Source organism: Streptomyces sp. NPDC040405 (assembly GCF_055595765.1).
Genome location: NZ_JBVIVI010000003.1, coordinates 518,730 through 575,338 on the forward strand (window position 1 = coordinate 518,730; position 56,609 = coordinate 575,338).

Sequence of the window (56,609 nt, forward strand, 5' to 3'; positions counted from 1 at the left end):
GGGCGCGGGCGGCGGCGCGCCGATGTGCAGGGTGAGGGTGCCGGTGGCGGTGCCGGACGCGTTGCCCGCGCCGGTGGTGACCGTGAAGGTGCCGGTCGCCGAGGGCCGTCCGGAGATCAGCCCGGTGCGTTGGTCGAGGCGCAAGCCTTCGGGCAGGCCGGTCGCGGTGAACCGTACCGGCTCGTGCGTGGCGCGCAGGAGATGGCGGAACGGGACACCGTGGTTCGCGAACGCCGTGTCGGCGGAAATGAGTTGGGGCTCGGCGGGGACGGGCATACGGGCGCTCGCGGGCGACGAACGCGGCCCGCGCCCACCGCGGTTCGTCTTCGCGACGGCGTAGTGGTACGTGCGCCCGGGTGTCCCGGTGGCGTCCGCGTGCCGGACGCGGGTGCCGAAGCCGACCGGGCCGACATCGGTGGCGACGGTCTCGTACGGGCCGTGGGCGCGCGTGGCCCGCAGCACCGTGTACCGGGCCGCGGGGTCGGGATCGGTCCAGGCCAGCTCGACGGCGTCGGCCGCGGTCCGCGCCCGCACATCCGTGGCGGTGCGCATCGGGCGGGGCACGGTCCACAGCGGCCCGTCCGGGGAGGCCACGGTGACGTTGTCGAAGGCGCCGGTGCCGGTCTCGCTGTACGCCTCGTCGGCGCCCAGGCAGGAGGTCAGGGCGAGTCCCGCGTACGCGGTGCGGCCGAGCCGGACCTCGGTGGCGCCCACCTCGGTCCAGTGGACGCCGTCCGGGGAGATGGCGCCCGTGCAGCGGTTGCCCCGGCGGGTCACCCGCACCCAGTACGGGGCCCGCAGCCGGTAGCCGTCGCCCGCGCCCTCGACGTAGGGAGCCTCCAGCGGTGTCGCCGACGTGGGCAGGCTGCCGAGGTCGGAGATCGGGAACGCCGCGGCGGTGGTGATCGCCTGCTGCTGGGACGGTGGCACGGGGGTGCTGCCGGTGGCCGAGACGGGCGCCCCGGCCGAGCGGCGCACGCTCCACACCCCGCTCCAGGTGTGCAGCGGCAGCCCCTGGAGCAGCATCGAGGCGTGCGGGGCGGCCGCGTCGAGGGAGCCGCGCAGCGTGACGCCGATGGTGGAGTACTGCGAGCTGAGCGGCCACACGATCCGGGCGGTGACCGTGCCGTCGCCGCGCAGGGGCAGCTGCACGAGGCGGCACGTGTCCGCGGTGCCGCCCGACTCCAGCACGAAGCGCTCGCCGTCGAAGGCGGCGGAGCCCGGGACCGGTGAGGGGTCCACGTCGTGGGTCGACCAGGGCCCGGGCAGCCCGGCCGTCGCCGCCACCCAGCCGGAACTTTGGCTCGTGCCAGAGGAGTTGGTGGCGCTGACCGTATAGCAGTAGGTCCGCCCGGTCCGTGCGGCGCGGTCCGTGTACGCGGGGGAGCCGAGCCCGGAGGCGATCCGCTCGTACGGCCCCTCGGGCGTGGTGGCGCGCCGGACCGTATAGCCGGTCGCCCACGCGGACGGCAGCCAGGCGAGGGCGACGGACTGGGGGCCGCCGGTCGCGGTGAGCCCGGCGGGCGCGGTCGGCGCGGCGGGCGAGGCCGTCGTCCCGGCGTAGGCGAGGGTGCCCCAGCCCGGCAGATCGTCGTTCCCGCCCTCGATGGCGCGGGCCCCGCCGGTGCCGCGGAAGACCGCGCGCTCGGTGTGCGGGGTGGCGAGGCCCCGTACGCCCGCGTAGTGCGCGTACGCCATCTCGTAGACCGGTGGCAGGGCGCCGCGCGCTTTGTCCGACACCGAGGTCTTGAGGTATTTGCCGGTGCGGTCCAGGTCGGGGGAGAAGGGGACGTCGCCGCCGAGGTTGTAGCGGGCGGCGTACTCGACGTTCGCCAGGATCCGGTTGCCGTCGAAGCCCCACAGGTCGACGCCCTGGTTCCAGGCCACCTGGGCGGCGTCGCCGAGCAGGCCGACCGCGAGCTGTTCATGGCCCTGGTCGCGGCCGCTCTCCTGACCTTGGCCGCTGTCGGTGACGACGCGGTGCCGGACGCTGCCGTTGCCCGCACCGGCCGCGGCGAACCGCAGCGCGTCCTCGAAGAGCGTCGGCTCCTCGCAGAACACACCGATGGCCAGGATGGTCTGGAGCGCCGTGAGGTCCCAGTTGCCGTTGGCGTAGAGCATGTAGCCGGACACCGCCGGATACCAGACGCGCAGAAAGGACTCCTCGCAGCGCGCGATGGCGTCCGGGTCCCAGCCCTCGTAGCCGCTGTGCCGCAGCAGCTCGGCCGCGTTGACGAACAGGAACGCCTGCAGCCCGGCGCCGAGCGGTCCGTCCGCGCCCGTGACGGCGGTGAGCGACGCCGACCAGGCGTCGAGGATGTCGCGGGCCTTGTCGGCGTGGGCGGGGCGGGCGGTGACACACCACATGAGCGCGTTCTGATAGGCGGCGGCGGAGTCGGCGACGGCCTCGCTCATGAACCGGGCCGGACCCCGGCCCCAGGAGGTGATCTGGCCGGTGTTCCGCACGGTGTACGCGGACGACGCGCGGGGGCTTGCCGCGAGCGCCGAAAAGCCGTCGTACACCGGGGACTCCCGGGCGGCGACCGCGGCCCTCATCCGGGCCAGGTCGGCGGCGCCGTGCAGCAGCCCGGGGTGGGTGAAGGCCCGGCCTCCGCCGCGGTTCCCCGCGGCCCGCGCCACCCCGGGCACGGCCAGGCCGCCGGCGCCCGGCGCCAGCAGCAGGGCCGCGGCGCCGCCGAGGAAGCCCCGGCGGTTCGGCGCGGTCATGACGCGGTGGCCTCGGCGGTGGTGAGGAACCTGAGGTTCGTCACATGCTCGTTGACGTGCATGGGTACGAAGTCCGCGGCCATGTACCAGGTCGGCTTCTTCATGCTGTCGGCGATGACCTGGCCGCCCACCACGAGGTTTTCGAAGGTCACGTTCCTGATGGCGTGTTCGGCGTCGTAGCCGAGCAGCAGGCACGGGCTGCCGTGGCTGCCGGTGTAGCTGAGGTCCTTGACGTACACGTCCTCGATGCCACGGCCGACCGAGGTGTTGTACTTCGTGTTGTACATGACCCGCATATGGATGAGCTGGCCCTGCCGGAAGTCCTCGACCCGGACACCGTCGATGCGCACGTTCCTGATGAGGTTGCTGTCGCCAGGGTTGAGGGCGATACAGCCCTGGTAGCCCGTCTGCGGTTCGCGGTGGTCGCAGATGTCGAGGTTGCTGAAGGTCAGGTTCTCCAGCACCTCGGGCGCGTCAGTGTTGCCGTGCGTGCCCACGTTGATCGGATGCGCGACGTCCGCCCACAGGGTGGAGTTCTTGACGGTGATGTCGCGGGTGTCGCCGTAGTACTCCCAGCGGTGGGCGTAGATGGCCACGCAGTCGTCGGCGTTGCGCATGAAGACACCGTCGACCGTGACATCGGAGCTGGAGAAGACATCGATGCCGTCGCCGTTGCCCTTCGAGCTGAAGGCGGCCATACCGCTGAGGGTGATGTGATCGGACTCGCCGATGGTGACGGCGTATCCGCCCGGGTTGAGCATCGTCACGGCGCCGATGGTGATGTTCTTCGACCCCTCGACGGTGGCGCCGCCGCCGGGCGCCGCGTGGATGACCCCACGTCCGGTCAGCCCCGCGTTCTCGACGTCCTTGAAGATCACCCGGGACTTCAGGACGGCGCCGCCGTCCAGATGGACGGTCTTGCCGGACGGCACGGTCAGGGTGCCGCCGGGGGTGGTGTGCACTCCGGGGCCGAAGTGGATGACGTCCGGGTCGTCCGCGGCGGGGCGGTCCGTCTCCAGGGGACGGGCGAGCAGATGCAGGCAGTCGAAGATCTGGTCGTCGGCCTGGACGATGAGGTTGCGCGGCTCGGTGAGCCGGAACCGGGCGGTGTTTCCGCGCACCTTGGGCGTGATGCCGTACGAGTCCGGCCGTATCCGCACCTTCTCGACGCCGCCCTTGAGGCAGGTCACCTCGATCTCGACGCTGCCCGAGAAGTCGAAGTGCGCGAGCGTCGAGTTCTGCTGGCGGCCACTTCCGGTGGTGGTGTCGACCAGGTTGAGCGTGGCCAGATAGGTGCCGAGCCTGCGCCATCTGCCGCCCGGGTTACGGACCTTGACGGTGAAGCTGTCGGTCTTCACGGGGGCTCCCGCCGGGACCGGATAGGTGACGAGCCGCGCGGCGTCACCGGCCGCACCGGACCGGGCCGCCGTGGCGGCCGTCGCGGTGGTGCCGGTCAGGCCCGCGGCGAGCACGGTGGCACCTGCCGCCTGAAGGGTGGCGCGACGGGACAAGGGTGGGTTCATGGCTGACTCCCAGCGCAGTGTGAGGACGGAAACCGGTTACTGCGGCCGCGTGGCCAGAGCTTCGGCCCTGTCCGGAAACGGAGTCAAGGGTCAGAGCACACTTTCGAAAGGATCGGTCGCCCCGGCGGTGTGCGGCCTGCCGATTGACCCGCCTCCCCGTCAGATCTACGTTAGAAGACGCTTTCTGACAGTGTTTCCTCAAGAGTGTTTCCCCGGCGCCTCAGGAGAGTCATGCCCAGTGCCCAGCCGCCGAGAGCCGTGTTCGCCATGGACCCGGTGCACCTGCCCCTGCTCTTCCCGCCGCCGCTCATGGAGCGGCTCCGGCAGGTGGCCGACATCGACACCGCGCTCGTCGTACGGGACCTCACCGACCCCGCCGCCGCCCCCGCGCTGGCCCGGGCCGAGGTGCTGATCACCGGCTGGGGCTGCCCCCGCCTCGACGCCTCCGCCCTGGCCGCGGCGCCCCGGCTGCGCACCGTCCTGCACGCCGCGGGCTCCGTCCGCTCGCTCATCGGCGACGCCCTGTGGGACGGCGGAATCACCGTGTCCAGCGCGGTCACCGGCAACGCGCTGCCGGTCGCGGAGTACACCCTCGCCATGATCCTGCTCGCGGGCAAGGACGCCTTCGCCCACCGTGAACGCTTCCGGGACACCCACGCCCACCCGACCCCCGCCGAGACGGCGGCCACCGGCAACCTCGGCCGCCGGGTGGGCGTCATCGGCGCCTCGCGCGTCGGCCGCCGACTGCTGGAGCTGCTGCGGCCGTTCGACTTCGACGTCGTGCTGTACGACCCCTACGTGGACCCCGCCGAGGCCGCCGCGCTCGGCGCCGTACCGCTGCCGCTGGAGGACCTGCTGCGCCGCAGCGACATCGTGAGCCTGCACGCCCCCGACATCCCCGAGACCCACCGGATGCTGGACCGTGAACGGCTCGCCCTCATCCGGGACGGCGGCGTGCTGGTCAACACCTCCCGGGGCGCGCTGGTCGACACCCGCGCCCTCACCGACGAACTGGTCGCGGGCCGTCTGAGCGCGGTGCTGGACGTCACCGACCCCGAACCGCTGCCCGCCGGATCCCCGCTGTACACGCTGCCCAACGTGTTCCTCACCCCGCACATCGCCGGTTCGCTCGGCAACGAACTGGCCCGCCTCGGCCGCGTCGTCGCCGATGAGCTGGAACGGATGGCGGCGGGAGCGCCGTTGGCCCACGAGGTGCGGCATGCGGATCTGGCCCGCGTTGCCTGACGCCCGCGCCGGCGGCCCGGCCCCGCGGAGCGACGGCCCGCGGGGCAACGGCCCGTGGGGCAACGGCCCATGGAGCAACGCCCCGCGGAGTAACGATGGGATACGGTTTCCGCACCGGAGCGGGGCGGGACCCGGCCCGGCCGGTGGGGAAGTCGCTACGGTGAAGGAGCCGCTACGGTGAGCGAGCGCAAGGCGTCGGGCGGCGCCGGACGGGCCACCATTCGCGACGTGGCGGAGCGCGCGGGCGTCTCCGTCGCCAGCGTCTCGCGCGTCCTGTCCGGCAACTATCCGGTGTCGGAGGAGCTGCGCCGCCGGGTGATGAAGGTCGTACGGGACCTGGACTACGTCACCAACGCCCACGCCCGCTCGCTGGCCGGTGGCGGCACGCCCACCGTGGCCATCCTCATCAACAACATCACCGGCGCCGCCTTCGCCCATGTGGCCAAGGGAGTCGAGGGCGCGGCCACGCTGCGCGGCTGGCTCTCGCTGGTCGGCACCACTGGGGACGACCCGGAGCGGGAACTCGCGCTGGTCAACCTCATGCGCCAGCAGGGCGTGGCCGCCGTGGTCCTGCTCGGCGGCGCGTACGACTTCGATGAGTACCAGCTGAGGATGGCCCGGTTCGCCCGCTCCCTCGACGCGGCCGGATCGCACCTCGTCCTGGTCGGCAGGCCGCCGCTGGAGGGCGACGTGGCGGCCACCACGGTCGACTACGACAACGAGGGCGGCGCCTACGCCATGGCCAGCCACCTGCTGTCCGCCGGACACCGCCGGGTCCTCGTGCTGCCGGGCCCCTCCGAACTCACCACGGCCCAGGGCCGGTTGAGGGGCGCCCGGCGGGCCTTCGAGGCGTACGGCGTCCCCTTCGACCCGGACATGGTGCTCCACGGCCCGTACGACTACGGCCACGGGTACCAGGCGGTCGAGGAGAGCCTGCGGCGCGAGCTGGACTTCACGGCGGTGCTGGCGGGGACCGACGTGGTCGCCGCGGGCGCCATGCAGGCCCTGCGCGCCGCCGGGCTGAGGGTCCCCGAGGACATCTCGATCGTCGGCTACGACGACATCCCGCTGGCCTCCCAGATCACCCCCCAGCTGACGACCGTTCATGTGCCGTACGAGGAGATGGGACGGGCCGCGCTGCGCGCGGTGGCCGACCGGCGCGAGGGCGGCGCGGGGCGCCGTGCGGGCGGCGACGGTGCCCATCTGGTGCTGGGCACCCATGTCGTCGTACGGAACTCCGTCCAGCCGCCCGCTCGTCTTTCCTGACGGCCGCCGCCGCTTCACCCCCTTCCACAACTCATCGCGCCCGCCCTCTTGTCGAGTGCGGACCAATCGGCCTACCGTCCACAGCAACCGGTTACTACCGCTTTCGCTTCTTCGGCCTCCGTCCGCCGTTTCCGGCCACCACCGGGCCGCCGTCCTCGCGTTCGTTTTGAGAACGCCAACAGCCAAAGGATCACGGTCAGATGAACTTCACCCTGCCCCGGAGAAGGTTCGCCCGCGCCGCCGTCGCGGGTCTCGCGCTGACAGGTCTGCTCTCCGCCTGCGGCGGTTCCGGCTCCGGGGACCCCGAGTCCGCCGGGGGCTCCGGTCCGGTCACCCTCCCCTTCTGGGGCTGGGCCAACGGCCACGAGGCCGTCGTCAAGGCGTTCAACGCGAGCCACCAGGACATCAAGCTCAAGTACACCAAGGTCACCGATCAGCTGACGATGCAGAAGCAGCTGACCAACGCCGTCAAGGCGGGCAATGCTCCCTGCCTGGTGCAGAACACCGCCGAATACGTGACCACCCTGGTCTCGCAGGGCGTGCTCGCCGACATCACCCGGTACGTCGATTCGGCGAAGAAGAAGTTCAACGCCGGTGCGTGGGCGGGCGCCGGGGTACAGGGCAAGGTCTACGGCGTTCCCACCAGCTCAGCGCCCGCCTTCACCATCCAGCGCACCGACATTTTCCGTAAGTACGGCCTCAAAGCCCCCGCGACCTGGGATGACTTCATCGCCGCCGGAAAGGTGCTGAAGAAGCACGGCATCCACATCACCAACTACGCGGGCGAGGACCCGAGCACGCTCGAAGTCCTCGCGATGCAGGCCGGGGCGCACTGGTACGCCATCGACGGCGACGCCTGGCGGGTGAACTTCCAGGACCCCGGTACCCTCAAGGCCGCCAAGGTGATCCAGCAGATCATCGACAACGGTCTGAACTCCTCGCTGTCCTTCGCCGACTACGCGGCCGTGCAGCGCAACTACGACAACGGCCGCACCGCCACCCGGCAGATCTCCACCTGGCAGATGGCCGGTATGGTCCAGAACTTCACCAAGTCCAACGGCCAGTGGGCGCTGTCCCCGTGGCCCGCCTTCCCCGGCGAGCCCGCCAAGACCCCGGCCGGGACCAACCAGAGCGGCGGGCTCACCCTGGTGACCAAGGAGTGCGAGCACCAGGAGCAGGCCGCCGCCGCGGCGCTGTGGATGTCCACGAACACCGGCGCCGTGTCCACCATGGCCAGCCCCGAGACCGGCAACGGCGTGCTGCCCGCGCTGGCCGACAGCGCGTCGTACGTGAAGAAGTCGCTCTCCGCCAAGCTGCTCGGGAAGAACTACGAGCCGGGCAAGAAGGTGGTCACCGACAGCCTGGGCACCGTCACCACCGACTGGGTCTTCGGTCCGAACTGGACCGCGATGTTCACCGAACTGCAGAGCGGCTGGGCCAAGGTCCTGAACAAGCAGCAGAAGGTCACCGACCTGCTGGCCCATATGCAGAAGTGGACGGTGGCAGACCTTACGTCCCGCGGCATCAGCGTCAAGAACTGAGGGCCCGCATGATCCGCTCCCAGCGCTGGAAGGGAGCCGCCTTCACGCTGCCCTTCCAGCTCGGTTTCGTCTTCCTCTACCTCGTCCCGATCGGTTACGCGGTCCACGAGTCCCTGTTCCGGGAGCAGCGGTCCGGGCTCGGACTCGGGGGCGCCACGGTGACGTTCGCCGGACTGGACAACTACCGGCACGGCCTGACCGATCCGGCGTTCATGACGTCCGTCCTGCGGGTGGTCCTGTTCGCGTGTGTCCAGATCCCGGTGATGCTCGCCATCAGCCTGCTGCTCGCCCTGTGCCTGGACGCGCTCACCTCGCGTGCGGCCGCCCGGTTCCGGATGCTGCTGCTGATCCCGTACATGATCCCCGGGGTGGTGGCCGCCATCGTCTGGATCAACCTCTACAGCCCCGATGTCGGCCCGCTGACCTCGCTCGGCAGGCTCTTCGGGCTCTCCTGGAACTTCTTCGCGCCCTCGATGGTCTGGCCGTCCATCGGCAACCTGCTGACCTGGCACGGCATCGGCTACAACATGGTGATCATCTACGCGGCGCTCCAGGCGGTGCCCCGTGAGCTGTTCGAGGCCGCGCGGCTGGACGGCGCCTCCGAGACCCGCATCGCGCTGAGCATCAAGATTCCGCATGTGCGCGGAGCGCTGGTGCTGACCGGCATGCTCTCCATCATCCAGATGCTCCAGATCTTCAACGAGCCCGCACTGTTCCGGAACGTCACCCCGCAGACGGTCAGCGACACCTTCACCCCGATCATGATCGTCTACAACCAGGCGTTCAACGCGGGCGACTACCACTACGCCGCGGCCCTGTCGGTGCTGCTCGCCCTCGTCCTCGGCGTGGCCTCCTTCCTCTTCTACCGGCTGACCTCGAAGGAGACCGACTGATGGTGATGACGGAATCCCGTCGCCGCGAAGGCGCCGGACGGCTCGGGGCGCACACCGTACGGCGGCTCACCCGCCCCGACGCCGCCGCGCGCGGGCGGGGCGGCCAGCGCTTCCTGCTGATCGGCCTGGTCCTGGCGGGCGCCTACAGCCTCTTCCCGGTGTGGTGGCTGATCGTCGCCGCCACCAAGGACCGGACCGGGCTGTACCAGTCGGGCGGCCTGTGGTTCTCCGGCATGCACCTGTGGGACAACCTGCGTCAGCTGGTCACCTACGACCACGGCATCTTTCTGCGCTGGACCGCCAACTCGTTCCTGTACGCCGGAGTGGGCTCGCTCGGCGGCACCCTCATCGCCCTCGCCACCGGATACGGCCTCGCCCGCTTCGACTTCCCCGGGCGCGGCGTGGTGTTCGCGTGCGTCGTGGGCTCCTTCCTGATCCCGATCGCCCTGCTCACCCTCCCGCTGTATCTGCTGTTCTCGTCCATCGGGCTGGTCGACACCCCCTGGGCCATGCTCATCCCGTGCCTGATCAACCCGTTCAGCGTGTACCTGGCCAAGGTCTACACCGAGTCCACGGTCCCCTTCGAACTCCTGGAGGCGGCCCGCCTGGACGGCGCCGGAGAGCTGCGGATCTTCTTCAGCATCGTGCTGCGCATGATGACCACCGGCGGCGCCACCGTGTTCCTGCTCGCCTTCGTCAACACCTGGAACGCCTTCTTCCTGCCGCTGACCGTGCTGCGCGGTGAGGAGAACTGGACCCTCAACCTGGGCCTGTACAACTGGAGCGGCCGACGGCTGGAGTCCGGTACCGACCTGACCAGCCTCGTCCTGACCGGCGCCCTGCTGTCGATCGTGCCACTGGCCGTCATGATGACGGCGATGCGCCGCTACTGGCGGACCGGTGTCACCCTGGGAGCCCTGAAGTGACCGTGGCGTTCCTCCCGAGGTGGCCGCCCCCGCTGGTCCTCGGTACCGTCCGCCACCGGCAGCGCCTAGGATCGCCCGGTGACCGCCGCGAACGAGCAGACCGCGAAGAGTGAGGCGTCACCGGGCGAGACGCGCGCGGGCGCGGCCCGGAGCGCCACCGTCAAGGACGTGGCGACGCTCGCCGGGGTCTCCCCGAAGACCGTGTCGAACGTCATCAACGGCTTTGTGCATGTGTCGCCCGCGACCCGGGAGCGGGTCCAGCGGGCCATCCGGCAGCTCGGCTACCGGCCCAACCGGGCCGCCCGCGATCTGCGCCGCGGCAGCACCGGCATGATCGCGCTGGTCCTGCCGGAGCTGGACGTCCCGTACTTCGCCGAGCTCGGGCGGCACTTCCTCACCACGGCCGAGGAACACGGCCGCACCCTGCTCATCGAGCAGACCCTCGGCGACCGGGACCGGGAGGCGTCCGTCATCCACGGCCTCGGCGAACGGCTCGTGGACGGTCTGGTGGTCAGCCCGCTCGCCCTGCACGGCCACGCGCTCGCGGGCCATCTCGGCGCCGTGCCGCTCGTGCTCATCGGCGAACGGCCCAGCGGTGGCCTCACCGACCATGTGGTCATCGACAACGTGGCCGCCGCCCGGGAGGCGGTGACCCATCTGATCCGCGGCGGCCGTCGCCGGATCGCCGCCGTCGGCCCGCAGCCCGAGCCGTACATCGGCACACCGCTGCTGCGCAGGACCGGCTACCGCCAGGCGCTGGAGGCCGCCGGGCTGCCGCTGGACCCCCGGCTGGAGCGCGAAACACCCCGCTACCACCTGCGGGAGGGCGCGCGGGCGATGAACGCGCTGCTGGACGGGGCCGAACCACCGGACGCCGTGTTCTGCTTCAACGACGCGCTGGCCCTCGGCGCGCTGCGCACCCTGTACGAGCGCGGGCTGCGGGTCCCGGAGGACGTGGCCGTGATGGGCTTCGACGACATCGAGGCCACCCGCTACAGCACGCCCAGCCTGAGCACCGTGGCACCGGACAAGGGCGCCATCGCCCGGCACGCCGTCAGCCTGCTGCTGGAGCGGATCGACGCGCCGGACCGGCCGCCCCGGGAGGTCGTCGTCGGGCACACGCTGTGCACCCGCGAGTCCACCGAGGGCGGCGCGGCGTACGGGGACGGTCACTGACCTCCCAGACCGGTGGTGGCCACCGACTTCACGATGCGGCGCTGGAAGAGCATGAAGACGACCAGCAGCGGGAGCGAGCCGAGGATCGAGGCGGCCGACTCCTGGGCGTTCCGGAGTCCGGTGGAGTCCTTCACGGTCGACAGCCCCACCGGCAGTGTCATCAGCTGCGGATCGCTGGTGCTGATGAACGGCCAGAGGAAGTTGTTCCAGGTGTTGATGAAGACGAAGATCGCCACCGCCGCCAGGATCGGCCGGGACAGCGGCAGCACCACGTTCCAGAACACCCGGAAGCTCCCGGCCCCGTCGATCCGGGCCGCCTCCTCCAGCTCACGCGGAATGCCGTCGAAGAACTTCTTCAGGATGAACACCATCGCGGGCGCCACCACCTGCGGCAGGATCACCGCCGCGTAGGTGTCGACGAGGTTCATGGCGAGCATCTGCCGGAACAGGGGCACGATCAGGATCTGCGGCGGCACCATGATCGAGGCGACGGTGAGGGCGAACAGCACCCGGCGGCCGCGGAAGAGGGTGCGCGAGAAGGCGTACGCCGCCATCGCCGAGACGGCCACGGTGATCGCCGTGACGCACACGGCGACCACCACGCTGTTCACCGCCCACACCGGGAGATTGCCCTGGTCGAAGATGGTCCGGTAGGCGTCGAGGGTGAAGCCCGCGTCGGGCAGCCAGTCGACGCCCGACGCGCTCGCGTCGACCTCCGACTTGAACGACGTGTCCACGCCCCAGCCGAACGGCACCAGCCAGGCCACCGCCATCAGTACCAGGGCCAGCAGGGTCAGCACCCGGGGGAGGGGGCCCGCACCGAGCGTGGGGTGCCACGCTTTTCCACCGCCGTGGCGGCGCCGGGCCACCTCCCGGGGCATGGTCGAGCGGGGCTTTCCCGGCGTACGGGGTGAGAGGGTCTCGGGGGCCATGGCGTGATCAGTCCTCCCTGCGCGAGAAGATCTTCAACTGGACGAGCGAGAGGATGACGATGACTCCGAAGAACACATACGAGATCGCCGAGGCGTAGCCCAGCCGGTAGTTGGTGAAGCCGGTGTCGTAGATGTACTCCAGGATCGGCCGGGTACTCCCGTCCGGGCCGCCCCTGGTCAGCAGGTAGATCTGGTCGAACACCTTCAGCGACGCCATCACCTGCAGCACCGCGATCAGCCCGGTGGTCCGGCGCAGCTGCGGCAGGGTGACCGACCACAGCCGTCGCCACGCCCCGGCGCCGTCGAGCGCGGCCGCCTCGTAGAGGTGGTCGGGGATGGCCTGCAGCGCGGCCAGATAGAGCAGGAAGTTGAAGCCCACGGTCCACCACAGGGTCACCAGCGCCATGGACCACATCGCGTACTTCTCGTCCGTCAGCCAGCCGATCCCGTCGATCCCGACCGCGTCCAGCAGACCGTTGAGCATGCCGCGGTCCGGCTGGTACAGCATGTTCCAGACCTGGTAGACGACCGCGACCGGCAGCAGATGCGAGGCGAAGAAGGACAGGCGCCACAGCCACTGCCCCGGCACCCCCGTGTACACCAGCAGGGCCATCACGAGGGCCAGCGCGACGAGGGGGACGGTGGACAGGACCGTGAACCAGACCGTGTTGCCGAGGGTCTGCCACACCTGGCCGTCGCCGACCGCCTCGGTGAAGTTGTCCAGGCCGACGAAGGTGCTGTCACCGGCCCCGGTCAGGCTCGCGTCGGTGAAGCTCATCCACAGGCCGATGCCGAGCGGCACGACGAGAAAGAGCCCGAAGAACACCAGGAAGGGGGTGGCGAAGAGCCACCCGGTGGAGCCCGGGGACCGTGGCCTCATGACGATGCTCCTTGTTCTTGAGATTCCGTCGCCATCAGGCCGGATTCGGCTGGGCCAGCAGGGTGTTGATCTGCGAGACCATCGTGCGGACCGCCTTCGCCGGGGACGAGCCGCCGATCGCGGGATCGAGCGCCTGGGACATCCGCGTCTGGAAGTCGGAGCCGGAGCCCGCGAACCACACGGGCGGGTCGAGCGCGAGCTGCTTCGCGGCGTCGGCGTACTCGGACTGGGGACGCAAGCGGGCGTACGCGGCGGAGGAGACCGCCGGTGTGTACGCCGGGATATGACCGGCCCCCGCCCACCGCAGCCCGGACCGGACCAGCCCGGCGACGAACTGGTGGGTGCGCCGCCTGCGTTCCGGATCCGGGCTGTCCTGGTGCGGCAGCACCAGCGCGTGGCTGTCGGCCGCGCCCGCCGGACGGTCGTAGAAGGTGGGGATGGGGGCGCCGCCGAGCCTGTCCTTCAGGGCCGTCTGGTAGGTGGCCATGTCCCACTCGCCCGAGAAGATCATCGGCGACCGGCCGTTGGCGAAGGCGGCGATGGCCGTCGGGACGTCCATCGTGCGGCTGTCGCGCGCCAGCTCGGCCATGAAGCGCACCACCTTCACGGCGGTGTCCTCGTCGATCTCGGCCCGCTCGCCGGTGAGGTCGAACGTGGCGCCGGTCTGGCTGAACAGCGTCCAGAACATCCGCCAGCTCATCGCCGGGTCGTTGGCGTGGCCGAAGACGGGCCCGAGCTTGCCGCCGTCTTGGCGGAGCTTGTCCATCAGCTCCAGCGCGTGCTGCGGCGATTCGAAGGGCACCAGCCCCCCTTCGCCCGTGAGCATCCCCGCCTTGTCCATGACGTCACGGTCGAAGAAGACGACGAAGGGGTGGGTGTCCAGCGGGATGGCGTACGGGGTGCCCTGGTACAGGCTCCGCTTGACGAGCGTGGCGTTGAGGTCGGCCTGCTTCAGACCGAACTCGGCCAGCAGGTCCATGTCCCACGGGTCGAGCAGCCCGCCGGGGGCGTAGCCCGCCAGCCGGGTGAGGTGCATGATGGCCACGTCCGGCGAGCGGCCACCGGCCGAGGCCATGGCGAGCTTGGTGTAGTACGGCGGACCCCACTCCAGCACCGTCGTCCTGACCTTGAGACCCGGTACGCGCTTCTCGACGTTCCGCGTCAGGGTCTTCATCAGCGCGCCGTCCGGGCCCGTGAACAGGTTCCAGTAACGGATCTCGTCGTCGCTCGTCACGCTCCCGGCGAGCGAACCGCAGCCGCTGAGCGCGGACGCGGTGGCTGCGGCTCCCGCCCCGTACACCGCCCCTCTCAGCAGGCCGCGCCTGGTGAGGCCGGTCATCGTTCCTCCTCGCCGGACGGGCGCTCGAAGGCGGCGGGGCGCAGCTGGGCCGCGCGCACCCGCGCCACGTCCAGCTTGTGGCCGCGGTCGAAGCGGTAGACGCCGTTCTGTTCCTGGAACACATCGGTGAGCTGGGTGTAGCAGTAGCCGAACATCCGGGGGTCGTCCAGCAGCGCCGCGGTCAGCCCGGCGAAGCGCTCGTGGAACTCCTCCTCGGTGCGCGGCCGCTGCCCGTAGCCCCAGGACACCTCGCGGTCGTCCCCGGCGGCCGCGGCCTCCTCCGGATTCCACCAGATGCCGCCGAACTCGCTGCAGAAGTACGGCTGTCCGCGGTACGGCAGCGACCACACCGCGTCGGTGTCCCGCTTCCCGGGATTGCCCGCGCGGTCGGGGTTGCCCGGACGTTCTGGATTGATGTGCGGGTCGTCCTCGTCCAGCCCCGCCATCTGGCGGCAGAACGCCTCCGGGTCCTGCTCGTAGCTGTGCGAGTCGTAGACGTCGGTCTCGGCCACGCGGTGCGAGTAGCCGGAGGCGTCCAGCACCGGACGGGAGGTGTCGGCGGCCTTCGTGGCCAGGAACATGGCCCGGGTGACGTCGTCCAGCACGGTCTGCCGGTCGTGGAGTTCCTGGTGCGTCTCGTTGAGCGGACACCAGCCGACGATCGACGGATGGGAGTAGTCCCGCTCCACCGCCTCCAGCCACTGGGCGACGAAACCGGCGGTCGGCTGCTGGTTGTCCCGGTGGGTACGCCCCGTACCGGCCCCCCAGTCGCCGAACTCGCCCCACACCAGATAGCCCAGCCGGTCCGCGTGGTGCAGGAACCGCTCCTCGAACACCTTCTGGTGCAGCCGGGCCCCGTTGAAGCCCGCGGCCAGTGACAGTTCGATGTCGCGGACCAGAGCGGCGTCGTCCGGCGCGGTCATCAGCCCGTCCGGGTACCAGCCCTGGTCGAGGACGAGCCGCTGGAAGACGCGGCGGCCGTTGAGCAGCAGCCGCTTGCCGTCGATGGCCACCGACCGCAGCCCGGCCGTGCACTCGGCGCGGTCCAGGGCGGCGCCGTCGGCGTCCTGCAGCTCGATCCGTACCCGGTACAGATGCGGATCCTCGGGCGCCCAGGGCCGCAAGCCCTCCTCGGGCAGCGCGAGCACCAGCCGGGGCGCCAAGTCGAGGTCGGCGCGCACCGTCGCCTTCGCCACGGTGGCGCCGTCCGCGTCGCTCACCCGGGCGGTGATCCGGTGGCCGGGGCGGTTGGCGCTGAGCGGCAGTTCGAGGTGGAACGCCCCGGAGCCGAGGTCGGGGGTGATCCGGGGCCTGCGCAGATGGACCTCGGGCACCGGCTCCATCCACACCGTCTGCCAGATCCCGGTGGTGCGGGTGTAGTGGCAGTCGCTGTTGGCGTACTCGGTGGCCTGCTTGCCGCGCGCCTGCGGCCCGTGCCGGGCGTCCCGGGCCCGTACGACGATCGCCACCTCGGCCTCGCCCCCGGCCGCGCCCGCCACATCGCCGAGATCGGCGGTGAAGGAGGTGAACCCGCCGCTGTGCCGGGCCACTTCGCGCCCGTCGGCCCAGACCGTCGCGTCGTGGTCGACCGCCCCGAAGTGCAGCAGCACCCGCCGCCCGGCCCAGGACCCCGGGACCCGGACGTGGCGCCGGTACCAGACGGCGGGGTGGAAGTCGGTGTCCCTGATCCCCGACAGCTCGGACTCCGGACAGAACGGGACGAGGATCCGTCCGCTCAACTCCTGGTGAGGCAGCCCGCGTTCGAGGCCGCTGTCCCCGGGGTCGAAGGCGAACTGCCAGGTGCCGTTGAGGTTCAGCCAGTCCTCGCGGACGAAACCGGGACGCGGGTATTCGGGTCGTGGAACGTCGTTCGGTATCTCGGGCGGCGGTGTGTCGGGGCGAGGCATGGTCAACTCCGGGGCGCGGGAGAGCGGTTCGGCGGGCAGGGGTATGCCATCACCCGCTTACATCGTTGTAAAGACCTGGTGCATCGCGGGTTTGCCGAGCCAGAAGAGGCGGGCCCGGTGGGGTTCATGGACAGTCGGCGGCTGCCGACGCAGACTGGCCCGAGCCCCCGGGGTGATGTGATTCCCCGGCCGACCCGACCCGCTGGAGGCGCCGTGGCCGTGCGGATCTGTTCGCTGATCGTCACCGAGCCGCAGGTGATCCCGCCCGGCGGGTATCGCGTGGTGCGGTTCCCCTTCGGCACCGGCGAGTCGTATGACGCGCTGGGCATGCATCAGGTGGCGCAGCCCGATGGCTACCGGATCAAGAACTGGCGTACCGATGACCGCGCGGGGCTGATCTGGCCCTCGGCCGACGGATGGGGTGCGCTGACGGCGATGATCCAGTGGGAGGCCGGGGGCTACAGCGAATTACGGGACCGGTTCGTACGGGATCCGCTCGGCCTGTCGACGGGCGCGGACTCGACCGCCACCGACCACCGGCCCCGGAGTCCTGGCGTGCAGTGCTTCACCAAACACCACGAGATCTTCGTGCATCCGCGGACGCCGCTGGCGCTGATGGTGTCCCACGACAGCGGCTCTTCGGTGCGGTTGGTGCTCGCGGAGTTCAAGCTCGCCATCCATCAGGTATGAGGGGTCACACCTCGCCCTTCTTCGTCTTGTACAGCTTTATCTCCTCGTTCGCGAAGAGATGGACATAGCCGCAGTCCCAGCAGATCAGTCCGGTCGCGGACTCGTTCGCCCAGGCCAAGTTGAGGAATTCCGCCCCGGAGCTGTTGAGCTTCACCTCGCGGTTGCGGAAGAAACTCCCCTGGCAGAACATGCAGTTGATCCACCTGTCCCCGATGGCCGCACGTACAGGCTTGGACACGTCTCATCCTTCCCGCCACCGAAGTGGCGTGCTCTCTCGCGCCACATCAGCGCAAGATCAGCATAGTCAGGCCGTGGACCGACTCTGCCGACAAGATGGTGGACGAAATTGTTGACAATCTTGTTGGCCTAGATTTACCTTCGACACGCACTCACTCAGGGAGAGCACGATGCCGAAGGAAGCCCGTCCAGGCACCGGTGAACAGGCCAAGCAGCACGCGCTGACCCAGCTGAGGCAGGCGATCCTGCGCGGCGAGATGGCGCCCGCCCAGCGGCTGGTGGAGAACGAACTCGCCGAGCAGTTCGGGGTGACCCGGGCCAGCATCCGCGCGGCCCTGATCGATCTGGCGTCGGAAGGACTGGTGGAACGGATCCGCAACCGCGGATCGCGGGTGCGGGTGGTGACCGTCGAGGAGGCGGTGGCCATCACCGAGTGCCGCATGGTCCTCGAAGGGCTGTGCGCGGCCAAGGCGGCCGCCGCGGCGACCGAGGAGCAGCTGACCGAACTGGCCGACCTGGGCACGGCGATGGCCAAGGCGGTCGCCGACGGCGAACCGATGACGTACTCCGGGCTCAACCACGAGCTGCACGCCCGGATCAGAGAGATCTCGGGCCAGCGGGCGGCCGTGGAGCTGCTGGAACGGCTCAACGCCCAGCTGGTGCGCCACCGTTTCCAGCTCGCGCTGCGGCCGGGGCGTCCCCAGCGGTCCCTGAGCGAGCATCTGGCCATGATCGACGCGATCAGGGCCCGGGACCCGCAGGCGGCCGAAGCGGCCGTCCGCACCCACCTCGCGGGCGTGATCGACGCGCTGCGTGAATGAGGCATGGTGCGACGTCCGCGTCACCTCTGCGCGGTCGGCTCCGCGCGCATCTCCAGCACGACCTTGCCCCGGGGGTGGCCGGACTCGACCTCACGCAGGGCGGCTTCGGCCTCCTCGAAGGGGAAGACACGGCCCACCCGCGGATCCAGCCGGCCCGCCGCCACCCGGCGCGCCAGCTCGGTGAGCGTGGCCGTCGAACTCCTCCGGGCCAGCTGCCGGGCGCCGAACCGGACCGCCGTCGCGGCGTCGGCCACCGTGAGTATCCGGCAGCCGGACGGGATGTGTGCCGCGACGCCGTCCAGCGCGTCGCCGCCCACCAGGTCGAGAATCGCGTCAGGGCCCGCGGGCAGGGCCGCCCTCAGCTCCTCGGCGAAGTGGCCGCCGTCGTACGGGACCGCGGTGGCGCCCAGCGAGGTGACGAACTCCCGCTTCGCCGCGGCGGCGGTGCCGACGACCGACGCTCCGGCCTCGCGCGCGATCTGTGCCGCCGCGACGCCGACACCGCCCCCGACGCCCAGGATCAGCAGGGTCTCGCCGGGCGCCGGAGCGAGCTGGCCCACCGCGTCGTAGCCGGTTCCCGCCGCCACGGGCAGCGCCGCGGCGTCGGTGAAGGAGACCACGGCGGGCTTCGGCGCCGTCTGGCTCGCGGTCAGGACGGCGAACCGCGCATAGCCGCCGCGGCCCGCCGCGCTGCTGCCGAACACCGGGTCGCCGACGGAGAAGCCGGTGACGCCCTCGCCGGTCTCCTCGACCACCCCTGCCGCCTCCCGGCCGAGCACGGCGGGGAGGTCGAGGGGGAGGAAGGCGCGGTGCATCCCGGCCCGGACCTTCCAGTCCACCGGGTTGACCCCCGCCGCGTACACCGCGATGAGCAGTTCACCGGGGCCGGGCACGGGTTTCGGCAGATCGAGGAAGGCTTGCGTCTCCGGTCCGCCGTAGCGGGTGAATCCGTAGGCGCCGGGCACCGCGCCGGTGGCTTTTCCGGACACGTGGCTACGACCCAGCCGCCGCGAGGCCGCGGCGCTGCTCTCGCCGGTCCCGCTGCCGGTCCGGGTCGGGGACGAGGGCCGCGAGCATGAGCCGCTTGGTGTAGAGGTCCCGCGGCTGTGCCGTCACCGCCCGGGTGTCGCCGGACTCCACGATCTCCCCGCGGTACATGACGGCCACCCGGTGGCTGATCCGGCGCACGACGGACAGATCGTGGGTGATGAACAGATACGCGACACCCGTGCGTTCCTGGATCTCGATGAACAGATCCAGCACCCGGGCCTGGGTGGACAGGTCCAGCGCGCTGACCGGCTCGTCGCACACGATGAGCCTGGGGTCGCGGCACAGGGCGCGCGCGATGGCGACGCGCTGGCGCTGCCCGCCGGAGAACTCCCGGGGAAGCCGGTGCGCGGCGTCCGCGGGCAGGCTGACCTGGTCGAGCAGTTCGCGGACGCGCTCGTTCGCCGCCCCGCGGGACACACCGGCGACCAGCAGCGGCTCGGTGAGGATGTCGCCCACGGTCATCGCCGGGTTCAGCGAGGTGTACGGGTCCTGGAACACCACCTGGATCTCGTCGCCGAGCGCACGCCGTTCCCGCGCGCTCAGCCGCGAGATCTCCCGGCCCGCGTAACGGATCCGGCCCTCCGTGACGGGGGCCAGGCCGAGCACCGCGCGCCCGAGCGTGGTCTTCCCGGAGCCGGACTCGCCGACCAGCCCCACGGTCTCGCCCGCCCTGATGTCCAGCGAGACCCCGTGCAGCGCCCGGAACGGCGGGGTGCGCCACCCCTTGGCGGCGTACTCCACCACCACCCGGTCGACTTCCAGGACGCTGCCGTGAGCCGGGGTTTCCGGCTGCGGTGTCGGGATCGTCGTCATGTCTTCTCCTGCACGGTGGCGCGGGCCGGGGGACCGTCGTCGAGCGGGGTACGGGGCGGGGCGTCCTCCAGCGTCGACGCCAGCAGCATCCGGGTGTACGCGTGGTGCGGGTTGGCGAAGAGCTGCCCGACGGGGGCCGACTCGACCACCTTCCCCGACCGCATGACCACGACGTGGTCGCAGATGTCGGCGACGACACCGAAGTTGTGGGTCACCAGGATCATGCCCATCCGGCGCTCCCGCTGCAGCTCCCGCAGCAGGTCGAGCACCTCGGCCTGGACGGTGACGTCCAGCGCGGTGGTCGGCTCGTCGGCGATCAGCAGCTCGGGGTCGCAGGAGACCGCACCCGCGATCAGCACCCGCTGCGCCATGCCACCGGAAACCTGGTGCGGATAGGCGTCGTACACGCGCTCCGGCTCGGCGATGCCGACCCGCTCCAGCAGGGCGAGCGCCCGCTTCCGCGCCTCACCGGCCGAGATCTTCAGATGCAGCCGCATGGGGTCGGCGAGCTGGGTGCCGATGCGGAAGGACGGGTCCAGGTTGGACATCGGCTCCTGCGGTACGTACGCGATGCGCCGGCCCCGCAGGCCGCTCATCGCCTTGCCGCCCAGGCGCCGCAGATCGTGTCCGCCGAAGGACAGGCCATCGGCCTCGCGCCGCGCCTCCGGAGGGAGCAGCCCCAGGACAGAGAAGGCGGTCTGACTCTTCCCCGACCCCGACTCGCCCACCAGCCCGACGACTTCGCCGCGGCGGACGCTCAGCGAGACTCCGTCCACGACCGTGGTTTCGCCGTCGCGGGTGGGATAGGACACCGTCAGGTTCCGTACCGTCAGCAGGGCGTCGCCGTCGCCGGAAGCCGTATCGGTGGCCGTATCGCCAGCCGCATCGGTGGTGGCCGCGGAGGACGCCGCCGGTGCGGTCGTTGCCCTGTTACGCCGCGAGCGGCGGGCGGGGACCGCGTAGCCGCTCTCCAGGAGCGTGTCCCGCAGCGCGTTGGCGAGCAGCCCGACCGAGGCGACCGTGACGACGATGGCGACCGCGGGCGCCACCAGCAGCGTGGGCTCGATGTACAGGTTGGCGAACGCCTCGTTGAGCATCGCGCCCCAGCTGGCCTCGCTCGCCGAGCCCAGCCCCAGGAACTCGATGCCCGCCTGGATGACGACGGCGACACCGAACATCTGCGCCGCCTGGATGATCGTGGGCGCCTGCACCACGGGCAGGATGTGGCGGCGGACGATCCGCAGGTCGTTCAGGCCCGACACCCGGGCCGCGTCGACGTACAGTTCCTCGCGCACCGAGGTCACCGAGGCGCGGACGAGACGGAAGACGCCGGGCGCGAGGATGACACCGAGCACGGCCATGGCCGCGTTGGCGTTGGGGCCGATCGCCGCGATGGCCACCAACAACACCATGATCGCGGGCGCGGCCATCACCAGGCTGGCCACCCAGCTGAACGCGGCGTCGACCCAGCCCCGGTAGTAGCCGCTGACCAGGCCGGTGGGCACGCCGATCACCAGCGCCACGGCGACCGCGATGAACGCGCCCAGCAGGCTCACCCGCCCGCCGTAGAGCAGCCGCGCCAGCACATCCCGGCCCACGCTGTCCCCGCCGAGCGGATGACCGGCGCTCAGCGGTGCGGCGAACGTGTCGAGCAGCGCGGGGCGGGTGGGGCTGTGGGGGGTGAGCAGCGGGGCGAACACACTGGCCAGGATCAGCAGCGCCAGAATCGCCAGGCATGCGACCGCCACCGGGTTGCGCAGCAGACGGCGCCATACACCGCCGCGGTGGGGGAGTGCGTCGGCCCTACTGCCCGCGGAGGAGGTGGCGAGCGTGTCCTCGCCAGGGGGATTGGTCATCGTACGCGCACCTTCGGGTTGAGCCAGCCGTAGGCGACGTCCACCAGGAGGTTGACCGCCACCACGATGAACACCAGATACACCACCACGCCCATGACCAGCGGCGTATCGCCATTGGTCGACGCCGTGACCGCCGCCGAACCGACCCCGGGGAGCCCGAACACCTTCTCGGTGATGACGGCGCCCCCGACCAGACCGATGAACTGCACGGACAGCACCGTCAGCGCGGGCGGCGCCGCGTTGCGCAGCACATGCCGGAACAGCACCCGGCGCTCACCGAGCCCGCGGCTGCGCAGCGTCCGGACGAAGTCCTGGCGCAGCACGTCGATCACCGAGCCCCGGACCTGCTGGGCCGTCGCCGCGATCACGCCGATGGACAGCGAGACGGCGGGCAGCGTGATGGACTGGAACCAGCCCGAGGGCGACACCCCGAACGGTACGTATCCCGTCGCGGGCAGCCAGCGCAGCTTCACCGCGACGATCACGGCGAGCGCGAGCGCCGCCAGGAAGCTGGGGACCGCGTAGCCGAGGATCGCCAGCAGCTGGACCACCCGGTCGAGCCAGCCCCGCCGGACGGCGGCGGCGACACCGAGGACGATGCTCAGGACGGTGGCCAGGATCAGCCCCGACACCACGACCGACAGGGTCACCGGCACCTTCAGGGCCAGGCTGGAGGCCACCGAGTCACCGCTGAACCAGGAGACGCCGAAGTCACCGCGGACGGCGTGGCCCAGCCAGCTTCCGTACTGGCTGATCCAGGGGCGGTCGAGGCCCAGCTCATGGGTCTTGGCCGCCACCTGTGCCTCGGTGGCCGTGTTCCCGGAGATGTTGCGCACGGCATCGGTGCCGGTGAGGCTCATCATCGCGAACGCTGCCGTGGCGAGGACATAGAGGAGCACCAGCCCGGCCGCGACGCGGCGTATGAGGAAGGTCAGCATCGCAACCCTCTCCTTTCTGTCGTCAGGAGGCCGGGGCCATCTGGTAGATCGGAATGGCCGATTCGAAGGGCTGCGGGGTGACCTTGATGCTGTTCGAGACGCCGTGGACGGAGTCGAGAATGTCCCACGGGGCGTTGAAGGCGTTCGTCTGCACATACCTGTTGACCTGCTTGAACAGGTCGTTCTGGGCGGCGCCGGTCGCCTTCTGGGCCTTGGCGATCAGCCGGTTGAGCTTCGGGTCGAAGTCCTTGGCGGGGTTCCATGCGGCGTTCGCGGTGAGCTGGGTGGAGATGTAGTCCCAGGGCCGGTACGAGGCGAGCTTGAACCAGGACATCGCGAACTTCCCCTGCTGGAGGGCGGTGAACAGCTCGGTGAACGGCACCTTCTTGGTCTTCACCTTGATGCCGATGTCCTCCAGCGCCTGGGTCATCACCGCCTGCTGCCCGGCCGCGACCGAGGACACATCGGGCATCGTCACCGTGAAGCCGTGCGGATAGCCCGCCTCGGCGAGCAGCTTCCTGGCCTTCTCGGGGTCGTAGGCGTACCTGCTCCGCAACGACCGCTCATAGGCGCTGCTCTCCGGGATGGCCATCTGGGACGTCGGGGTGGCGTACCCCATGTTGATCTTCTTGGCGATGGCGTCGCGGTCGAAGGCGTGGTTCAGGGCCTGCCGGACCTTCACCTTGCCCAGGGCGGGCACGATCTTTCCGGCGCGGTCCCAGATGTACAGGCCCTCGACGGCGTCCACATGCGAACTCACCTTGAGGCCACGGCCCTTGACCTGGCTCGCGCTCCGGGGATCGATCCGCGCCCAGTCCACCTGCTCGCCCAGCAGCGCGTTGAGGCGGGCGGTCGGGTCGCTGATCGTCCTGATGACGATCTCGTGGAAGGGGAACGCCTTCTTGTTCCAGTACCCGGGGTTGCGGGTGAAGGTGTACACGCTGCCATTGGTCGTGCCGGACGCGTTCAGCACGTACGGCCCCGAGCCGACCGGGCCCTTCTTCCCGTCCAGGGCCTTCGGACTGGCGATCATGCCGGACGGATCGCCCAGGCTGGTGACGAGCGAGGGATCCGGCGACGACAGATGGATGGCCACCGTGGTGGGGTTCACGGCCTCGACCGTGCTGATGGCCCTCAGCTTGCCCGCCGCCTCGTTCGTGCCCTCCTTGGTGTGCAGCAGATTGGCCTTCACCGCGGTGGCGTCCAGGGCGGTGCCGTCGGTGAACTTCACGCCCTTCCGAAGCCTCATCGTCAGCACGGTCCGCGAGGCGTCGTACGACCATGACGTGGCGAGGTTGGGCGTCGCCTCCGCGTTCCTGTCCAGCCGGACCAGCGAGTCGAAGACCGGTTCGTAGTAGTTGATGTAGTCCCCCAGACCGGCCGCGGCCAGATCCCAGGGAGTGGCGGAGACTCCCACCGCGAGGGTCAGTGTCCTGTCCCCGTTCGCACCGGAGACGGCGCCACCGCCGCAAGCCGTCGCGGACACGAGGGCGAGAACGGCGGCCCCTGTCAGCCCCACTCTGCGCATCGCGCACCTCCTCACCTTCTGCCGTCCCGGGCCGGTCAGCGCCGCTGGGCCCACTGGCCGCACAGCCGGATGCTTTCCTCGGCGGTGGCCCGCGCGCCCCGGTCGACCTCGATGACCAGCCAGCCGTCGAAGCTGCCGGGCAGTGTCGCGACGAGTCCCGGGATGTCCACCGAGGCGTGCCCCGGCTCGGCCCACAGGCCCGCGAGGACGGTCGTGCGGTAGTCCCAGCCCTCGGCCTTGCCGCGCGCGGCCACATCGGCGTGGTAGTCCTTGATGTGCATGGCGGCCACCCGGTCCCCGTAGTCGCGGAGGAGCGCGGGGACGTCGGCCCCGGCCCAGCCCAGGTGGCCGATGTCCGGGCCGAACGAGAGGGTGTCCGCGGGCACGGTGTCGAGGATGAACCGGGTCTCCTCCTCGGTCTCCGCCCACGTCCCCACGTGCTGGTGGAAGGCCGAGGCCACCCCGTTCGCCCGGGTGGTCTCGCCCATCTTCGCGAACACGTCGCGGACCTGCTCCAGCCGGTCGGGGTCGGACTCCGCGCCCACCGCCGGACGATGGACCCGGGGGGCCTCCTTGGACATGCCCGTGGCCACGAAGACCGTGGACAGGCCGAGTTCGGCCTGCTGCTCACTGATCCGGGCCGTCTTGTCGAGGAGTTCCCGCAGGCTTGCCCCGTCCTGGGGGAGCGGGCCGGAGATGTAGCCCGGGGCGGGCTCGAGGCCGTGGTCGGAGAGCAGCTTTCCGTACTCACCGGCCGTCATGTCCGCGGGGACGTCGGCGTGCACCGCGCCGATCCCCGCGTCGCGGATGATCCTCAGCCGCTCGGGGAGCGGCGGTGCCAGGGCGGGGTCGATCCAGCCGTCCTCGGTCTGCACGAACTGCAGGGGATTGATCGCGATCTTCTCGGCGCCGATCATCATGCGGGGCCTCTTCCTGAAGTGGCGGGTAGGTGGGGGCGCTCAGCGGGTGCGCTCAAGCCGGTGCGCTCAGGCGGGGAAACGGGGCTCGGGGCGTTCGCAGCTGCTGTCCAGCGCCACGACACGCGTCTGCAGGGAGGCTTCCTCCACGGCGCACATCGCCTCCAGCACATGGAAGGCGAAGGGGGCGGTGGCCCGGTGCGTTCCGCCCTCGACCGCGTCCGCGAGGTCGCGCACCCCGAGACCGCGACGGGCCTGCTCCGGGGTGCCGACGGCGCCGAACAGGCCGACCACCGGCTCCAGTACGGACCACTCGGCGTCGGTGTGCCGCTTGAGGCGGACATCGCCGTCGAAGTGGTTCGGGTTCGGCAGGGACAGCGTGCCGCCGGTGCCGTAGATCTCCATGTAGGGCAGATCGGTGTCCCAGATGTCGAAGCTCAGCTGCATCGACGCGATGGCTCCGGAGGCGAAGGTGAGCACGGCCGCCGCGTGGGTGGGGACCGTGACGTCGATCGAGTCGACGGCCCGGTCGGGCGCGGTCACCGTGCGCTGTGCCGCCCCGATCCGGCTCGACCCGGTGACGGTCCGGACCGGGCCCAGCAGGTTGACGAGCAGGGCGAAGTAGTACGGACCCATGTCCATCACCGGGCCGCCGCCCGCCTGGAACAGGAAGCGCGGATCCGGGTGCCACGTCTCCGCCTTGCTGTGGCGGATGAACGCCGAGGCGCCGACCGGCGTTCCGATGAGCCCGTCGTCGATGGCCTTGCGCGCCGTCTGGCTCGCGCTGCCGAGGAAGGTGTCCGGCGCCGAACCGAGGACACGTCCGCTGCAGGCCGCGGCCTCGCGGATGCTCCGCCCCTCGGCGACCGTCGTGCCCAGCGGCTTCTCCACGTAGACGTGCTTCCCGGCCTCGAGCGCGGTGATGGTGGTGCGCGCGTGGTGCACCGGAGGTGTCAGGTTGACGACGATGTCCACCGACTCGTCGGCGTACAGCTCCTTGTCGTCGCCCCAGGCCGCTATGGAGTGGTCCTTGGCGGCCTGCTCGGCCCGCGCCACGTCGATGTCGGCCACGCGCACGATCTCCAGCTCCGGGTAGCGGGCCAGACCGGTCACGTACCGGCCGAAGATGTTGCCGCTGCCCAGGATGCCGATCCGATGTGTCTGCTTGGCCATGGACGTGATTCCTCTCCGGAAAGGGTTCGGGGGTCATGCGGGTTCTGCCGCCCACACCGTCGGTTAGTTCGTGCGGCCAAGACAAGACGCCGCTTTTAGTTTTTTCTCTTGACTAAATCCGGTGCAATGCCCAGCCTGTCGGACAGGCCCGGGCTGCCGGTGAGTGCAAGAGGAAGAGATTAGGTACGTGATAGTGCAAAAAAGCGAGGGGCACGCTACCGATACGGCCCTGCTGCCCGCGGTGCCTTCCGCGTTGCGCAGCGTGCTGGACCTCGTGGTGTCGGGCGAGGCGACCAGCCGCGCGGAGATCGCGCGGCGCAGCGGCCTGGCCCGGTCGACCGTCGGCCAGCAGGTCGACCATCTCGTCGGGCGCGGCATCCTGCAGGAGCTGGGGTCGAACGAGTCGGTGCGGGGCCGCCCGCCGAGGGTGCTGACGCTCAGCCCGAGGGCGGGGACCATCGCGGTGGCGGACGTGGACACGCTGGAATCCCGGGTGGCGATAGCGGATCTCAACGGGCGGGTGATCGCGCAGGAGACCGTGGACGCCCGGGTCGACGCGGGGCCCGAAGCGGTCCTGGGAGCGGTGACCGAGCGCCTGACGGGCCTGCTGGCGGCGCACGACCGCGACCCGGACCGGGTCCGCGAAGTGGTGGTGGGGCTGCCCGGTCCCGTGGACTTCCAGCGGGGCAGCCCGGTGCAGCCGACCGGCATGCCCGGCTGGGACGGCTACCCGGTCGCCGAGCGGCTGACAGGGACGTTCCGCGCCCCCGCCGTGGTGGACAACGACTCCAATCTGATGGCGCTCGGCGAGGCATGCCAGGACGGGATGGACACTCCGCTGCTGTGCATCAAGATCGCGACCGGTATCGGGGCCGGTGTCATCACCGCGGGCGGCGAGGTGTACCGCGGCGCGGACGGAGCGGCCGGGGACATCGGCCACATCCGCGCCATCGGCGGTGGCGACGCCCTGTGTTCCTGCGGCAACGTCGGCTGTGTCGGGGCGATCGCCTCCCATCGGAGCGTGCTGCGCGGCCTCGGCATCCCCGAGTCGACGAGTGAGGATCCGCTGTACGGCGTGCACGTCCTGGCGGAGCGCGTCGCCGACAACGACCCGCCCGCCGTGCGCGCCCTGCGCCAGGCCGCCACCGAGATCGGCGAGATCGCGGCCATGCTTGTCTACATGTTCAACCCGCGCACGCTGGTGCTCGGCGGTCCGCTGAGCGAACTCCGCGACGACCTCCTCTCCGGGGTGCGCGCCGCGGTCTACCAGCGGGCCCTGCCGCTGGCCACCCGCAAGCTGACCATCACCACGGCCCAGCTCGGCAGCGGCTCCGGGATCCACGGCGGCATCGCCCTCGCCACCCGGGACGTCTTCAGCGCCCAGGGCATCGCCCGGATGCTGGTCGAGGACATCCCGGGAGCAGCCGCGAACGGCCGCTGACGGGGCCGGAGCGGGGTGGCGCGGGGCCGGACCGGGGCCGGTGTCAGAGCGGGGCGCGGTGTGCCTCGAAGACGGCGAGACGTGAGGTGATGGCGCGGGACGCCTCGGTCAGCGCGGCGTGCATCCGGGGCATGCTGCAGCCCGCCGTGGGGGCGATGACCGCCAGGGCGGCCAGGTACGTGTCATCGAGACCGCGCACCGGCACCGCGACGGCGAGGTAGCCGCGACGGTTCTCCTCGACCTCCACGGCGTAGTCCTGCTCCCTGATCCGGGACAGCTCGGCCGGAAGCCGGACGGGGGTGAGGGTACGGGGCGTACGGCGGTCCATCAGCGGGATGACCTTGGACAGCGGGTACTGCCCGGGCAGCATCGCGAGGGTGAGCTTCCCCGCCGCGGTGCAGTGCAGCCTGAGGCGCCGGCCGCCCGCGGTGGACCGGGCCCGGTTGCGGTGCCGTCCGGCGTTCTCGATGCACAGCAGTTCCGAATTGCTCGGCACGGCCAGGTTCACGGCGTTGTCGAGCTTCTGCGCGAGGTTCTCGATGACGGGCCTGGCGGCCTCGCGCAGGGTGCGCTGGCGTGGCGCGCGCAGGCCGATCTCGTAGAGCTGCAGCCCGAGCCGGTACTTGGCGCCCTCCCGCTCCAGGAGATTTCCGGCGACGAGTTCCTGGCACAGCCGGTGGACGGTGGCCTTGGCGATCCCGGTCCTGGCGGTCAGCTCCGCGAGACTGAGGGAGAAGTCGTTGTCACGGAAAGCGGACAGAATGAGGCCGACCTTGCCGAGGACCGTCTTGGGGGCCTCGCGGATCTGCCGTGGCTCGTCGTTCTTTTCGGCATACACGTACCCAGTCACTGCGCTTGACCTCCTCATCTGCGCGGCGCACCCGGCATCGGGGCGGCCACCAGAGCCGAGAAGGTGAACGATAGGCGCTTTTCAGGGAGGCCGGAAGAGAGCGTGACGATCACCCGTCGGCGGGCCCCCTGCCCTTAGGTGTGTCAATAGCTGTGTCACTGCCCGGGAAATCCTCCATTCCGCGGGCCGGATTTGCCGCCGGGATTTCCCCGGACGCCGCCGAGGGCCGGAAGGACCGCGGACCCGACCGCCTCGATCAGCTCGGTGGGCGGGTCGTAGGAGCCCACATGCTGGAGGAAGACCCCGGACACTCCGGCGCCGTGCAGGGCCGTGAGCCGCTCGGCGAGTTGCGCGGCGGTGCCGAACAGACAGAACTCGCGGGCGAACAGCACGGCCGCCTCGTCGCTGATCCACGCCGAACACACCTCGACGGCCGCGTCCCAGTCCTCGGCGTGCACCAGATCCGGGTAGACCCCCTCCACAGTGGCGGGGACGTCCACCTCCACACCCGCGAGGGCGAGGAAGGGCGCCCCGCCGTTCTGCGCGATCGACGCGCAGATCGGCTTGATCTGCCGCGCCGCGGCCTCGATGTCGTCGGTCACCGCGCAGAACGCGGACACCGTCAGCGGCACCGCCGAGGCCGCCCGGCCCGCGGCCTCGGCGCCCTCGCGCACCCGGGCGGCGGCCCCAGCCAGGGTCTTCGGGGACACGCCGCTGAGCAGGATGGCGCCGTCGGCGATCTCCCCCGCGAGCCGCAGGTTCTTCGGCCCGCTCGCCGCGAGGTGCAGCGGAATCCGCGGCCCGGGGTCGCGCAGCCGGGAGTGGACACCGCCGCCGAAGTCCCAGCTCCGCCCGGCCAGCAGGGTCCGCAGCATGCCCACCCCCTCCCGCATCGCCGCCGAGGTGGTCTGCCGCATGCCGATCGGGCCGACCGAGCTGTTGCCCACGCCGAGGCCGAGTGTGAACCGGCCGGGCGCCAGCTCGGCCACGCTGCGCGCGGCCGACGCGACCACGGCCGGATGCCGGGTGGCCACGTTGGTGACCGCGGTGCCCAGCCCGATGTGCTCGGTGGCCAGCGCGGCGGCGGTCAGGGTGGTGAACACGTCCCGCCACAGCAGCTGGGAGTCGGGGAACCACACCTGGTCAAAGCCCAGCTCCTCGGCCCGCCGCACGGTACGGGCCACCCGGTCCGCCCGGTCGCACGGCGGTACCCGGATCCCGATCCGAGGCCGTGCCGCCCCCGCGCTCATGCCCGCTGCTCCGCCAGGTCCAGCGCCACGTCCGTGATCATGTCTTCCTGGCCGCCGACCATGCCGCGCCGGCCGACCTCGACGAGGATGCTTCGTGTGTCGAGGCCGTAGCGGGCGGCCGCCGTCTCGGCGTGGCGCAGGAAGCTGGAGTACACGCCCGCGTAGCCCAGGCTCAGGGTTTCCCGGTCCACCCGCACCGGCCGGTCCTGGAGCGGCCGTACCAGGTCGTCGGCGGCGTCCATCAGCGGGAACAGCTCGCAGCCGTGGGGCCAGCCCTGAAGGTCGGCCACCGCGATGAACGCCTCCAGCGGGCAGTTTCCGGCGCCCGCGCCCTGGCCCGCCAGGGAGGCGTCGACGCGGGTGACGCCGTTCTCCACGGCGACCACGCTGTTGGCCACCCCGAGCCCCAGGTTGTGGTGGGCGTGGATGCCCAGCTCGGTGTCGGGGGAGAGGACGTCGCGGTAGGCGCGGAAGCGGTCGCGCACCCCGTCCATGGTCAGCCGTCCGCCGGAGTCGGTGACGTACACGCAGTGGGCGCCGTAGGACTCCATGAGCACGGCCTGCCGGGCGAGTTCGGCCGGGGGCGCCATGTGCGACATCATCAGGAAGCCCGCGACGTCCATGCCCAGCTCGCGGGCGGCGGAGATGTGCTGGGCGGAGATGTCGGCCTCGGTGCAGTGGGTCGCGACGCGCACCGAGCGGATGCCGAGCGCGTGGGCCTGCTTCAGGTCGCGCACGGTGCCGATGCCCGGCAGCAGCAGGGTGGTGGGGACGGCGTGCCGGACGGCGCCGGTGACCGCCTCGATCCACTCCCAGTCGGTGTGCGCGCCGACGCCGTAGTTGACGCTGGACCCGGACAGGCCGTCGCCGTGGGCGATCTCGATGGCGCCGACGTGGGCGGCGTCGAGCGCGGCGGCGATGGCGCGGGCCTGGCCGACGGTGTAGCGGTGCCGCAGGGCGTGCATGCCGTCCCGCAGGGTGACGTCCTGGATGTACAGCGTGGCCGGGGTCACCGTGCTGCCTCCTCGGCGGTGTGGTGGGTGGCAAGCCGCTCCGCTGTGCGCAGCGCTGCCGAGGTCATGATGTCGAGGTTGCCCGCGTAGGCCGGGAGGTAGTGGGCGGCGCCCTCGACCTCCAGGAACACCGACACCTTCACCGCACCGCGGGCCGCGCCGGACGGTACGAGGGTGCGCAGCGGGTCGTCGTCGGCGATCCGGTCGAACTGCACCTTCTGTTTGAGGCGGTAGCCCGGGACGTATGCCTGGACGCGGCCCACCATGGCCTCGATCGAGGCGGTGACCGCCGCGTCGTCGCACTCCGATACCAGACAGTGCACGGTGTCGCGCATGATCAGCGGCGGCTCGGCCGGATTGAGGACGATGATGGCCTTGCCCCGGCCCGCCCCGCCGACCCGCTCGATGGCGGAGGCGGTGGTCTCGGTGAACTCGTCGATGTTGGCCCGGGTGCCAGGACCGGCCGAGCGGGAGGCGATGGAGGCCACGATCTCCCCGTAGTGCACGGGGGTGACGGCCGAGACGGCGGCGACGATGGGAATCGTGGCCTGTCCGCCGCAGGTCACCATATTGACGTTGGGGCTGTGCAGATGGGCGTCGAGGTTCACCGGCGGCACCACATACGGGCCGAGGGCGGCCGGGGTGAGGTCGACCACCGTACGTCCGTGGGCGCGCAGCACCTCGTCGTGGCGGCGGTGGGCGCCCGCCGAGGTGGCGTCGAAGACGATCCGCACATCGGCGAACTCGTCCAGCGCGACCAGCCCGTCCACGCCCTCGTGGGTCGTGGCCACCTTCATGCGGCGGGCGCGGGCGAGGCCGTCGGAGTCCGGGTCGATGCCCGCCACCGCCGCCATCTCCAGCGTCTCCGACAGCCGCAGCACCTTGATCATGAGATCGGTGCCGATGTTGCCCGAGCCGATGACGGCGACCTTGGTACGGCTGCTCATGGCCTCTCTCCCTCCGTCGCGAACTCGACCGTGATCCGGCCCAGTTGACTGATATGTGCCTCGAACCGATCACCTGGGGCCGCGGCCACCATCGGGCCCAGCGCCCCGGTCAGCAGGGTCTCCCCGGCGCGCAGCGGATCGCCCTGGGCGGCGAGGGCCGAGGCGAGCCAGGCCGCGGCGTTCAGCGGGCTGCCGAGGCAGTCGGCGCCGGTCCCTTCCGAGACCGTCCGGCCGCCGCGGGACATCGTCATCCGCGCCCCGCGCAGATCGAGCCCGGCCAGCGGCACCGGGGTGCCGCCGAGCACGTACAGCCCGCAGGAGGCGTTGTCGGCGACGGTGTCCACGATGCCGATGTTCCACTCGGCGATACGGCTGTCCACGATCTCCAGCGCGGGCAGCGCGAAGTCGGTCGCGCGCAGCACATCGGCCACCGTGCAGTCGCGGTGCGGCAGATCGGCGCCCAGGACGAGCGCCACCTCCGCCTCCACCTTGGGCTGCAGCAGCCGCCCGGCCGCCACCACACCGCCCTCGGGAACCGCCATATCGGCGAAGAGCGTCCCGAAGTCCGGCTGATCCACGCCCAGTTGGGTCTGTACGGCCGGTGACGTCAGGCCGATCTTACGGCCGGAAACGCGCCGCCCTGCGGCCACTGCGCGCCCGACGTTCACCCGCTGCACCGCGTACGCGGCCCCGATGTCGCCCTCGGCGAGGAACGTGCGCACCGGCGGGCAGGTCACCCCGGTGCGCGTGGCCTCCAGCAGCGTGTCGGCCGCCTTGGCCACCTCCGGGGGAACGCCCAGCCCGGTCATGCGCCCACCTCCGCGACGAGCGGGGTGTCGACGCCGACAGGGCCGAGCCCGCCTGCGCCGCCCGGGGTGCCCAGCGGCTCCGTACGGCCCGGCAGCGGCTCGGTGAAGAAGCGGCGGTTGTCCTCGCGGTGCTCGGGCCTGGCCAGCCGGTCCACCGCGATCGCCTGCTCGGGGCAGGCGGTTTCACAGGCGCCGCAGTCGATGCACTCCACCGGGTTGATGTAGAGCTTGCGGTCGCCCTCGTAGATGCAGTCGACCGGGCATTCCTCCATGCAGGAGCGGTCCATGATGTCGACGCAGGCCGGGCCGATGACGTAGGCCATGTCAGTTCTCCTTCTCTGTGGAATGCCCGGGGAACAGCATTGCCTCCGGATCGATCACGGTGGCCGCGTTGTTCACCGCGGTGGCGACCTCGCCGAAGCCCACGGAGATCAGACGCACCTTGCCCGGGTAGTCGGTGATGTCCCCGGCGGCGAACACCCGCGGCAGGCTGGTGGCCATCCGGGTGTCCACGGCGATCCGCCGTGCCCGCAGGTCAAGACCCCAGTTCTGGAGGGGGCCGAGGTCGGCGGTGAAGCCGAGGGCGGCGACGACGGTCTGCGCGGGGAGGGTCCGGGTGTCCTTGGTGAGGCGATGGCGGATCGTCACCTCTTCCAGGTGGTCCGCCCCGTGCAGCCCGGTCACCTCGGTGTCGGTGACGATCTCGATGCCGAGGGAACGCACCTTCTCCACGGTGGCGCCATGTGCCCGGAATCTGTCCCGGCGGTGGACCAGGGTGACGGAGCGGGCCAGGGGGGAGAGGGTCGCCGCCCAGTCGAAGGCGCTGTCCCCGCCGCCGACGATCACGATGTCGTGACCGGTGTGGTCGGCCGGGTCGGGGACGAAGTACACCTGCCCGCGGCCGAGATAGTCCTCGCCCGCCGGAAGCGGCCGGGGAGTGAACGTCCCCACCCCGCCGGTGACCACCACCGCTCCGGCCCGGACCGTGGCCCCTCCGTCGGTGCGCACCACGGGACGTCCGTCCTCCCCGTGGGACAGCTCGACCGCCCGCTGACCGAGGAGGTACACGGGCCCGTACGGCTCCGCCTGGGCCACCAGGCCGTCCACCAGGTCGCGGCCGCGCACCGAGGGGAAACCGGCGATGTCGAAGATGGGCTTCTCGGGGTACATCGCGCTGATCTGGCCGCCGCACTGGGGGAGGACGTCCATGACCGCCACGCGCAGCCCGCGGAAGCCCGCGTAGTACGCGCCGTAGAGTCCCGACGGACCGGCGCCGATGATGAGGATGTCGGTGTCCACCACGTCGGACGCGGACGCGGTGGCCGGAACATCGGTAAGAACGCTCATGGCCGGGAGCGTAGGGACCCCCGTGGCGGGGCCCAATGAAACCGTTCCGTCTGGCGGGACACCACGCTTCGGCGGGAGCACCCGCCGCTGGGAATGTGGCGCGACCACAGGGATCCCGTTGCTCGGAGGTCGCGACGCATGAACCCGGACAACAGCAGAGCGGGGCGGCTGCTCGTCGCCTGTACGGCACTTCTCCTCGTCCCCGGCTGCATGGCGGGGACGATGGACTCCGACGCGGGGGAGGTGAACGGCGGGCCCACGGTGCGCGTCGCCCTCGGTGTCGACGCCTCGTACGCGCCCTTCTACCTGGCGAAGGAGCGGGGGATGTTCGCCAAAGCGGGCGTGAATGTCGAACTGATGCGGACCGAGGGCGGCCCGACGGCGGGCCAGGCGGTGACGGCCGGTACCGCACAGCTGGCGGCCAACGCCGACTCCACCGCGCTGCCGCTGATGGCGGGTGATCCGGGGCTGCGGGCGCTGGGGGTGTTCCAGTCCTCCGACCGCTATCTCAAGGTGGTCCTGCGGGACGGCATCACCTCCCCGCGGCAGATCAGGACGATGGCGTCCATCCAGGGACTCGGCCTGTACGCGACCCACGCGTATCTGCGCCGCCACGGCATCGATCCCAAGTCCGTGAAGATCCATCAGAGTTCCCCGCCCGAGATGCCGGGGCTGCTGCAGCGGGGCTCCATCGACGCCTACGTCCTCTATGAGCCGTGGGCGGCCAAGGGCGCGGAGTCCGGCGGCCACATCGCCGGTCACAGCGGCGACTTCGGGGTGACCTATGTGCAGTGGCTGCTGGCCGAGGAGCGCTGGCTGAAGAGCAACCGGGAGGTCGCGGCCAAGGTGTTCAGGGTGCTCGCCGAGGCCGACCGGATGGTGACCCGCGACCCCGGCGCCGCCGCGAAGGCCACCAACCGGCAGGTGAAGCTGCCCATGGAGCAGACGCGGAAGGTGCTCCCGGAGATCACCTTCCGCGTCCGCGGACTCACCGGCGCCGACGTCGCACAGTCACGCCGGATCACCCGCTTTCTCACCGGCCAGAAGCTCATCAAGAAGTCGCCGGATCTGCACCGTGCCCTGCTGACTGGCTGGTACGAGCGGTACGCCGGTTAGGCGGCCGTCGCACCGGGGCGGGTCAGCTCGACCGTCCCGGTGACACACGCCGTGCCGTCGTCCTTGACGACGGACAGCTCCAGCGAGACGCGCTGTCCCTCCGCGGCGGGCTCGACCGCGGTGACCGTCGCGGTGCAGGTGAGCGGTTCACCGGCCACGGCGGTCGCCCGGTTGCGCCAGCTCACCCCCTCCAGCCGCGCGCCCGGCCCCGACCAGTCGAGGGCGTACTGGACGAGTGTCTCGCCGTGCAGGGTGGACTGCACGACCACATCGGGAAACCCCTCCGAGGCGGCGAACTCCGCGTCGTAGTGGATGCGGTGCCCGTTCCATGACACGGCGCTGAACCGGAACAGCTGCACCCTGCTGTGGGTGTAGCGGTGCGGCGGGCAGACCTGCCCGGCGGCGGGGGTGTTCACGCGGCGGCTCCCTTCTCCCCGTCCGGGGCAGCGCCCCCGTCCAGCACGACGATCGTCTCGTCCACGACCATCAGCTCCTTTCCGTCCTCCGCGGTGAAATGGGTGGTCACGCTCAGCAGGACGAACTCCCCCGAGCGGCCCCCCTTGCGGTCCGCCGAGACCAGCGCCCGGGACGCGGCGATCCGGTCGCCCGCCACCGGGACCCCGGAGAGCCGCACCGACTGGCCGCCGTGCACCAGACGCACCGGCAACCCCTGCGTACACGGGGACTCCCGGGCGGCCAGGCCGTCCGGGCGCAGTTCGGCCTCGGCCGGGCCGTCCTCCCAGCCCATCATCGCCGCGAGGAACAGCGGCGGAGCCTCGACGGGCTCCCCGGCGGCCTCGCGGGCGCGGGCCCGGGCCGCGTACGCGTCGTCGCCCACCGCGGCGGCGTACCGGCAGAACTCCTTGACCGTCAGCACACCGCAGTCCTCGGTCGTCCACTGGCCGGCCAGCGACGGGGCCCGCGCCACCACCTCCTCCAGCGCCTTCACAGGGCGGCCCGCAGTGCCCGGCTGATCCCCAGACCCGCGGTGCGCAGCGCGCCCACGTGGGTACCGGCGTCGAAACGGTAGGTGGGGGCGGTGATGGACAGCGCGCCCGCCAGCGAGCCGCCGCGGGCGAAGACCGGCACGGCCATGCTCAGATAGCCGAGCCGGATCTCCTCCGCCTCGGTCGCGATGCCCTGCTCCCGGACCCGCTCCAGCTGGCACAGCAGCCGCGCGGGCGAGGTGATCGTGTACCGGGTGTAGGGCTTCAGCCCGTTGCCGATCACCTCTCCGGCCAGGGACTTCGGCGAAAACGCCAGGATCGCCTTGCCCGTGGCGGTGCAGTGCAGCGGAAGCCGCCCCGCCACCCGGGACTCCTCGCTCAGTCCGCGATGCGGCAAAATCTTCTCCAGGTAGACGACGTCGAGACCGTCGTGGATCGCGAAGTGGATGGTCTCCCGGGTGGCCAGCAGCAGGTCCTCCATGTACGGCTGCGCCACCTCGCGCAGGATCCGCTGCCGGTGCACCCGCTGGCCGATCTCGAACAGGCGCAGCCCCAGCCGGTAGTCGCAGCCCGCCCGCTCCAGGAGCCCCCAGACCACCAGCTCCTGGGCCAGCCGGTGCACGGTGGCCTTCGCCACGCCCGTACGGCGCACCAGGTCGGCGAGGGAGAGGGTGTCGTCGTCGGCGGTAAACGCCTCCAGGATCGGGCGCACCTTGCCCAGGACGGAGTTCATCGGGTCGGGCCCCGGCGGCGCGGGGCGGTCCAGCGGGACGACGGTCATGCCGGACACCCCCTCACCGTGTCGCCTCTTCGAGGAACGCCAGGCTGAGCGGGTTGTACAGCTCCGCCTTCTCGTGCTGCGGCCAGTGCCCGCACTCGTTGAAGATCTCCAGCCGGGCCCCGGGGATGGCGGCGGTGATGGCCTCGGCCTCCGGCACGGCCCCGAACGGGTTCTTGTTGCCCCACACCACCAGGGTCGGCGCCTTGATCCTGGCCATCCGGTCCGGCCGCAGCAGATTGCGTGTCCGCCGGTCCACCTCCTGCAGCGCCAGCAGATTGTGCAGGTTCTCCTGGAACTCGGGGCGGTGGTAGATCTCGTAGCGGATCCGGGTCAGCTCCTCGCCCAGCTCCTCGTCCCACTCCGCCCACAGCAGTCGCAGCCGCTCACGGGTGAAGGACACGTCGTCCTTCAGCGACGCGGCGCGGGTCGAGGTCTTCAGTCGCTCCATCACCTCCGGGTTGATCTTGGTGCCGCCCATGCACAGCAGCTGGAGCGAGGCCACCCGGTCCGGGTATTCGCTCGCCGCCCAGGAGCCCACCCAGCCGCCCAGCGACTCGCCGACCAGATGCGCCCGCTGTGCGCCCACCGCGTCCAGATAGGCCATCAGATGCTCGACATAGGCCGGGATCTCCCCGGGGCGGTCCGGCTTGTCGGTGTAGCCGTGGCCGAGCATGTCGATGGCGTGGCAGCGGTAGCCCCGCTCGACGTACGCCGGGATGTTCCGTACGAACGCCTCCAGATGGCCGGTCGTGCCGTGCAGGAACACCACGTGCTCGCCGTCCTCGGGCCCCGCCTGCAGCGCCCGGGTGGTGATGTCGCCGGTCTTGACGTAGGCGTGCCGGTAGTCGATGGCCGACAGTTCCGTCCAGATGCTCATGGCTGCCTTTCGCTGGTGTGGTGGTGTGTGGGATCGAGGACGGCGACACCCATGCCGGTGAGCCATTCGGGCAGGGACTCGTAGGACAGCCGCCGTCCGGGGGCGTGGCCGAGCAGGGCCGCCATGAGCAGCCAGGTGCGCACCTCCTGGGCGCCGTTGCCCGCCACCTTCTCCAGTTCCTCGGTGGTGTACCGGGCCACCTCATGGGTCCGGCCGCTGGTCACCAGGCTCAGGAACTCCTCGTCGAAGTCCTCGTTGATCGCGGACTCCGCGGCCCGGATGATCTGGCGGCGCCTGACGTCGTAGTCCTTCCAGTGGTCGCGGCCGTTCAGCCACGCGCCCACCATGAACTCCTCGTCGTCGCCGTGCGGATCGCGCCAGTCCGGCCACGGCAGCCGGTGCGACAGTCCGCCGGAGCCGATCACCGCCACCCGGCGGCCCTCGGGAAACGCCAGCACGGCGTCCCGGATGGCCCGGCCCAGCCGCTCGCAGCGTTCGAGCGTGGGCAGCGGATGGGCGAACACGTTCACCACCAGCGGCACGATCTCCACGTCCAGCCCGTCCAGCAGATACTGGATGGCATGCGACTGGCCGTGGTCGATCTGCAGCCTGGCCGAGTACGCCAGGTCGAAACGGCCGCCCTCCACCAGGGTGTTGGCGATGTGCCGGGCCAGCGGCACGTCCACCGGCTGCGGGCCCTCGGGGGTGCCGGACTCGCCGCTGGCCACGCACTCGCCCACGCCGATGGTGAAGCTGGGGATGAGGTCCAGCCAGAAGCCGCGGAAGTGGTTGGAGCCCACCAGGATCACGGTGTCGGGCCGGGCCGCCGCGATCTCGTCGCGTGCCTCCCGCAGCGCGTCGCGGAACCGCTCGGCGCGGTCCTTGTGGAAGGTCTCCTCCCAGTGGGTGTTCATGAGCGTGCTGTGCGACGCGCCCACACCCAGGACGATCTCGGTCATGCCGGTACTCCTTCCACCTCGTCGCGTGTGCGGGTGACGGTGTCGACGGCGGTACGGATCAGATGGCGCGTCAGGTGCTCCATGGCCCGTACGTCGACGGTGTTCATCCCCCGCGCGAAGTCGATCTCGAAGGGGGCCTCGGAGACCTTCGGCATGCCGACGCGCACCGTGGGCACGCCCCGGCCGCGCAGGATGTTGGCGTCGGTGGCGCCGCTGTTGCCGCGGATCACCTCATGCGGCCGGCCCTCCAGCGCCTCCCAGCCCGCGACAGCGCTGCGGCACACCCAGCTGTCCGGGTCGGTCCGGGTGCCGGGAATGGCGAGGATCATCTCCGCGGTCACCTCGATCCCGGTGTCCTCCCGGATCGTGGCGAGCGCGGCCAGGAACTCCCGCTTGGCCCGCATCGGGGTCATCTCCGGGCCGATCCGCAGATCCACCCGGAGCGTGCAGGCCGCCGGGGTCGTGGCCGCCATGCGCGGCCATCCGCCGCGGACCGAGGCGACCACCCCCTGCGGCGCCACGGTGCCCCCGGTGTGGCGGAGCGCGTACGCGGCGAACCACTCCTCCAGCCGCAGCGCGACCGTGCCCGCGTTCGCGATGGCGTTGTCGTACGGCAGGCGGTGGCGCGACCCCACGTAGGTGTGCAGGCCGGGCACGGTCACCTCGAACCAGACGAGACCGACCTCGTCCCAGGACACCGTCCAGCCGGGCTTGGCGATCACCGCGTAGTCGGTCCACACCCCCTGCTCCAGCAGGAACGAACATCCCACGCCCTGGCCCGTGTTGTACCGGACACCGCCGGGCCGGGCGTTGGTGGGCATGCCACCCGCGCCGAACGCCGCGACGAGATCGCCGGTGAGCGGGACCCCCGCCCGGCGGATGGCCTCGGCGGCCATCATCACGCACGCGGCGTGGCCCTTCGGGTTGGACGCCCCCAGCCCGGTCACCAGGTCGCCGTGGACGGTGGCGCTCGGGCGCATGTCGGGGCGCAGCTCGGGGCCGATCCAGGGGACGTCCTCGCTCTCCTCGCCGACCGTGAGGGTGTCGATGGGCGCGTAGAGCATGAGGTCGGGGCCGGTGCCGTCGCCGGGCAGCCGGGCCCAGGCGTTGGCCTGCCGGTCGTCGACCGGCTGCACCCGGGCGTGGCATCCGGCGTCGCCGAGGGTGCCGGCGATGTGTGCGGCGAGCGGCCCCTCGTCGCCTGTCGGGCTCGGGACGTCGACCAGCCCGATGATCAGCTCGCGCAGCCGGTCCGTGGTGACGTGCTGCCAGGCGTCGGCGACCCAGGCGCGCCGCCGCTCGTCCAGCCCGGCCAGGCCGTTCGGCACGTCCGTGCCCGCCGGTCCGCCGCCGGTCACTGGTTGATCCTGTGGACCTGGGTCATGGTGGTGCGCGCGATGCGCTTCCCGGCCAGGGGGAGACCCACGGCGATCGCGGCTCCGGCCAGCAGGGTGAGCAGGGTACGGCCCATGGTCATGCCTTCTTCTCGCGGGTGGGCGTGGTGCCGGAAGGGGAGTCGGCTGTGGTGGCGTCGCCGCCGACCGCGGCCAGCTTCTTGCCGTACTCCTCCTCGCTGAGGTTCCGCCAGGCGGTCAGCGAGACATCGGGGCGGTACAGCTTCTCCGGGGGCGCGTCGGTGACGTCGACCATCCAGGCGTCCTGGCCGGAGAACTGCCCGTGGAACAGCCAGCGGATGGCGCCCAGGTACTTGGCGTAGAAGCCGAGCGTCTGCCACCCCTCGGTGAAGTTGACCATCACCCCGACGTAGCGGTGGTTGTCCTCGTCCACCGGCACGTAGAACTCGTAGTGGATGAACTTGGGGTAGGCGATGCGCAGCACGCCCGGCATCGACAGGGACGCGAAGCCGGGAAACTCCTGCGCCTCGATCGTCGGGTTGATCTTGTCGGCCTTGCCGGTGTTGCCGATGTTGAAGGTTTCCTTGGGCGGCTGCATCTTCCACCAGCGCTTGTTGGACCAGTGGCCCACGCCGGGGTAGTCGGCCTCCCAGTGCACCTCGTCCTGGACCCGGAAGATCCAGCGCCCCTTGGGCACGATCCGGGTGATGTTCCAGGTGGGCATGGGCTTGAACAGACGCCACAGCGAGGTCCGGTGCAGATACTTCGCGTGGCCCTCGTCGAAGCCGTTCTCGCAGGCGAAGCGCCAGTTGCCGCCGCGCGGCTCGATCCGGCCGCCCATGACGAACCCGTTGCCGACCAGTTCCTCGGGAAGCTGGGAGTCGATGGAGTGCGGCTCCTCGTCGGCGAGCGGGATGTACACCCACACCATGCCGAGGCGCTCTTCCACCCGGTACGTCCGCACCGCGACCTTGCCGGTCAGGCGGCAGCCGGGGCCGTCGGTGATGACCGCGGCCAGGTTGCCGGTGGGCAGATCGAAGGTCCACCCGTGGTACGGGCAGCTCACGGTGCCCGGAAACTGCTGGTCGCCCTCCGAGAGCGGCACCCCGCGGTGCGGGCAGCGGTTGTGCAGTGCGTACGCCGTGCCGCCGTCCCGGATCAGCGTGATCTTCTCGCCGCAGATCGTGAACGGGAGCGGCTTGCCGGTGATGTGGCTGGACCAGGTGACCGGGTACCAGTACCCGCGGAAGCCCGAGCCCGCCGCGTCGTAGTGGGGCCATGAGCTCCAGTCCTGGCGGCCGGGCGCCCCCGCCGCTCTGCCGCGGCCCCGGCCGGTGTTCTTGGTATCGGGCGAGCCCTCGACCGTCATCGTGCGTGTCCTCCCGCTGCCGAATGAACCGTGGCACCGAGAATGCGCGGACCTACCGGATCCGCCTACGGACTCGTCCCGCTCAGCAGAACGCCCGGTGTCGCGGGATCCGCGGGGGAGCGGCCGTCACCTCGCGCGGCACCCCGGTCGAGGGCGCCGGGCCGCGGGCGTCCCGCTGAGCGGAACCCTCGCCATGCGCGGGCGCGCCGCCGCGTTCTACCGTGCGCGCACTCGGCGAAGGGACCACGATGACGAAGACCATCGCAACCCCCCGGCCCCCGGACGGCTCGCCTCCCGGGAGCGGCGGAACACGCGGTGCGGCCCTGTCCGCCACCGGGGTCGGCATCCGGTTCGGCTCCTTCGAGGCCGTACGGGACATCTCGCTCGACATCGCCGCCGGTGAGTTTCTCTGTCTGCTCGGACCGAGCGGCTGCGGCAAGTCCACCCTGCTCTCCGCCATGGCCGGATTCGTCCCGGTGTACGAGGGCGGTCTCACCGTCGACGGCGCCCCGGTCACCGGCCCCGGCCCCGACCTCGGCATGGTCTTCCAGAGCAGCGAGGCCCTGTTCGACTGGATGACCGTACGCCGGAACGTGGCCTTCGGCCCGCGGATGCGCGGACAGTCCCGGGCGGCCCGGGCGGAACTGGCCGACACCTACCTCGGCCTGGTGGGGCTGCGCCACTGCGCCGACCGGTTCCCCGGCCAGCTCTCCGGCGGCATGCGCCAGCGGGTGCAGATCGCCCGGGTGCTGGCGGGCGGGCCGCGCGTGGTGCTGATGGACGAGCCGTTCGGCGCGCTCGACGCCCAGACCCGCCAGGTGATGCAGGACGAGATGGGGCGGATCTGGAGGGCCTCGGGCTGCACGGTCGTCTTCGTCACCCACGACATCGACGAGGCGATCCTGCTGGCCGACCGGATCGCCGTGATGACCGCCGGCCCGGCCGCCTCCGTCAAGGCCGTCTACCCGGTGGACCTGCCCAGGCCCCGCGACGAGACGGATCCGGCCGCCGTCGAGCTCCGCCGCGCCCTGCGGGAGGACATCGGCGAAGAAGTGCGCAAGGCCCTGCGCGACCAGGGACTCGACTTCGAGGAGGCACGATGACCACCGTGACGGCGGGCACCTCCGCCACCCCGCGCCCGGGGCGGCGCCCCGGCCGCGCCGCCGCCGGACGGCTGCGCGCGGCCGGGCTGTACACGGTGTCCGTCCTCGCCGGGGTCGCCGTCTGGCAGCTGCTGGCGGTGACGTACGGCTCCGCCCTGGTCGCCTCCCCGAGCGAGACCCTGTCGGCGGCCAGGGAACTGGCGGCCGACGGCACCCTGTTCAACTCGGTCGTCGCCTCCGGCCGCCGCATCCTCATCGGCTGGGGCCTCGGCCTGGCCGTGGGCGTACCGGTCGGCCTGCTGATCGGGCAGATCCCGCTGGTGCGGCATCTGCTCGACCCCTACATCGAGTTCTTCCGGTTCATCCCTCCGGTCGCGTTCGTGACCCTGGCGGTGGTGTGGCTGGGCATCGGCGAATCGTCGAAGGTCGTCCTCATCTTCTACACGTCGGTCTTCATCGTCACCCTGAACACCAGCGCCGGGGTCATGGCCGTGAACGAGTCCAAACTGCGCGCCGCGGCGAGCCTGGGCGCGAGCCGCCGCCAGATCCTTCAGAGCGTCGTCCTGCCCTCGACCGTGCCCCACATCGTCACCGGGGCGCGGCTGGCGATGGGCAACAGCTTCCTTACCATCGTGTCCGCGGAGATCGTCGCCTCGCAGGTCGGCCTCGGATCCCTCATCTGGACCTCCCGCAACTACGGCCGCATCGACTGGGTCTTCGTCGGGATCATCACCCTGGGCATCCTCGGGTTCGTCTACGACCGGGTGCTCCGCATCGCCGCCTCCCGTGTACTGAGCCGTTATGGAGTGAAACTGTGAGCAGCCAGCTGTCCCGCACCCTCGTCCTGGAGCGCTTCGGCGCCCTGCCCCGGCTGTCGGAGCGGCCGGTGCCGGAGCGCGGGCCCGGCCAGACCCTGGTGCGGGTGCGGGCCGCGCAGGTGGGACACCTCGACCTGAACATCGTGGACGGCGCGTTCGGCATCCTGCCCGACCTGCCCACCGTGCCCGGCACCACGGGCTGCGGCGTCGTCCTGGCCTCCGACACCCACCCCGAGGGCGCCCTGGTGCGGATCAACGGCAAGGGGCTGGGGATGCGCCGGGACGGTGCCTGGGCCGACCACGCCGTGGTGCCCGACGCGGCCGTGGCCCCGGTGGCCGAGGGCACCGACCCCGCCCTGGCGTGCAGCTACTTCTCCCCGGCGGGTACGGCCTGGGCGGCGGTGCACTCGGTGGCGGCGATACAGCCGGGGGAACGGGTTCTCGTGACCGGCGCGGCGGGCGCGGTCGGCGCCCTGACGGTGCAGGTCGCCGCGCGCGCCGGGGCAGAGGTCATCGGCGTGGTCGGCCGCCCGGCCAAGCTCGCCCACGTCCCGGCCCCGGGCAAGGCGGTCCTGGCCACGGACCTGTCGCCGGAGTCCGTGGGCGGGCCGGTCGACGCGCTCATCGACACCGTCGGCGGCACGGTGCTGCGCGACGCCCTCGCGCTGGTCCGCCCGCGCGGCCGGGCCGCGCTGGTCGGCTACACCGCCGGACGGGAGTTCGCCGTCGACCTCGCGGACTGGCTCCTGGCCGACGTGGCGCTGCTGCCCGTCAACCTGATGTCGCGGGGCAAGGAGGTCGCCGCCGACACCGACGCGATGCTCGGCGATCTGATGTCCGGAGAGCTGACCCTGTCGATCGAGCGCTACACGCCCGACCGGCTGGCCGAGGCGGTGGAGCGGCTGCGCACCGGGGCCGCTGTGGGCAAGGTGGCGCTCGACCTGTCCTGACCCGGTCTCCCTTTGAGCGGGCCGCACCGGCGGCCCGCTCAGCGGACCGGTTCGCTTGGGCGGAAGCCCCCGCCGCCCCACCATCGGTGCATGGACCTCATGGACATCCAGGCACCCCCGGCCGGCGCCTACGCGGAAGCGGATGGCGCCACGTACCACTACATCGAGACGGGGCAGGGCAGCCCCACCGTCTTCCTCCACGGAGGCGGCCCCGGGTGCACCGGCTGGTCGGACTTCGGCCAGGTGTCGCGGCTCTTCGCCGCCGACCGCCGGTGTTTCCTGGTGGACATCCTGCAGTACGGCAAGTCCGGGAAGCAGGTCATCAAGGGCCCGATGTGGGACCACCACGCCGCCAAGACCGTGGCGCTGATGGACACCCTCGGGCTGGAGCGTGCCGACTTCGTGTGCAACTCGTGGGGCGGCACCATCGCGCTCAACCTGGCCGCCCTGTACCCCGAGCGGGTCCGCTCCCTCGTCATCACCGGCAGCATGCCCGTCTTCCACGGCCCGCTGGCCCCGCTGCCGGAAGGCGGCCGCCGCGGACGCAACGCCCGGGACGTGTACTACGGGGGCGGCGGCCCGTCGTGGCAGAAGATGCGCGAGCTGATGGCACGCCTGGAGTGGCACGACCCGGACGCCATCCCCGACGCCACGGTGACGATGCGCTACGAACAGAGCCTGGACCCGGAGGAGACCGCGCTCGCCGGGGCCTCCGACAACCCGCGCGGCGACTGGCAGGACCTCACCGGGGCGCTCGGCCGCATCGAGGCGCCGACGCTCTTCATGTGGGGCATGTACGACGCCTTCCTCACCCCGGACTATCCGCTCATGCTCGCCCGCATGATCCCCAAGGGCAATCTGCATGTGATGAACGACGTCTCGCACCACCTCCAGGAAGAACGGCCCCACGACTACTACACCGTCGTCTCCGCCTTCTTGAATCAAAAGCATGTCTGAACCAGCAGCACGCCTGACACGCCTGACACCGCGCGGAGGAAACGTGAGCGAGCCCGCTCTGCGAGTCGTCGAACTGTCCAGCCCGTTCGCCCGGTTCGCGGGCCGCCTGCTGGTCGGACTGGGCTACGAGGTGGTCCTCGTCGAACCGCCCGAAGGCGACGCCACCCGCCGGGAGGAGGGCGGCGACGCGTTCGCCCACTGGCACGCCGGGAAGCGTGCCGTGACCCTCGACCTTGCCGCGCCCGACGGCGCGGCGGGGCTGCGCCATCTGCTGGAGGGCGCCGACATCCTGCTCGACGGCACTCCCGGCGGCGCGGAGGCGAGCGCCGACGGCCTTGACCATCTGGTGCACGTACGGGTCACCCCCTTCGGCCTGACAGGGCCGCGCAGCGGGTGGCAGGGCAGCGACTTCGTGGTGGCGGCGCTGGGCGGGATGCTCGCGCAGGTGGGCGACCCGGACGGCCCGCCGCTGCGGATGCCCGAGGGCCAGGCGGAACACCTCGCGGGCGTGGGCGCGGCCATCGCCGCCCTGCTCGGGCTGCGGGCCCGGCGGCACGGCCCGGGCCAGCTCGTCGACGTCTCCGCGCAGGCGTGCGTCGCGGCCGCCCTGGAGGCGGGCACCCTCGCCTACCTCCACGAGGACCGGATCCCGGGCCGCCCGGGACGGGTGCATCCGCTGGTGCCGCACGGGCTGTTCAAGGCCGCCGACGGCTATCTGGGCGGTGGACTCGGGGGCAGTCCGCGCATGTGGGACGCGCTGCTGGAGTGGCTGCGTGAGGAGGGTGCGGAGGCCGATCTCGCCGAGCCCCGGTGGCAGGATCCCGTCGAGCGCAAGACCCACCAGGAGCATGTGTTCTCGGTGGTCCAGGACTTCCTGAACCGCTGGCCCAAGGCCGAGTTCGCGGAGCGGGCCCAGGCCAGGAAGCTGCCCTGGGCGGCCGTCGACCTGCCCCATGAGCTGCCGGACAATCCGCAGCTCGCCGCGCGCGGCTTCTTCACCCGGCTGCGGACACCGCAGGGGGAGCGGACCGACCTCGGCTTCCCCTTCGCGTTCCCCGAGGGCCACCGGCCCGGGAAACTCGACGTCCCCGGGCCCGGCGCCGATCAGGGCCTGCTCGACGAGCGCCGTCCGGCCCGCCCGGTCACCGCCGCCGAGGGCCCGGCGGGACCCGCGCTGGACGGCGTCCGCGTACTCGACCTGACCTGGGTGCTGGCCGGTCCGTACTGCACCAAGGTGCTGGCCGACCACGGCGCCGAGGTCATCAAGGTCGAGTCCGCGGGCCGCCCCGACCCCACCCGGTTCGCCCCCTTCATGCACCTCTCCCGGGGAGACCACACCGACCCGAACACCGGCGGCTACTTCAACGAGGTCAACCGCAACAAGCAGAGCATCGCCCTCGACACCAGGACCGAGGACGGCATCGCGGTGCTCCGCGAACTCATCGCGTCCTGCGATGTGCTGGTCGAGAACTTCAGCTCCACGGTCATGACCAAACTCGGCCTCGGCTACGACACCCTCCGCGAGATCAACCCCGGCATCGTGTACGTCAGCATGTCCGGGATGGGCCACACCGGGCCGCGCAACGGCTGGGTGTCGTACGCGGACACCGTGTCCGCGAGCAGCGGACTGACCGGCCTCACCGGCTGGGGGCCCGACGACGTGGTCGGTGTGATCTACGGCCACGGCGACATCGTCGCGGGCCTCCAGGCCGCGCTCGCCACCGTGGCCGCGCTGGAACACCGCGACGAGACCGGGCGCGGACAGCACATCGACCTGTCCCAGCTGGAGGCGATCGCCGCCCACATGGGGACCAGCCTGCTGGCGTCGTCACGGCCGGGAGGCGACGTGGCCCGGCCGAGGGGCAACACCCACCCGCGGTGGAGCCCGCAGGGCGTCTACCGGTGTCTGGGCGCCGACCGGTGGCTGGCCGTCAGCGTCCGCGACGACGCCGAATGGGCGGCCCTGTGCGAGGTGATCGGGCGCCCGGAGCTGGCCACCGACGAACGGACCCGCACCGCCGAGGACCGCCGCCGGGCCACCGGCCTGGTGGACGGCGCGCTCGGCGGGTGGGCGCGCGGCATGCCCGCCGACGCGGCGGCCGAACTGCTCCAGGAACGCGGCGTACCGGCCGGAGCGGTGCAGGACGGCCGGGAACTCGTGGAAAGCGACCCGCAGTTGCGGGCCCGCGGCTTCTATGTGCACGCCGAACACCCGGTGGCGGGCGGCTTCCTCCACGAGGGCCTGCCGATCCACCTCACCCGCACCCCCGGCTCCGTGCGCAGGCCCGCACCCGTACTCGGCGCCGACACCGACACGGTGCTGCGCGAGGTGGCCGGACTGACGCCGGAACGCATCCGGCGGCTGCGCGACGCGGGGGTCCTGCGGTGAGCACCCCGGTGGGCGCACCGGGCGCGGCGATGACGCTTCCCGCCCTCCTCGACGCCGCCGCGGCGGAGTTCGGCGACCGGGTGTTCCTGCGCGTGGACGGGGTGACGCGCACCTACCGGCAGTCCCGCGAGGCGGCGGCCACCATGGCGGGAGCGCTCGCCGCGCGCGGCTGCCGCCCGGGCGACCGGATCGCCGTCATGTCCGGCAACTGCCTCGAATTCGTCGATCTCATCCTCGGCGGTGCCTGGCTCGGCGCGGTGCTGGTGCCGCTGAACACCGGTCTGCGCGGCGAGGGCCTGCGACACGTCCTGTGCGAGGCCGAGCCGTCCTTCCTGCTCGCCGAGGAGGAGTTCACCGGGCGCGTCACGGCGGCCGGTTACCGGGGCCCGGTGTGGACCATCGGCGGCGACGGCGTCCCGGCCCCGGGTGGGACGGTGGCGCTCCCGCCCGCCTCGGTGGGACCTGCGGACACCGCCGCCATCCTGTTCACCTCGGGCACCACGGGGGCCTCGCGCGGTGTGCGCTGCCCCCACGCCCAGTTCGTCTGGTGGGGCCGTAACGTCGCGGACTCCCTGCGTCTCACCTCCGACGACGTGCTCCACACCTGTCTGCCGCTGTTCCACACCAACGCACTCAACGCCCTGGCCCACGCGATGACCGTGGGCGCCGCGTACACGCTCGGGCGGCGGTTCTCCGCCGGTGCGTACTGGGGCCAGGTGGCCGAGGCCGGTGCCACCGCCGTGTATCTGCTCGGCGCGATGGTGCCCATGCTGCTGGCGCGCCCGCCCGGCCCCCACGACCGTGCGCACCGGGCCTGGCGCGGCCTGTCCCCGGCCACCCCGGGCCCGGCGTACGAGCCGTTCCTGTCCCGCTTCGGCGTCACGCTGGTGGACGGATTCGGCTCCACGGAGACCAATCTCGTCCTCGGATCGACCCCCGCCCGCCACCGGCCCGGCTACATCGGCACCGTGCGCGACGGCTTCTCCGCGCGCGTGGTGGACGAGGCGCTCGCTCCCGTAGCGGACGGCACGCCGGGCGAACTGGTCGTCCGCAGCCACCAGCCGTTCGCCTTCTGCACCGGCTACCTGGGGGACGCCGAGCCCCCGGCGCCCGACTCCTGGCGCCGCACCGGCGACCGGGTGGTCCGGGAACCCGACGGGTGGTTCCGCTTCGTCGACCGGATCAAGGACGTCATCCGCCGCCGCGGCGAGAACATCTCGTCGGCGGAGGTGGAGTCGGCGGTCCGTACCCATCCCGCGGTGGTCGCGGCCGCGGCCTTCCCGGTGGCATCGGAGCTGGCCGAGGACGAGGTCATGGTGGCGGTGACGGTCCGGCCGGGCGGGGTGCTGGACCCGCTGGACCTGGTGCGCCACTGCGAGGACGAGCTTCCGCCGTTCGCCGTGCCCCGGTACGTCGACATCGTCCCCGAACTGCCGCTCACCGCGACCGGCAAGATCCGCAAGGCCGTGCTCCGCGAGCGCGGAGTCACGGCGGACACCTGGGACCGGACCGGCCGCGGGGCGCCCCCGGTCAGCCGCCCGTCACCCACTCCGTGATGACCTTGGCGTACTCCTCGGGCAGCTGCTCGGGCGCGGGGACGTGTCCGCCGGGAAGAACCCGGGTGTCGCAGCCGAGCACCGCGGCGAACTTCTCCAGGGCGGGCAGCGAATAGTGGTCCTCGGCGGCGCACACCGCGAGCGTCCGGGCGGTGATGTGCGGCAGCCGCGGCTCCATCGCATAGCGGCGGACCGCCACATGGCCCTCCTCCACCCGGTCCAGCACCGTCACCGCGTCGATCACATAGCGGTGCAGCGCGGCCTCCTGCCCTTCCCGGTAGAAGGCGCGCCGCCGGTTCCACAGCTCCAGCAGATGGGAGCCGTCGGGCCGGGGATCCACATGGTCGACCGGCTTGCGCCGGTCGGCGGTGCGCCGCTTCTCGTCGTCCACGAAGGGTGTGGCGGAGAGCAGCAGGCTGGAGACGCGGTCCTGGTAGCGTGCGGCCAGCTCGACCGCGATGACGCCGCCCGTGTGGTGCCCCACCAGGTGGAACCGCTCCAGGCCCAGTGCCTCGATGAATGCCCCGGCGGCGTCGGCGAAGCGCTCGATCGTATGGGGTTCCTCGGGCTTCGCGGAGGCGCCGAAACCGAGTGTGTCCATGGCGATTCCCCGGTGCACGGCCCCGACCAGTGGCAGCACATCCAGGTACTCGGTCCATGAGCGTGGCGTCTGATGGAGCATCAGCACCGGCTCGCCCGTGCCCGATTCGACGTAGTGCAGCTGCCCGAAGGGGCTGGGCACATAGCCGCGCAGCAAGGAGTCCGTCATGAGTGACCTGCCTGTTCCATCGGACGGGAGGGAGCGGAAGGCGCGCGCCGATGGCGAACACTGTGACGGTCGTCAGGGTCACGGCACCAGGCAGCCGGTCCGCTCTGTGAACCGCCGACCGGGCGTTCGGCATGGCCGACCGGGCGCTAAGAATTCGACAGATCGCTCCATGACCCTCGATTGCTCCGCGGGCACACCTTAGGGTATATGGCGATATGTCGATGGATCCGGCTGGTCGGGTACGCACCTGGTGCGACGAGCGGCTTCCCTTGCTCTCGGCGGTCGGAGTCCAGCTCACGGACCGCGAGGTGATGGAGTACGCGCTGGCGCAGGCGGTGTCCGAGCTGGGCGGTATCGCCGGAGCGGTGCACTGGTCGTGCGGCCCCGCGGGCAGCCAGGAACTCCGTCTGGTGCTCGTCGGCGGGCTGCCCCGGTCCGCGCTCCAGGAGTGGGAGGAGATCCGGGAGGACGATCCGGCGCTCGCTCCCGCCCGAGCCGTACAGGACGGCGCGTTCGTCTGGATGCCCGCCGCCGACCGGCGTGTTCCGGACGCGCGCCGCCCGGACGCCGTGCGTGTCCGCACGCGCACACACGGCAGGCTGCCCGAGGCGACCATGGTGGCCGCCGTCCCCCTCTTCGGCGAGGACGCCCCCGTCGGCGCGCTGTCGGTGTTCACCGGGCCCGGCGCGCCCACCGCGGAGCAGCGCGACTTCCTGCTGGAGCTGGCCCGCTGGGCCTCCGGGCGGCTGTCGCGGCCCGCTCCCGCGGCGGGCGCCCATCCGTGGTGGCAGGAGCAGCCGGTCGGCTCCGGGCTCCGGCAGGCCCTGGTGGCGGCCAGGGTCGGGTCCTGGGAGTGGGACATCCGCACCGGCGAGATGGTCTGGGACGCGGCGGGGCTGCGCCTTCTGGGCATACCGGAGGACTACGAGCGCCGCATCGAAAGCTGGGTCGGCATGATCCACCCCGAGGACGTGCCGCGGGTCATGGCCGCCACGCAGGAGGCGCTGCACGGGCACGGTGTGTACGAGGCCGAGTACCGGGTGTGCCGCCCGGACGGCACCACCGGCTGGGTCCAGAGCCGCGCCCATCTGGCGCTCGACGGGCACGGCGCGCCCGTCCGCATGATCGGCCGGGTGTGGGACACCACCGAGAGCCGCATCGCGCGGGAATCCGTGGGACAGGCGCTGCGCTTCATGAGCGACGCGTTCCTGGCGGTGAACCGGGAGTGGCGGATCACCTTCCTCAACGTCGAGGCCGAGCGCCTCGTCGGCCCGTCCGTGGACGTGCTGGGCGGGCCGCTCTGGGACGGCCCCGCGGGCCTGGTCCCCGACCTGGAGGCCCGCTGCCGCCACGCCGCGCTCGACGGCACACCGGTGGGGTTCGACATCCAGTGGCCCACCGACAGCCGCTGGTACCACATACGGCTGGTCCCCGGGCCCGACGGGCTGACCGCCTACCTCACCGATGTCACCGACACCCGCAACCGGGCGGCGCGGCGCGAGGCGGACGAACGGTCCGCCGCCGAGCAGGCGGTGCGGATCCGCGGGCTGACCAGCGCGCTCGCCGAGGCGGTGACCACCCACGACGTCGTCGACGTGGCCGCCGCCCACATGCTGTCCCCGTTCGGCGCCTCGGGTCTGCTGATCCAGGTGCTGGAGAGCGAGCGGTTGCACGTGGTCGGGGCGGTCGGCTATCCGCAGACGTTCCTGCGCAAGATCGACGGCATTCAGGTGGCCGAAGGCCACCCCCTGCTCCACGATGTGATCGCCGCCCGTCACCCCCGCTTCATCGCCTCGGCCACGGAGTATGTCGAGCTGGCTCCCAGCCTCGCCGACTACCCGGCCCTCGCGGAGAAGAACGCCTGGGCCATCCTGCCCCTGACCGCCTCCGGCGAGCCCAACGGCGTATGCGTCGTCGCCTTCGCCGAACCCCGCCGCTTCTCCGCCGACGACCGCACGCTGCTGACCGCCCTCAGCGGCATGGTCGCCCACGCCCTGGCCAGGGCACGGCTCTACGACGCGGAGCACGCCCGCGCCCAGGCGCTCCAGCGCGGACTGCTGCCCCAGGACCTGCCCACGCCGTCCGCCGTCACCGCGGCCGTACGGTATCTGCCCGCCAGCAGCGGTACGGAGGTCGGCGGCGACTGGTACGACATCATCCCGCTGTCCGCGGAGCGGGTGGCGCTCGTCATCGGCGATGTGATGGGCCACGGGCTGGCCGAGGCCGCCACCATGGGGCGCCTGCGCACCGCCGTGCACACGCTGGCCAACCTGGAGCTGCCGCCCGAGGAGGTCCTCGCCCACCTCAACGACATCGTCAGCGACCTCGGCGACGACTCCTTCGCCACCTGCCTGTACGCCGTCTACGACCCGGTCTCCGGGGTCTGCTCCATGGCCCGCGCCGGTCATCCCCCGCCGCTCCTGGTGCGCCCCGACGGCACCGTGGAGTGCCTGGACATCGAGCCCGACCCGCCCCTGGGCGCCGCCGAACCCCCGTTCAGCACCTTCGAGCTGCGGCTGCCCGGCCACAGCCTGCTGATGCTGTACACCGACGGCCTGGTCGAGTCGGCCAGCCGCGACATCGACGTGGGCATCGCCGAGTGCTCCCGGGTCTTCACCACCGACCTCGGACGGCGCCTCGCGGTCCCCGGCCGTCCGCCCCCGGCCTGCGGCCCGGGCGAGGACCACCGCGAGGACCGCAGACGGCTCGACCGGCTCTGCGACACCCTCATCGACACCATGCTGCCCGCCCAGCAGCTCACCGCCGACGACACCGCCGTGCTCGTCGCCCGCCTGCACCGCACCGCCCCCGGGAACATCGCCGTCTGGCGGCTCCCCGACGAGCCGGTGGCGGCCTCCCTCGCGCGCGACCACGTCCGCGGCCAGCTGCGCGAGTGGCATCTCGACGAACTGGTCATGACCACCGAACTCCTGGTCAGCGAGTTGGTGGGCAACGTCGTCCGGCATGCGAGGGGGCCCGTCCAACTGCGCCTGCTCCGCGGCCGGTCGCTCATCTGCGAGGTGTCGGACGGCAGCGCCACGACACCCCGGATCCGCCGGGCCGCCGAAATGGACGAGGGCGGCCGCGGCCTGCAACTGGTCGCCGCGCTCTCCCAGCGCTGGGGGACGCGCTACACCGCCGACGGCAAGTGCATCTGGACGGAACAGCCCATCCCGCCCCAGCGACCCTGAACGGCTGCTCCACGGAGGGCAGTTGACGTAGTCTCCTGGTTGACATTTTCGCCTGTGCGTCACGAGGTCAACCAGGAGGACGCAGTGCGCAGAAGTTCGCGCATCCGCAAGGTCTCGTTCATCCTCGGCAGTGCCATCGGTCTGGTCGTCGCCCTGCCCGGAACCGCTCTCGCGGACCCGCCGAAGGCCCTGCCCGGCAACGCGGAGGCGCTGGAGCAGACGTTCCAGCCCGCCTACGACTACGACACGGACGGCTGCTATCCCACCCCCGCCATCGGCCCTGACGGCACGCTGAACGGCGGGCTCAACCCGTCCGGGGCGCCCAACGGCCAGTGCCACGACGCCCCGGACCTCGACAACACCAACGGTTACGCGCGCTCCAAGTGCAACAACGGCTGGTGCGCGGTCATGTACGGCCTCTACTTCGAGAAGGACCAGGCGTCGGTCGGCGGACACCGCCACGACTGGGAACACGTCGTGGTCTGGGTGCAGGACAACCAGGCCAAGTACGTCTCCACCTCCGCCCACGGCGGATTCACCACCTACACCCCCGACAAGATCCGGTGGGACGGAAACCACCCGAAGATCGTCTACCACAAGGACGGACTGAGCACCCACGCGTTCCGCCCCGCGAACACCAATGACGAACCGCCCGAGAACGACCACCACACGTGGCAGTTCCCCACCCTGGTCGGCTGGAACGGCTACCCCGCGGGCCTGCGCGACAAGCTGAGCCAGGCCGATTTCGGCAGCGCCGTCTTCGGCCTCAAGGACGGCAACTTCGCCGCCCACCTGCAGAAGGCCAAGCCGTCGGGCATCCCCTTCGACCCCAGCGCCTGAGCCTTCGCCACCCGACTGCCCCCAGGTCAGCCCAGGGCACGGTCGAGGTTGAACGCGGCGCTGATGAGCGCGAGATGGGTGAACGCCTGCGGGAAGTTGCCGATCTGCTCACCGGTGCGGCCGATCTCCTCCGCGTACAGCCCGCAGTGGTTGGCGTACGTCAGCATCTTCTCGAACGCGAGCCGCGCCTCGTCCAGCCGTCCGGCCCGGGACAGCGCCTCGACGTACCAGAACGAGCAGATCGAGAAGGTGCCCTCTTCGCCGCGCAGCCCGTCCGGGCTGGCCTGGGGGTCGTAGCGGTAGACCAGCGAGTCGGACACCAGGTCCTCGCCCAGCGCGTCCAGCGTGGACAGCCACTTGGGGTCGGCGGGCGAGATGAACTTGGCCAGCGGCATCATCAGCACGGAGGCGTCGAGTACGTCGTCGCCCTCGTGCTGCACGAACGCCTGCCGCCGCGGGGACCAGCCGTGCCGCATGATCCGGCGGTAGATCTGGTCGCGGGTCCGCGACCAGCGGGGCATGTTCGCGGGCAGGCCGCGGTGGGTGGCGATGCGGATCGCCCGCTCGATCGCGACCCAGCACATCAGCCGCGAGTACAGGAAGCACTGGGGCCCGGCGCGGGTCTCCCAGACGCTCATGTCCGGCTGGTCCCAGTGCTCACAGACCCAGTCGACCAGTTCGCAGACGGTGTCCCAGTGGTCGCTGGCCAGTGGCTTTCCCCACTTGTCGTAGAGGTAGAGGGAGTCCACCAGCGCGCCGTAGATGTCCAGTTGCAGCTGGTCGACGGCCCCGTTGCCGGAGCGGACCGGGGACGAGCCCAGATGGCCCTCCAGATGGGGGAGTTCCTGCTCGGTGAGTTCGCTGCGGCCGTCGATGCCGTACATGATCTGCAACGGCCCGCCGGGGCCGTCCCGCAGCCGGATGTCCTCGGACAGGAAACGCACGAACGCCTCGGCCTCGTCGGTGAAACCGAGCCGTAGCAGTGCGTAGATGCAGAACGCGGCGTCGCGGATCCAGACGTACCGGTAGTCCCAGTTGCGTTCCCCGCCGATCTGCTCGGGCAGGCTGGCCGTCGGCGCCGCCACGATGGCCCCGGTCGGGGCGTAGGTGAGGAGCTTGAGGGTGAGCGCCGAGCGGTGCACCATCTCCCGCCACCGCCCGCGGTAGCGGGACTGCGAGAGCCAGTGGCGCCAGTACCGCACCGTGGCGTTGAACAGCTGCTCCGCCTCGGCCAGCGGACACGGCCGCGGCCGCACCGGGCCGCCGATCCGGTCGAGCGCGAAGACCGCGGCCTCGCCCTCGACCAGCTTGAACGAGGACACCGCGTCGAGGCCGTCGGTCTCCACCGTGACGCTGGACGTCAGCGCGAGGGACAGATCCGGGGAGTCGAACACCGTGAGGCCGCCCTGCCGGACGCTGACGGTGTGCGACTGCCGCCCGTAGTCGAAGCGCGGCGCGACCCGCGCGGTGAACGGCAGCGAACCGCGGACGCACAGCACCCGGCGGATCAGCCGGTGCCGGTCGGCCTCGCGGGAGTCGTCCTCCACCGGCATGAAGTCCTGGACCTCGGCGACACCGTCGTCCGCGAAGAAGCGGGTGATGAGGATGTTGGTGTCGGGGAAGTAGAACTGCTTCGCCCGGGCGGGCGCGTCGGGGGCCAGCTCGAACGCACCGCCGCGGTCGGCGTCCAGGATCGACGCGAACACGCTGGGCGCGTCGAACCGGGTGGGGCAGTACCAGTCGATCGTGCCGTTCGTGCCGACGAGCGCGGCCGTCCGCAGATCGCCGATCAGGCCGTGCTCCGCGATGGGCAGATACCGGGGCGTGTCCGCCTTGCAGGGGCGAAGGCTCTCGGCGACGGTCATCGCACCTCCCGCGCTCACCAGTCGCGGTTACCTCGGATTTCAGGATACGTCCGTACGGCGCGGTCGTCATTGGCCGTCCGTGGCGATGGCCTTCAGCATCGGCACCCGCGCGGCCTGCCGCCCCGGCCACAGGGAGGCGAGCACACCGATCGCGGCGGCCGCCACGAAGAAGAGGGCCGTCCTGCCCCACGGGATGACCAGGGGAACACCCTCCTCGCCGAGCACGGCCGCCGCGCCGATGAGGCTGCCGACGGCGACGCCGAGCCCGGAGCCGAGGAGGGAGATGGCCACCGATTCGATGCGCAGGACGGAGGCGACGCCCCGGCGGTCCAGCCCGATGGCGCGGAGCATGCCGATCTCCCGGACACGTTCGAAGACGGCCATGCCCATGGTGTTCACCACTCCGAGGGCGCCGATCAGCACGGTGACGCTGAGCATGGCGTACATGATGTTCAGGAACGGGGCCGTCCGCGCGGTGGCCGCCGCCCGTGCGTCGGCGCGGTCCTCCACCAGGAGCGCGGGGTTGTCCAGGGCGCGCCGGATCTCCCGCTGGAGCGCGGCCGTACGGCCGGGCGCGGCCTTGACCAGGACCGATGCGATGAAGGGCCGGTCTTCGGCGCCGGCCGGGCGCGGCAGGGACCGGTCGGACACCAGGGCGGGCGTCAGGCTGTCCGGGGCGTCGTAGACCGCCACCACGGGCAGGCTGGTCCGCTCGTCCGTGCCGGTGAAGGC

Annotated in this window: 50 protein-coding genes (2 of these 50 cut by a window edge); 18 read left to right on the forward strand and 32 right to left on the reverse strand. The window is 71.5% G+C overall.

All coding sequences use genetic code 11. The features are described from left to right. Both ACZ59A_RS15905 and ACZ59A_RS15910 read right to left on the reverse strand, forming a co-directional pair. Window positions 1–2,727: the 5' portion of an alginate lyase family protein gene (locus ACZ59A_RS15905; RefSeq protein ID WP_470958748.1), read on the reverse strand. It extends 621 nt beyond the left edge of the window; 2,727 of the gene's 3,348 nt are visible here — the first part of the coding sequence; the start codon lies at window positions 2,725–2,727; its stop codon lies beyond the left edge, outside the window. Next, the gene (locus ACZ59A_RS15910) at window positions 2,724–4,250 is read right to left on the reverse strand and encodes a glycosyl hydrolase family 28 protein (protein ID WP_470958751.1); all 1,527 of its coding nucleotides are present in this window, start codon (window positions 4,248–4,250) and stop codon (window positions 2,724–2,726) included. Before ACZ59A_RS15910 ends, ACZ59A_RS15905 begins: the two co-directional genes overlap by 4 nt. Before the next feature lie 231 nt (window positions 4,251–4,481). Between ACZ59A_RS15910 and ACZ59A_RS15915 the strand changes: the two genes are divergently transcribed. From ACZ59A_RS15915 to ACZ59A_RS15940, 6 genes are all read left to right on the forward strand, one after another. Beyond that, window positions 4,482–5,495, forward strand: a complete 1,014-nt coding sequence (locus tag ACZ59A_RS15915; RefSeq protein WP_470958754.1) for a hydroxyacid dehydrogenase — start codon at window positions 4,482–4,484, stop codon at window positions 5,493–5,495. A 177-nt stretch (window positions 5,496–5,672) separates the two neighbouring features. Continuing rightward, a complete protein-coding gene (locus tag ACZ59A_RS15920; RefSeq protein ID WP_470958757.1) occupies window positions 5,673–6,761 on the forward strand; it encodes a LacI family DNA-binding transcriptional regulator in 1,089 nt (362 codons plus the stop codon). Between the two features lie 200 nt (window positions 6,762–6,961). After that, a complete protein-coding gene (locus tag ACZ59A_RS15925) occupies window positions 6,962–8,302 on the forward strand; it encodes an ABC transporter substrate-binding protein (protein WP_470958762.1) in 1,341 nt (446 codons plus the stop codon). Between the two features lie 8 nt (window positions 8,303–8,310). Next, window positions 8,311–9,195, forward strand: coding sequence for a carbohydrate ABC transporter permease (locus tag ACZ59A_RS15930; RefSeq protein WP_470958764.1), 885 nt, complete (start codon window positions 8,311–8,313; stop codon window positions 9,193–9,195). Continuing rightward, on the forward strand, window positions 9,195–10,121 hold the full coding sequence (locus ACZ59A_RS15935) for a carbohydrate ABC transporter permease (protein ID WP_470958767.1): 927 nt from the start codon (window positions 9,195–9,197) through the stop codon (window positions 10,119–10,121). Before ACZ59A_RS15930 ends, ACZ59A_RS15935 begins: the two co-directional genes overlap by 1 nt. Window positions 10,122–10,199: 78 nt before the next feature. Then, window positions 10,200–11,297, forward strand: coding sequence for a LacI family DNA-binding transcriptional regulator (locus ACZ59A_RS15940; RefSeq protein ID WP_470958770.1), 1,098 nt, complete (start codon window positions 10,200–10,202; stop codon window positions 11,295–11,297). On the opposite strand, the gene ACZ59A_RS15945 is transcribed toward ACZ59A_RS15940, so the two are convergent. Genes ACZ59A_RS15945 through ACZ59A_RS15960 form a run of 4 tightly spaced genes read right to left on the reverse strand, consistent with a single transcriptional unit; the run spans window position 11,291 to window position 16,355 of the window. Then, window positions 11,291–12,178: a carbohydrate ABC transporter permease gene (locus tag ACZ59A_RS15945; protein ID WP_470959674.1), complete on the reverse strand. Its 888-nt coding sequence runs from the start codon at window positions 12,176–12,178 to the stop codon at window positions 11,291–11,293. The two genes, ACZ59A_RS15940 and ACZ59A_RS15945, sit on opposite strands and share 7 nt — an antisense overlap. 58 nt (window positions 12,179–12,236) lie before the next feature. Then, the gene (locus ACZ59A_RS15950) at window positions 12,237–13,109 is read right to left on the reverse strand and encodes a carbohydrate ABC transporter permease (RefSeq protein WP_470958774.1); all 873 of its coding nucleotides are present in this window, start codon (window positions 13,107–13,109) and stop codon (window positions 12,237–12,239) included. A gap of 34 nt (window positions 13,110–13,143) precedes the next feature. Then, window positions 13,144–14,448 (reverse strand): extracellular solute-binding protein, encoded by a 1,305-nt coding sequence (locus tag ACZ59A_RS15955; protein ID WP_470958777.1) that lies wholly within the window; start codon window positions 14,446–14,448, stop codon window positions 13,144–13,146. Next, entirely contained in the window at window positions 14,445–16,355 is a 1,911-nt protein-coding gene (locus ACZ59A_RS15960; protein ID WP_470958780.1) for a glycoside hydrolase family 2 protein, read from the reverse strand. Before ACZ59A_RS15960 ends, ACZ59A_RS15955 begins: the two co-directional genes overlap by 4 nt. A 213-nt stretch (window positions 16,356–16,568) precedes the next feature. On the opposite strand from ACZ59A_RS15960, the gene ACZ59A_RS15965 reads away from it, so the two are divergent. Further along, window positions 16,569–17,045, forward strand: coding sequence for a hypothetical protein (locus ACZ59A_RS15965; protein WP_470958784.1), 477 nt, complete (start codon window positions 16,569–16,571; stop codon window positions 17,043–17,045). Window positions 17,046–17,049: 4 nt separating this feature from the next. Here ACZ59A_RS15965 and ACZ59A_RS15970 read toward each other — a convergent pair whose 3' ends face one another. Then, a complete protein-coding gene (locus ACZ59A_RS15970) occupies window positions 17,050–17,283 on the reverse strand; it encodes a hypothetical protein (protein WP_470958787.1) in 234 nt (77 codons plus the stop codon). Window positions 17,284–17,452: 169 nt separating this feature from the next. Here ACZ59A_RS15970 and ACZ59A_RS15975 point away from each other — a divergent pair, with 169 nt between their 5' ends. Further along, on the forward strand, window positions 17,453–18,103 hold the full coding sequence (locus ACZ59A_RS15975) for a GntR family transcriptional regulator (protein WP_470958790.1): 651 nt from the start codon (window positions 17,453–17,455) through the stop codon (window positions 18,101–18,103). A gap of 20 nt (window positions 18,104–18,123) precedes the next feature. Here ACZ59A_RS15975 and ACZ59A_RS15980 read toward each other — a convergent pair whose 3' ends face one another. The 7 genes from ACZ59A_RS15980 to ACZ59A_RS16010 form a co-directional block, all read right to left on the reverse strand. After that, on the reverse strand, window positions 18,124–19,068 hold the full coding sequence (locus ACZ59A_RS15980) for an NADP-dependent oxidoreductase (protein ID WP_470959676.1): 945 nt from the start codon (window positions 19,066–19,068) through the stop codon (window positions 18,124–18,126). A 28-nt stretch (window positions 19,069–19,096) separates the two neighbouring features. Beyond that, window positions 19,097–19,966, reverse strand: a complete 870-nt coding sequence (locus ACZ59A_RS15985; RefSeq protein ID WP_470958792.1) for an ABC transporter ATP-binding protein — start codon at window positions 19,964–19,966, stop codon at window positions 19,097–19,099. Beyond that, window positions 19,963–21,822 (reverse strand): dipeptide/oligopeptide/nickel ABC transporter permease/ATP-binding protein, encoded by a 1,860-nt coding sequence (locus ACZ59A_RS15990; protein WP_470958795.1) that lies wholly within the window; start codon window positions 21,820–21,822, stop codon window positions 19,963–19,965. The genes ACZ59A_RS15985 and ACZ59A_RS15990 overlap by 4 nt, the downstream gene beginning before the upstream one ends. Continuing rightward, the gene (locus tag ACZ59A_RS15995; RefSeq protein WP_470958797.1) at window positions 21,819–22,760 is read right to left on the reverse strand and encodes an ABC transporter permease; all 942 of its coding nucleotides are present in this window, start codon (window positions 22,758–22,760) and stop codon (window positions 21,819–21,821) included. Before ACZ59A_RS15995 ends, ACZ59A_RS15990 begins: the two co-directional genes overlap by 4 nt. A 22-nt stretch (window positions 22,761–22,782) precedes the next feature. Continuing rightward, a complete protein-coding gene (locus ACZ59A_RS16000) occupies window positions 22,783–24,288 on the reverse strand; it encodes an ABC transporter substrate-binding protein (protein ID WP_470958801.1) in 1,506 nt (501 codons plus the stop codon). Between the two features lie 35 nt (window positions 24,289–24,323). Then, complete coding sequence (locus ACZ59A_RS16005; RefSeq protein ID WP_470958804.1) at window positions 24,324–25,208, reverse strand: sugar phosphate isomerase/epimerase family protein; 885 nt, start codon at window positions 25,206–25,208, stop codon at window positions 24,324–24,326. Between the two features lie 66 nt (window positions 25,209–25,274). Continuing rightward, a complete protein-coding gene (locus tag ACZ59A_RS16010; protein ID WP_470958806.1) occupies window positions 25,275–26,378 on the reverse strand; it encodes a Gfo/Idh/MocA family protein in 1,104 nt (367 codons plus the stop codon). Between the two features lie 193 nt (window positions 26,379–26,571). Here ACZ59A_RS16010 and ACZ59A_RS16015 point away from each other — a divergent pair, with 193 nt between their 5' ends. Beyond that, the gene (locus ACZ59A_RS16015; protein ID WP_470959678.1) at window positions 26,572–27,819 is read left to right on the forward strand and encodes an ROK family transcriptional regulator; all 1,248 of its coding nucleotides are present in this window, start codon (window positions 26,572–26,574) and stop codon (window positions 27,817–27,819) included. Between the two features lie 43 nt (window positions 27,820–27,862). On the opposite strand, the gene ACZ59A_RS16020 is transcribed toward ACZ59A_RS16015, so the two are convergent. The 7 genes from ACZ59A_RS16020 to ACZ59A_RS16050 all read right to left on the reverse strand — a co-directional run bounded on the left by ACZ59A_RS16020 (window position 27,863) and on the right by ACZ59A_RS16050 (window position 34,035). Further along, on the reverse strand, window positions 27,863–28,669 hold the full coding sequence (locus tag ACZ59A_RS16020; RefSeq protein ID WP_470958809.1) for an IclR family transcriptional regulator: 807 nt from the start codon (window positions 28,667–28,669) through the stop codon (window positions 27,863–27,865). A gap of 155 nt (window positions 28,670–28,824) precedes the next feature. Beyond that, window positions 28,825–29,919, reverse strand: a complete 1,095-nt coding sequence (locus tag ACZ59A_RS16025) for an LLM class flavin-dependent oxidoreductase (RefSeq protein WP_470958813.1) — start codon at window positions 29,917–29,919, stop codon at window positions 28,825–28,827. Then, complete coding sequence (dmpG, locus tag ACZ59A_RS16030) at window positions 29,916–30,932, reverse strand: 4-hydroxy-2-oxovalerate aldolase (protein ID WP_470958816.1); 1,017 nt, start codon at window positions 30,930–30,932, stop codon at window positions 29,916–29,918. Before dmpG ends, ACZ59A_RS16025 begins: the two co-directional genes overlap by 4 nt. After that, complete coding sequence (locus ACZ59A_RS16035; protein WP_470958818.1) at window positions 30,929–31,879, reverse strand: acetaldehyde dehydrogenase (acetylating); 951 nt, start codon at window positions 31,877–31,879, stop codon at window positions 30,929–30,931. The genes dmpG and ACZ59A_RS16035 overlap by 4 nt, the downstream gene beginning before the upstream one ends. Next, complete coding sequence (locus tag ACZ59A_RS16040; RefSeq protein WP_470958821.1) at window positions 31,876–32,688, reverse strand: 2-keto-4-pentenoate hydratase; 813 nt, start codon at window positions 32,686–32,688, stop codon at window positions 31,876–31,878. Before ACZ59A_RS16040 ends, ACZ59A_RS16035 begins: the two co-directional genes overlap by 4 nt. After that, window positions 32,685–33,011 carry a ferredoxin gene (fdxA, locus tag ACZ59A_RS16045; RefSeq protein ID WP_470958824.1) on the reverse strand — a complete coding sequence of 109 codons (327 nt, stop codon included), beginning with the start codon at window positions 33,009–33,011 and terminating at the stop codon, window positions 32,685–32,687. The genes ACZ59A_RS16040 and fdxA overlap by 4 nt, the downstream gene beginning before the upstream one ends. Window position 33,012: 1 nt before the next feature. After that, a complete protein-coding gene (locus ACZ59A_RS16050) occupies window positions 33,013–34,035 on the reverse strand; it encodes an NAD(P)/FAD-dependent oxidoreductase (protein WP_470958826.1) in 1,023 nt (340 codons plus the stop codon). A gap of 138 nt (window positions 34,036–34,173) precedes the next feature. Here ACZ59A_RS16050 and ACZ59A_RS16055 point away from each other — a divergent pair, with 138 nt between their 5' ends. Continuing rightward, a complete protein-coding gene (locus tag ACZ59A_RS16055; RefSeq protein WP_470958828.1) occupies window positions 34,174–35,151 on the forward strand; it encodes an ABC transporter substrate-binding protein in 978 nt (325 codons plus the stop codon). On the opposite strand, the gene ACZ59A_RS16060 is transcribed toward ACZ59A_RS16055, so the two are convergent. From ACZ59A_RS16060 to ACZ59A_RS16095, 8 genes are read right to left on the reverse strand one after another with little or no spacing between them, the layout of a single operon-like run. Next, window positions 35,148–35,567, reverse strand: a complete 420-nt coding sequence (locus ACZ59A_RS16060; RefSeq protein WP_470958830.1) for a hotdog family protein — start codon at window positions 35,565–35,567, stop codon at window positions 35,148–35,150. The two genes, ACZ59A_RS16055 and ACZ59A_RS16060, sit on opposite strands and share 4 nt — an antisense overlap. Next, window positions 35,564–36,100, reverse strand: coding sequence for an FAS1-like dehydratase domain-containing protein (locus ACZ59A_RS16065; protein WP_470958832.1), 537 nt, complete (start codon window positions 36,098–36,100; stop codon window positions 35,564–35,566). Before ACZ59A_RS16065 ends, ACZ59A_RS16060 begins: the two co-directional genes overlap by 4 nt. After that, on the reverse strand, window positions 36,097–36,879 hold the full coding sequence (locus tag ACZ59A_RS16070) for an IclR family transcriptional regulator (protein ID WP_468045903.1): 783 nt from the start codon (window positions 36,877–36,879) through the stop codon (window positions 36,097–36,099). The genes ACZ59A_RS16065 and ACZ59A_RS16070 overlap by 4 nt, the downstream gene beginning before the upstream one ends. A 13-nt stretch (window positions 36,880–36,892) precedes the next feature. Continuing rightward, on the reverse strand, window positions 36,893–37,756 hold the full coding sequence (locus ACZ59A_RS16075; protein ID WP_470958835.1) for an alpha/beta fold hydrolase: 864 nt from the start codon (window positions 37,754–37,756) through the stop codon (window positions 36,893–36,895). Next, the gene (locus ACZ59A_RS16080; RefSeq protein ID WP_470958838.1) at window positions 37,753–38,715 is read right to left on the reverse strand and encodes a DODA-type extradiol aromatic ring-opening family dioxygenase; all 963 of its coding nucleotides are present in this window, start codon (window positions 38,713–38,715) and stop codon (window positions 37,753–37,755) included. The genes ACZ59A_RS16075 and ACZ59A_RS16080 overlap by 4 nt, the downstream gene beginning before the upstream one ends. Continuing rightward, window positions 38,712–40,073: a M20 family metallopeptidase gene (locus ACZ59A_RS16085; RefSeq protein ID WP_470958840.1), complete on the reverse strand. Its 1,362-nt coding sequence runs from the start codon at window positions 40,071–40,073 to the stop codon at window positions 38,712–38,714. The genes ACZ59A_RS16080 and ACZ59A_RS16085 overlap by 4 nt, the downstream gene beginning before the upstream one ends. Then, the gene (locus tag ACZ59A_RS16090; protein WP_470958843.1) at window positions 40,070–40,192 is read right to left on the reverse strand and encodes a hypothetical protein; all 123 of its coding nucleotides are present in this window, start codon (window positions 40,190–40,192) and stop codon (window positions 40,070–40,072) included. Before ACZ59A_RS16090 ends, ACZ59A_RS16085 begins: the two co-directional genes overlap by 4 nt. Next, a complete protein-coding gene (locus ACZ59A_RS16095; RefSeq protein ID WP_470958846.1) occupies window positions 40,189–41,439 on the reverse strand; it encodes an aromatic ring-hydroxylating oxygenase subunit alpha in 1,251 nt (416 codons plus the stop codon). The genes ACZ59A_RS16090 and ACZ59A_RS16095 overlap by 4 nt, the downstream gene beginning before the upstream one ends. Before the next feature lie 248 nt (window positions 41,440–41,687). Between ACZ59A_RS16095 and ACZ59A_RS16100 the strand changes: the two genes are divergently transcribed. The 6 genes from ACZ59A_RS16100 (at window position 41,688) to ACZ59A_RS16125 (ending at window position 49,212) form a co-directional block, all read left to right on the forward strand. Beyond that, a complete protein-coding gene (locus tag ACZ59A_RS16100; protein ID WP_470958848.1) occupies window positions 41,688–42,542 on the forward strand; it encodes an ABC transporter ATP-binding protein in 855 nt (284 codons plus the stop codon). Continuing rightward, the gene (locus tag ACZ59A_RS16105) at window positions 42,539–43,360 is read left to right on the forward strand and encodes an ABC transporter permease (protein ID WP_470958850.1); all 822 of its coding nucleotides are present in this window, start codon (window positions 42,539–42,541) and stop codon (window positions 43,358–43,360) included. The genes ACZ59A_RS16100 and ACZ59A_RS16105 overlap by 4 nt, the downstream gene beginning before the upstream one ends. Then, window positions 43,357–44,310, forward strand: coding sequence for a quinone oxidoreductase family protein (locus ACZ59A_RS16110; protein WP_470958852.1), 954 nt, complete (start codon window positions 43,357–43,359; stop codon window positions 44,308–44,310). Before ACZ59A_RS16105 ends, ACZ59A_RS16110 begins: the two co-directional genes overlap by 4 nt. A 90-nt stretch (window positions 44,311–44,400) precedes the next feature. Then, window positions 44,401–45,267: an alpha/beta fold hydrolase gene (locus tag ACZ59A_RS16115; RefSeq protein WP_470958854.1), complete on the forward strand. Its 867-nt coding sequence runs from the start codon at window positions 44,401–44,403 to the stop codon at window positions 45,265–45,267. A gap of 43 nt (window positions 45,268–45,310) precedes the next feature. Further along, complete coding sequence (locus tag ACZ59A_RS16120) at window positions 45,311–47,656, forward strand: CaiB/BaiF CoA-transferase family protein (protein ID WP_470958856.1); 2,346 nt, start codon at window positions 45,311–45,313, stop codon at window positions 47,654–47,656. Continuing rightward, window positions 47,653–49,212 (forward strand): AMP-binding protein, encoded by a 1,560-nt coding sequence (locus ACZ59A_RS16125; protein ID WP_470958859.1) that lies wholly within the window; start codon window positions 47,653–47,655, stop codon window positions 49,210–49,212. The genes ACZ59A_RS16120 and ACZ59A_RS16125 overlap by 4 nt, the downstream gene beginning before the upstream one ends. Here ACZ59A_RS16125 and ACZ59A_RS16130 read toward each other — a convergent pair. Beyond that, window positions 49,187–49,981, reverse strand: coding sequence for an alpha/beta fold hydrolase (locus tag ACZ59A_RS16130; RefSeq protein WP_468045277.1), 795 nt, complete (start codon window positions 49,979–49,981; stop codon window positions 49,187–49,189). The genes ACZ59A_RS16125 and ACZ59A_RS16130 overlap by 26 nt on opposite strands. 215 nt (window positions 49,982–50,196) lie before the next feature. On the opposite strand from ACZ59A_RS16130, the gene ACZ59A_RS16135 reads away from it, so the two are divergent. Both ACZ59A_RS16135 and ACZ59A_RS16140 read left to right on the forward strand, forming a co-directional pair. Continuing rightward, window positions 50,197–53,172 carry a SpoIIE family protein phosphatase gene (locus ACZ59A_RS16135; RefSeq protein WP_470958862.1) on the forward strand — a complete coding sequence of 992 codons (2,976 nt, stop codon included), beginning with the start codon at window positions 50,197–50,199 and terminating at the stop codon, window positions 53,170–53,172. Between the two features lie 84 nt (window positions 53,173–53,256). Continuing rightward, window positions 53,257–54,012, forward strand: a complete 756-nt coding sequence (locus ACZ59A_RS16140) for an NPP1 family protein (RefSeq protein ID WP_468045281.1) — start codon at window positions 53,257–53,259, stop codon at window positions 54,010–54,012. Window positions 54,013–54,038: 26 nt separating this feature from the next. Here the strand turns inward: ACZ59A_RS16140 and ACZ59A_RS16145 are convergent, their stop codons facing one another. Then, the gene (locus tag ACZ59A_RS16145) at window positions 54,039–55,877 is read right to left on the reverse strand and encodes a glycoside hydrolase family 15 protein (protein ID WP_470958865.1); all 1,839 of its coding nucleotides are present in this window, start codon (window positions 55,875–55,877) and stop codon (window positions 54,039–54,041) included. Window positions 55,878–55,943: 66 nt separating this feature from the next. Continuing rightward, window positions 55,944–56,609, reverse strand: partial view of an ABC transporter permease gene (locus tag ACZ59A_RS16150; protein WP_470958868.1) — the end only. 1,830 nt of this gene lie beyond the right edge of the window; only the last 666 of its 2,496 coding nucleotides appear in the window; the start codon falls outside the window, past its right edge; it ends in the stop codon at window positions 55,944–55,946.

Coding starts and splice junctions, on each gene's coding strand:
- ACZ59A_RS16090 (WP_470958843.1), bottom strand. CDS start 40,192: ATGACCATGGGCCGTACCCTGCTCACCCTGCTGGCCGGAGCCGCGATC.
- ACZ59A_RS15935 (WP_470958767.1), top strand. CDS start 9,195: ATGGTGATGACGGAATCCCGTCGCCGCGAAGGCGCCGGACGGCTCGGG.
- ACZ59A_RS16010 (WP_470958806.1), bottom strand. CDS start 26,378: ATGGCCAAGCAGACACATCGGATCGGCATCCTGGGCAGCGGCAACATC.
- ACZ59A_RS16145 (WP_470958865.1), bottom strand. CDS start 55,877: ATGACCGTCGCCGAGAGCCTTCGCCCCTGCAAGGCGGACACGCCCCGG.
- ACZ59A_RS16055 (WP_470958828.1), top strand. CDS start 34,174: ATGAACCCGGACAACAGCAGAGCGGGGCGGCTGCTCGTCGCCTGTACG.
- ACZ59A_RS16130 (WP_468045277.1), bottom strand. CDS start 49,981: ATGACGGACTCCTTGCTGCGCGGCTATGTGCCCAGCCCCTTCGGGCAG.
- ACZ59A_RS16070 (WP_468045903.1), bottom strand. CDS start 36,879: ATGACCGTCGTCCCGCTGGACCGCCCCGCGCCGCCGGGGCCCGACCCG.
- ACZ59A_RS16100 (WP_470958848.1), top strand. CDS start 41,688: ATGACGAAGACCATCGCAACCCCCCGGCCCCCGGACGGCTCGCCTCCC.
- ACZ59A_RS16000 (WP_470958801.1), bottom strand. CDS start 24,288: ATGCGCAGAGTGGGGCTGACAGGGGCCGCCGTTCTCGCCCTCGTGTCC.
- ACZ59A_RS15960 (WP_470958780.1), bottom strand. CDS start 16,355: ATGCCTCGCCCCGACACACCGCCGCCCGAGATACCGAACGACGTTCCA.
- ACZ59A_RS15915 (WP_470958754.1), top strand. CDS start 4,482: ATGCCCAGTGCCCAGCCGCCGAGAGCCGTGTTCGCCATGGACCCGGTG.
- ACZ59A_RS15910 (WP_470958751.1), bottom strand. CDS start 4,250: ATGAACCCACCCTTGTCCCGTCGCGCCACCCTTCAGGCGGCAGGTGCC.
- ACZ59A_RS16050 (WP_470958826.1), bottom strand. CDS start 34,035: ATGAGCGTTCTTACCGATGTTCCGGCCACCGCGTCCGCGTCCGACGTG.
- ACZ59A_RS15990 (WP_470958795.1), bottom strand. CDS start 21,822: ATGACCAATCCCCCTGGCGAGGACACGCTCGCCACCTCCTCCGCGGGC.
- ACZ59A_RS16080 (WP_470958838.1), bottom strand. CDS start 38,715: ATGACCGAGATCGTCCTGGGTGTGGGCGCGTCGCACAGCACGCTCATG.
- ACZ59A_RS16105 (WP_470958850.1), top strand. CDS start 42,539: ATGACCACCGTGACGGCGGGCACCTCCGCCACCCCGCGCCCGGGGCGG.
- ACZ59A_RS16025 (WP_470958813.1), bottom strand. CDS start 29,919: ATGAGCGCGGGGGCGGCACGGCCTCGGATCGGGATCCGGGTACCGCCG.
- fdxA (WP_470958824.1), bottom strand. CDS start 33,011: ATGGCCTACGTCATCGGCCCGGCCTGCGTCGACATCATGGACCGCTCC.
- ACZ59A_RS15950 (WP_470958774.1), bottom strand. CDS start 13,109: ATGAGGCCACGGTCCCCGGGCTCCACCGGGTGGCTCTTCGCCACCCCC.
- ACZ59A_RS16115 (WP_470958854.1), top strand. CDS start 44,401: ATGGACCTCATGGACATCCAGGCACCCCCGGCCGGCGCCTACGCGGAA.
- ACZ59A_RS16005 (WP_470958804.1), bottom strand. CDS start 25,208: ATGATGATCGGCGCCGAGAAGATCGCGATCAATCCCCTGCAGTTCGTG.
- ACZ59A_RS15930 (WP_470958764.1), top strand. CDS start 8,311: ATGATCCGCTCCCAGCGCTGGAAGGGAGCCGCCTTCACGCTGCCCTTC.
- ACZ59A_RS15945 (WP_470959674.1), bottom strand. CDS start 12,178: ATGCCCCGGGAGGTGGCCCGGCGCCGCCACGGCGGTGGAAAAGCGTGG.
- ACZ59A_RS16095 (WP_470958846.1), bottom strand. CDS start 41,439: ATGACGGTCGAGGGCTCGCCCGATACCAAGAACACCGGCCGGGGCCGC.
- ACZ59A_RS16035 (WP_470958818.1), bottom strand. CDS start 31,879: ATGAGCAGCCGTACCAAGGTCGCCGTCATCGGCTCGGGCAACATCGGC.
- ACZ59A_RS15925 (WP_470958762.1), top strand. CDS start 6,962: ATGAACTTCACCCTGCCCCGGAGAAGGTTCGCCCGCGCCGCCGTCGCG.
- ACZ59A_RS15975 (WP_470958790.1), top strand. CDS start 17,453: ATGCCGAAGGAAGCCCGTCCAGGCACCGGTGAACAGGCCAAGCAGCAC.
- ACZ59A_RS15995 (WP_470958797.1), bottom strand. CDS start 22,760: ATGCTGACCTTCCTCATACGCCGCGTCGCGGCCGGGCTGGTGCTCCTC.
- ACZ59A_RS16075 (WP_470958835.1), bottom strand. CDS start 37,756: ATGAGCATCTGGACGGAACTGTCGGCCATCGACTACCGGCACGCCTAC.
- ACZ59A_RS15985 (WP_470958792.1), bottom strand. CDS start 19,966: ATGACGACGATCCCGACACCGCAGCCGGAAACCCCGGCTCACGGCAGC.
- ACZ59A_RS16135 (WP_470958862.1), top strand. CDS start 50,197: ATGTCGATGGATCCGGCTGGTCGGGTACGCACCTGGTGCGACGAGCGG.
- ACZ59A_RS15955 (WP_470958777.1), bottom strand. CDS start 14,448: ATGACCGGCCTCACCAGGCGCGGCCTGCTGAGAGGGGCGGTGTACGGG.
- ACZ59A_RS16040 (WP_470958821.1), bottom strand. CDS start 32,688: ATGACCGGGCTGGGCGTTCCCCCGGAGGTGGCCAAGGCGGCCGACACG.